Source organism: Vibrio sp. S12_S33 (genome assembly GCF_963889785.1).
Taxonomy (GTDB): domain Bacteria; phylum Pseudomonadota; class Gammaproteobacteria; order Enterobacterales; family Vibrionaceae; genus Vibrio; species Vibrio aestuarianus.
Genome location: NZ_CAWPQZ010000023.1, coordinates 1 through 57,671 on the forward strand (window position 1 = coordinate 1; position 57,671 = coordinate 57,671).

The window sequence follows — 57,671 nt, forward strand, 5'->3', positions numbered from 1 at the left end:
ATCCAATCGAGCGGTTATGGAAAGTGATGAATGAGCATGTATTGAATAATATTTACTTCCCCTCCAAGCAAGCATTTACTTCAGCCATCAAAGAGTTTTTCGATGTAACATTACCAGAAGTTGCAGGTTCACTCGTATCCAGAATTACGGATAACTTTCAGATTTTGAAACCTGCATCTTCAAGTTGAACGGGTATAACTCATTGCACTGTAAAAAATATAGCCGCTTCAGCTAGGTTGCGCTTCAAACTCGATTTCAGAAAGAAATCACTAATGGACACCTAGTGAAAACTAAGTTATCGAAACTTGATAGAGCAAAAACGTGTCTAGCTTCGTATTGTTTATAAATTTAGCGGTTATTATTAGTTTTTTATCAACGGTAATGAGTATTATGATTTTCTTTTCCGATGCAGAATTAGACGCATTTCTTCTTGAAGATGTTTATCGTGGTGATTTAACAACCCGAATGATGGGAATTGGTCACGTTCCAGCAAAAATGACGTTTAGAAGGAAAAATGCAGGGCGAATCGCGGGTATTACAGTTGCAACTCAAGTATTAAAAAAACTCGGTTTAGAACCTACTGTTTTCGTAGAAGACGGCGTTGATGTTGAAGCAGGAACATTACTCATTCAAGTGACTGGTCGTGCCGAGTTACTGCATCAAGGCTGGAAAGTCACTCAAGTAATAATGGAGTGGAGTTGTGGGGTAGCTCAATATATGGCAGATATGGTTAGTCGTGCAAGAGCCGTTAACCCTAATGCAATTGTGGCTTGTACTCGAAAGTGTGTTCCTGGCTCACGTAAGCTGGCGACTGCCGCTGTCATTGCTGGTGACGGGCATATCCATCGCGCAGGAGCCAGTGAAACAGTGCTTGTATTTGCCAACCACTCTCGACTTCTTGATGCCTACCAAAATGAGCAACAACTTGAGAGCCTTGGGCAAAAATTACCTGAAAACCGGGTGACTATTGAAGCTGATAACTTAGATCATCTACAAAAAATACTACCATTAAATCCAGATATTATTCAGCTTGATAAGTTTTCGCTACAAGAAGTTGAACTTGCCAAATCGATGCTTGCACAGACTGGCCAATCATCAATTTTGTCCCTTGCTGGCGGCGTGAATCGAGATAACATATCCGATTTTGCCAAAACTGGCCTTAACCTTTTTATTACTTCTGCCCCGTATTACGCAGGACCAGAAGATATAAAAGTCGTCATTGATAAAGCATAATTGAGCCAATTCCTTTGAAAAAGAACATTTCTTTACACCAATACACAATGGGGCAAATCCAAACTATCATTCTAAGCTTCGTTTTATTGTGTGGGTCATTCAATGCTGAGGCAAAAGAAGCCATCTATATTTATGCGGGTGCAGGAATGAAGGATGCGATAGACGAGCTTATTGTTGTTTATCAACAACACAATGATGTCATTATCAAACCTGTCTATGCCAGTAGTTCGACAAATGCGAGACAAATCGAATTGGGTGCTCCGGCTGATATCTACATCTCCGCAAACTGGAAGTGGATGAATTACCTGATTAATAAAAAAATAATCAATCAAAATGATGCTAAAACAATAGCCAAAAATGATTTAGTGTTAATTGCCCCATCAAATAGTAATCTCGGATATTTTGATGTTAGTAACATGGTTGCATGGGAACAACATCTCAATGGTGGAAAACTAGCCATTGGCGAACCAAATTCGGTTCCCGTTGGTATTTATGCCAAACAGTCACTGACATCCTTCAATGTCTGGCATGAACTAAAACATAAAACGGTGCAAACAAAAACAGTTCGCGCTGCATTACTCTTAGTTGAACGTGGTGAAGCGGCATTAGGGATCGTTTTCAACACGGATACTTACAATAATAGCTTAGTAGACGTACTAACAACCTTTCCTTCCGAGACGCACAAACCTATTGAATTTACTATGGCACAGGTAAGTAATAATCCAGAAGCCCACAAATTTGTCGAATTTATCCACAGTGACATAGGTCTCAAAATATGGGCTAACTTAGGTTTTTTGTCTCCTTAAAGAATCGAAGTTGGAGTTTAACTTGCTCAATGAATGAGCCTACCTTTAACTTCTGCTATTTTCTTTAAAATCGTTATAAGCTTAAATAATTCTGACCTCCTTTTAGAACCGTTCTGTTTTATCAGGAGGCCATTTCTCGACAATATCTAACTATTCTCAGAGCTGACTAACAATCCTCCTTTTTGAGATACGTACCCCAACAACGCGCCAGAAACTAAACCTATCAAACTACCTACTAAGTCAAAATTGGTGGCAAAATAAGTTGAACAACCAATAAATGTTCCTGGAATAAAGGCAAACATTGTCCATCGTGCTTGCCAAACCATAGCGGTAGCACCGATACTCACAGCAATGCCTAAGCCTGCGTTAGCCCCTAGGATAGGAGATAAATATTCGATCATAGTACCAATAATAAAGCCCCATATAACACCACTTGTATTGGTATATAGTGAGTCTTTTAGACCTTTTAACTCACCACCGGCAGCATAAAAACTTGCCCAAGACAAAAATCCTGCAAAAGTGACAAGTTGAAAATAGGCACTACCACTCGTCCATAGCCCTGCTAAAATTCCGACACTAACACCTGTTGCGATAAGTATTTTCATTTTTCAATCCTTTATTGAGTATGGTGTTTGTTCAAATCCCCCTATTATCAGAGGGATTATTAATTAACGCTTTATTTGTTTGAATTCACGTGTCGTTGCCGTTAATGCAACTTCCGTTGGCAAGCGCTCCATCGAACTCGCACCATAAAACCCATGGCATTCAGGGCAGTTGTCTAAAATATATTGAGCATCTTCTGGAGTAGATATTGGACCACCATGACACAAAACAATCACGTCATCGCGAACAGCCTTCGCTGCATTCGCCCATTCGTTAATAAGTGGCACACAATCTTTTAATGTGAGTGCAGTGTCAGCACCAATATTCCCACCAGTGGTTAGCCCCATATGAGGTACAATGATATCGGCTCCAGCTTGAGTCATTGACACGGCATCTTCTACGCTAAACACATATGGCGTCGTCAGCAGACCTTTTTGATGCGCTTTGTGGATCATCTCTACTTCAAGACCATAACCCATTCCGGTTTCTTCAAGATTCGCTCTAAAATTTCCATCAATTAAACCCACAGTTGGAAAATTCTGAACGCCTGAAAAGCCTGTGGCAATGATGTCATCTAAAAATTTATCAAACTGACAAAAGGGGTCCGTTCCGTTTACACCAGCTAATACAGGGGTCTCCTTTACAACAGGTAAAACTTCACTAGCCATATCCATTACAATTTGATTTGCATTACCATAAGCGAGCAACCCTGCTAAAGAACCGCGTCCGGCCATTCTATAGCGACCTGAATTATAAATAACAATCAAGTCGATCCCACCCGCTTCTTCACATTTTGCTGATAATCCAGTACCTGCACCACCACCAATAATTGGCTCTCCACGTTCAATCATTTTACGGAATTTCGCTAGAATATTTTGACGAATAGTTTGAATAGACATAATTTTCTCCAATTAGCTGAGATGATAAATAGACAAAAACTCTTTCACTGCCACTTGGGCGAAGAGAGGATCGTTAATATGATGAGGTATTTTAATTAGGCGACGTTTTTCAGTTTGAATCACTGTATCTTCAAGTGCTTTAAACAATGCTTTATTAGCTTTAGGATCCCAAAATGCCTGATCTGGAGCGTCCAGTGCAGACACGCCTCCAGTTGGACATAAGAAACGTACCTCTCCATCACATTGGTTTAGCTTATTACCAATCCAACGACCAATTTCCATACACTCTTCTGGTGTAGTACGCATTAAGGTAACTTGCGCATTATGTTTATAAAAAAGACGATTGGCGTACGCTTTGGGTACAGTATCAATATGCCCAAAATTCACCATATCTAAAGCCCCACAAGAGCCAACATAAGGCACTTTAGAGCGAGCAACAGCATCAAATCTTTCTTCAGAGCATGCTAATACTCCTCCCAAAAGATAATCGCAGACCTCTGTTGTGGTAAGATCCAACAGACCATTTAATAAACCGTTGTCTGCCAGTTTTTCCATAGCCTTACCACCACTACCAGTTGCATGAAAAACAAGACAATCAAAATCATTTTCTAAAGCAGCCGTTACCGCTTGAATACAAGGTGTAGTCACACCAAACATCGACAAACCAAGAGGCGCCTTATCTCCTTCACCACTTTCAATTTCAGAATCGAAATAGACCTGACCTGCAATCGCATTAGCTGCATTGGCCAATACTCGACGAGATATACAGTTTAGCCCCGCAATATCAGTTACCGAATACATCATTGAGATATCACTTGAGCCTATGTAACCAGAAATATCTCCCGAAGCCATAGTCGAAACCATTAACTTTGGTAACCCTATTGGTAACGCTTGCATCGCAGGCGTAATTAACGCTGTCCCTCCCGAACCTCCCAACCCCAATATTGCTGCAATGTCATCGCAAGATAACAAGAACTTTTCAAAAGCAAGAGACATTGCAGTGATCGCTTTTCCGCGATCCCCACAAAACACGGCATCGGCACCATCAGGGTGGTAACTTGCAACTCTCGAAGCACTAACATCAGCATTCCGGTTACCATTAATAGGTTTTGTAGACAAATCAACTGTTACTGGATGGAGACCTTTTGATTGAATTAGTGCTTTAATAAACTCAACTTCTGTCCCTTTCGTGTCCAGAGTCGTTGCTATATAAATATTTTCATTTTTCTTCTGCATAAAAACCTCTATCGTCAATGAAATAGACATACCTATAGTTTTATTTTTGTATCCGGTATACTTAATCTATCGCGGCGGGTGTCATTATTGATTACTAAATAACCGCGTTAATATTAACTTAGGTCATTTGAATCGGGAGTTCCAATTAAATATGAGACAGGAGTATCAAAATGAGATCAAGATCTCCAAAGGAGGTAATTCTTCCGTTGATAAACCATTAACAGGTGTAAAAGCTCGAACCCGACAACTCCTCCTCTCTACGGCATTAAACATGCTCGAAGAAGGGTGGTTTCCATCCATTACTGAATTAGCCAATGCCGCTGGTGTAGCAAGAGCTACAGCGTATCGTTATTTCCCAACGCAAAGTGCTTTGGTTTCCGCCGTTGTCGATGAAAGCCTTGGCCCTATCTTATCTTGGCAACCAAAAGAGAAAACGGCAGAGAAAAGAATGAGTGAGTTATTAACTTTTGCTTACCCTAGAATGATCGAACATGAAGGGGCACTACGAGCAACACTTCAAGTTTCTTTACAACAATGGGCGGAAGAAAAAGCAAACAAACAAACAAATGACGAGCGACTGATCCGTGGCCACAGGAAAAAACTGCTTGCTTTAGCAACGGAACCATTATTAGACGTACTACCAGAAGAAGACTATCAACGTTTACAATATGCTCTCTCTCTGGTGTATGGTTCAGAGATATTTATGGTCTTAAAAGACATTTGGGGTCTCGAATACGATGGTATAGATAACGTTACACAGTGGATGGCAAAAGCGCTAATCAATCAAGCAAAAACAGACGTGAAAAACGAAGATGCCACGAGTAACTAAGTACAGTAAATTTTTAGATAAACAATAATATAAAAATGAAATGATTTACTCGTATTATTAATATCGACAGGCGTAAATAAAGAAGGATTTATGCCATTTAACACTAACTCTAGATGAAAGAGTTAGTGTTCATTTCGGTTAGCCATTAATTAAGTAATTGGACAATTAGCTTTCATTATACTTGGTAAACCAATCTAACCCTTCAAGTGTCGAACCTCGAGGATTGTATTCACATCCAATCCATCCGTCGTAACCAACTTTATCAAGCACATTAAACAAGTGAGTGTAATTTAGTTCACCTTCGCTTGGCTCATGTCTGTCCGGAACCGACGCAATTTGCACATGATTAAAATAAGGAGCTATTTCTTCAATCAGCGTGCTTAAATTACCATCCATTATCTGTGCATGGTAGAGATCTAATTGCACATGAACATTTGGACGATCAATCATTTTTACTAACTCAACAGCATCACATTGATGTGAAATAAAATAGTTAGGGACATCACGGTTATTGAGTGGCTCTATTAAAACATCAATACCATGTTCAGCAAATAGATCGGCAGCGAAACGTATGTTCGCCAAAAAACTATTCAAATGTTCCTCATAAGTATAACGCGAGTCTACCAAACCCGACATTGCATGAACTTTTTTACATCGCAAGGTCAACGCATATTCCAATGCTGTACTTGTATTATCACGAAACTCCTCCTCACGCGTTGGTAAAGCGGCGATTCCACGCTCACCTGCCCCCCAATCTCCAGGTGGCATATTGAACAACGCTTGCTCTAAACCATACTGATTCAATTTTGAAGCTAGTTCACTGGCATCATAGTCATAAGGAAATAAATACTCAACAGCCTTAAAACCTGCTTGGCTTGCTTGGGCAAAACGCTCGATGAAAGGCACTTCCGTAAATAACATGGTGAGATTTGCTGCAAATTTGGCCATTATACTCTACGACCTCCTAAGTCTTTTATTTCTTGATTAGTTAAATAGCGAACGGGTTTATCCTTAAGTAGCATAACCAACTTTGCTGTTTCTTCTAGTTCTTCAGCGTTATCTACTGCTTCGAACAAACTTTTTCCAGTGATAACCGAACCATGGTTCGCTAATAAGAACGCATTGTTCTTGGCTGCTCGCTGTGCAAGTTCTTCAGCAATACGCGGATCACCAGGTCTATAATAAGGAATCACAGGAAGCGTCCCTACTCTCATGACATAATAGGGAGTAAAAGGAGCAATAGCATTGTCTGATGCGATACCATCAAGACATGATAAAGCCGTCAAGTAGGTCGAATGCAAATGAACAACAGCGTTGCATTGAGGGTTATTGCGATATAAAGCCAAATGAAATGAGACTTCCTTAGATGGTTGATCACCTGACAAATGTACACCATCAATATCTACTACGGACAAACGATCAGCCTCCAAGCGCCCAAAGGAAGAACCTGTAGGAGTGGCTAAAAAGGTCCCATCTGACAATTTCAACGATAAATTTCCTCCACCACCTGTTGCGTAACCTCGTTGAAATAGAGAACGAGCTAACGCAACCATTTGTTGTCGGTATTGCTGATCAGTCATGATAAAACTCCTGAGCTGTTACAAAAAAATTATCATTGCCAAAATTCCCTGATTTTAAGGCTAACGATAATGGTTGATCCACTGACCTAACCCAAGGTACTCCGGGCGAAATTTGCGGTCCGACATAGAAACCCTTAACGTTCAAGCTTTTTACTACGACTCCTGAGGTTTCACCACCAGCAACAATGTAATTCGTTACGCCTCGGAATTGCAGCATAGGAGCGAGTTGACTAAAAAACCTTTCGACTGCTTGACTCGCAATATCAGCGCCATATTTACATTGAATAATGGTTAATTCTTCAACCGTCGTTGTTGCATAAATCAGCGGAGCCCATACATCGTCTAAATGACCGTCAACCCACTGATATACTTCATTACTATAGTTAGGGTTTTCTATACAGGATTGGACATCCACAGAAAGAGATGCCGCTCTATTCTTATAGTATTCTACTTGTCTATTAGTCATCACAGAGCATGAGCCTGAAAAAATAACGGATTTACCTACTGTAGGCATACCCGCTTGCATAGAATCAGACTGATCAGTTAAATTAGTTGCCCAGTTTCTAGCAATACCAGTTGCGAGTCCTGACCCACCAGTGACAAGTTTCAAATCTTTAGCCGCCCTCCCAATCACATCAAGGTGATCACCATTAATTGCATCCACAACTGCATATCGCTTACCCTGTCGAGAAAGCTCATCAAAGCATTGCTTAACATTGTTTACTCCTTGGTCAATATCTTGGTAAGTAACCAGACCAACCTCCCCTCTAGACTGTTTATCCATCAAACGAACGACACTAAAATCAGTCATTGGTGTTACTGGATGATTGCGCATCCCTGATTCATTAAGTGGCTCACCGAGCACAAATAAAAATCCATTAAACACTGTACGACCATTTATAGGTAGAGCTGGGCAAACAATAGTAAAGTTACTGCCTAAAGCATCTAAGAGCGCATCCGTGACAGGACCGATATTCCCTTGCTCACAGCTATCAAATGTAGAGCAATATTTAAAATAAAATTGCTGACAACCTTGTTCAATTAACCAAGCTAAAGCGGTCAAAGAAGACTCAACAGCTTCCAATGCAGGGCAAGAACGAGACTTTAAGCTAATAACCACCGCATCTGCATTTACATGAAAGCCTTGAGCTGGCACATCAGTAAGCTGGATAGTTTTCATGCCATTTTCAACAAGGAAACCAGCAATATCAGTCGCTCCTGTGAAATCGTCTGCGATAACACCTAATAACATAATTTATCACCTTTTCAATAGGATTGATTGGTCAGCTTAAGTTACAATTATGAAGAGGCCGACTGACGATACTTCTCAACACAATCCAACATATCTAAAATCAACTGTATTTATTTTTTCATGGATACTTGAATATTTTCATCTTCAATATATGAGGCAATAATCGCCGAGATTGCGGTGTCTGATTTAAAGCCAAGATCCAGTGCATTTGACGTAATCATTTTATTCGGCCAATCAGATACAATACGATTAATTCCCTCATCCTCTTCCCAGCAAATTAAATCCGCATTTCCACCGAAATTTTCCATAGCACTAACCATATCAGCAACAGTGACAGAAAGACCGGGAAGGTTGATCGTTGTTGAAATACGTTCCTCTTCAATAGATATAGCGTAAATCAAATTATCAACGATAACCTTAGGCGAAGAAATCCATACAGAAAGATCTGGAGAAACAGGGCAAGTAGTTTGTTCACCATTTAGAGGCTCACGAATGATAGAACTTACAAATGATGATGCAGCTTTGTTGGGTTTTCCTGGCCTAACCGTAATTGTAGGTAATCGAACGGCAATACCACTAATATAGCGTTTACGGCTATATTCATTAACCAAGTATTCACCAACTATTTTAGTCATTCCATATGTTGACGTAGGTACTGCTGTGGTAGAATCAAGAATGCAACTTACACCGCTAAATACAGCAACTGAACTAGAAAAAATAAACCTAGGTGTGCTGTCTAGCTCTCTACAGGCTTCTAATAAAATCCTTGTGCCATCTATGTTTACTCGCATACCAAGGTCAAAATCTTGTTCCGCTGCTGAACTGACTACCGCAGCAAGATGAACAACAACATCAGGTTTTATTTTAGAAACCAAATCTGATATTAATTTCTCATCATTAAGTGAGACTTGATAATAGATCACGCCATCAACCGTTTTCTGAGGAGAAAATAAGTCAATTGCATGGATTTCATTAATCTCTTTTTCCTTACCATTAACACACACACTTTTTAAGGCTACTAATTTTCTAATTAATTTATTGGCGATAAATCCAGCACCGCCAGTAATCAAAATATTCATTTATATCATCCTTCTATTTCAAAAGTTGTGGCAACCACAGCGATAAACTAGGGAACCAAGTAATAATACACAAACAAACAATTACGGTAGAAACTAAAGGGACAAGAGGCTTTAGCATTTTCTCTACTGGTAATTCTGCCACTTGACTAGCAGCAAAAAGATTTACACCTAAAGGAGGTGTAAACATACCTAAAGCTAGATTAACGACCATAATAATACCGAAATGAATCGCATCTATACCATAAAAAGAAGCCAGTGGCGCTAATATTGGTGCCAATATTAATATTGCAGCAGCTGTTTCAACAAACATTCCAACAACAAATAAAAACAAATTAATTGCAATAAAAAAACTTAATTTTGAATCAATATTATTTGATATTATCCCTACCAATTCCTCAGTCATCCCAGACAATGAAATGAGAAAACTAAATAGTGATGCAGCCGAAATAACTAGCATAACAATAGTCGTTGATTTTGCAGTCTTCTTTAAAATATTGAAAAAATCACCAAGTTGAAAAGTGCCATTAAATATAGTCAATAACAATGAATAAATAACGGCCACAGCTGAAGCTTCAGTTGGGGTAAATATACCTCCATATATTCCACCCAAAACAATAATTGGCATAATAAGTGCACTGATTGCACTCTTAAAAGCAATAGTCACATTAGGACAACCTTCAGCATCTCGTTTACCGATACCTTTAACTCTAGCCATCACTAAAACACACACGATTAAACACAAAGCAATGAGCCCACCAGGAAGCAAAGTAGCAAGGAATAACGAACCAATAGATGTGTCAGTACTAACACCATATAAAATCAGAGGAATAGATGGTGGGATAAGAACTCCCAGCTCAGCTGAAGAAGCTTGAATCGCCGCAGCCATTGATTTTGGATAGCCTTGTTTTACCATGGATGGAATCAGAATGGAGCCAATTGCAAATGTTGTCGCTATACTCGAACCAGATACCGCGGCAAACAACAGGCAAGTTAACACGCAAGTTGCCGCTAAGCCCCCCTGAAATCGACCGACAATTGAACGAGCAAAATCAACAAGATTTTTTGATATCCCACCAGATGACATTATATTTCCAGCAAGAATAAAAAATGGTATCGCCATCAAAGGAAAACTGTCTAAACCAACAAACATCCTTTGTGGAAGAGCAATAAGTGGAATTGATGTAAAAAAATAAAGTGTAATAATAGAAACAAGAATAATACTTATCGCAATCGGGACACCTAAAAGAAAAAACGGGATAAGTAATGAAGCTAAAAGTGCATTCATTATAAAACTTCCTCATGTTTATTTAATTCCCGAATATCAATTAACCTCAACAACGTTGTAAAAATACTGAGGCCGGTTCCTACAGGGATTGAGGCATATAACCAAGACATAGAAAAATCCAGCAATGGCACAGTTTGATGAACAACCCTAAATGTGACTTCAATACCGTATTTGAATATTATGACAAAAACAATTAAATTCAATATTTGAATCATAACTTTAATTAAATAATGATGGGCATTAAATAGTTTATATATTATATCTATAGAAATTAACTCTCCATATCTAACAACACAAGGCAACCCTAAAAATACGGCCCAAATAATTACACCTCTTGCTAATATTTCAGACCATGGAGTTGGTGAATCAAAAACAAATCTAGTTACAACTTGATAAAAAGTTAGTAGCACGGCAATCAGCAACAAAAATGCTGTTATTGACAATAATACATCATATAAATTCGAGTCTATTTTTTTAAACATTCACTAGAGACCATTAGTTAAAAGACCATTAATTTAATGGTCTTCTTTATATTAATCATTTAGTATTTCGTATTTTCATTATTAGGTCTTCACCATATTTAGGTGCGTATTTATCATAAGTCTTAGATACTGCTTTAGCGAAGCTCTCCTTATCTATATTTTCAACAATGGTAACACCTTCTTTCTTCAGCAACTCAACACCATCTCGTTCCATTTTGGCAACGGCATTACGAGTTGCAAGTGTGGACACTTTAGCAGCCTGTCTAAACCACATCTGTTCCTCAGAATTTAAACTATCCCATGTAATTTTGGACATAATAATGGCTGCAGGAGAATATACATGACCTGTCAATGTTACATTTTTCTGAACTTCATAAAACTTTGACGTCGTAATCACTGGAATAGGATTTTCCTGACCATCAACCGTTTTTTGCTGGAGCGCTGTGAATAATTCCGTAAAAGACATTGGTGTTGGTGCTGCACCCAAATCTTTAAAAGCAGACATATGTACTTCATTTTCCATCGTTCTGAGTTTTAATCCTTTCATGTCTTCTGGATTACGAACTATCCGTTTACTATTTGTTAGATGACGAAAACCATTTTCACTCCATGCCAAACCTATTAATCCCTTAGGCTCAAATTTAGCCAACAGATCTTTTCCAATTTCTCCGTCAAGTATTTTGTGGGCATGTTCATAACTCTTAAAAAGGAAAGGAAAATCCAAAGCATATACCTCTGGTACAAAGTTCCCTATCGGGCCTGTTGAACTGATAGTTAAATCAATGGTACCAAATTGAAGCCCTTCAACCACATCCCGTTCTCCGCCAAGAACTCCGGAAGGTTTTATATTAATCTCATATTTTCCACCGCTGAGTTTCTCAATTTCCTGAGCAAAAGCATCAGCACCTTGACCATAATGTGAATTTTTTGACAATGTAAAACCCATTGTCATTGTTTTAGCGGCAATGGTACCTGAAAACATCAACCCAGCAGCAATCGCTATGGATAGTAGAGCTTTGTTAGACATAAGAATAATCCTTTTCAGTGTAAACAATATTTCGTCGATCTCACGTGAAGAGTTAACCACCTCTCTCTCTTCATACTATTCTTGTATGGACATCAAGGCTGTGTAAGTCATCACAAAAATTCACACGCGTAACATTTTTTCACTAAACTGTGCTCATGATCGCTCACTAAAGTGAGTCTTCCGTAACAAAGCTTCATAATAGGCAAGACAATGCTTATTAAGCTTAACAATTATTCACAGATATGAACCTTGTATGTTAAAATGTACTTCTTTTAATAAAAAACAGTAAATAATATGATTCCAATTGAACGACAACAGCGGATACTTTCTTCTTTACAAAAAAAGAAAGTCGTTAGCATTAGCGAACTTGTGACAGAACTTAATGTATCTCATATGACGATTAGAAGAGATATTGCAAAGTTAGAAAAATTAAGAAGCATCATATCTGTATCTGGAGGTGTTACGCTCATAGAACCCATACGCAGTGAACCTTCACATGATATAAAAAGTAACCAACATCGAACAGAAAAGCTAAATATCGCGCGATATGCTGCTGAATTGATCTCAGATAACGCCACTGTCTACCTTGATGCTGGAACCACAACACTTGAAATTGCACACAAAATCGCTCATAGAGACGATTTATTAGTAATTACCAATGACTTCGTAATTACTGCTTTTATGATAGAGCACTCTACATGCCAACTATTTCACACAGGAGGTAAGCTAGATAGACTCAATCGGTCATCCGTTGGTGAAAAAACAGCCAAGTTTTTAGCCGATTTCAATATCGATCAGGCATTTATCTCTACTTCATCGTGGGATATCAGAGGAATCTCAACACCAAATGAAGACAAAGTTGTTGTGAAGCAATCTATTACAAAATCATCCAAGAAAAATTACTTGGTAAGTGATTCATCAAAATTTGGTAAAATTGCACCTTTCTTTGCTACTGATATTAAATGCTTTGACCAAATTATCACTGATAGCCACTTTCCTTTGTCTTGCGTAGAAGAACTTGCACAACAAGGTGTTGATGTGATTATAACGAATTAAACTACCCACAGATTAATACACTCGCTCACAAAAATACTAATCGCGAGTGTTCCACCTCAACCAAACATCCGTAATTTCCATTTTTATTCATGTTGTTTGTGTATACACCCAAACAACTTGAAGATACAGGTTTCAAAATCTGAAAATTATCCGTAATTCTGGATACTAGTGAGCCTGTAACTTCTGGTAACGTCACATCGAAAAATTTTGTGATAGCAGAGGTGAATGCTGCTTTGGAGGGGAAATAAATATTGTTCCTAACATGCTCATTCATGACTTTCCAAAGCCGCACTATTGGATTTAAGTTTGGACTGAATGGGGGTATCTATATTGAGTATTTTTGCCGCATTCCCCACCATTTCAGACCGATGATAAGCCACACCATCAAGCACAATATGCACGGGTTGCTATAGTGGATAATGCTCTTTCTTGAGTTTCCAAAAGAAGCGAACAATGCTCTTGCTATCTATCGTTTCATAAATATCTGTGATCGTTGCACTGATGTTTTTCAATGACAGAGCACCGATTAGATTCACTCGAGTACGGCTACCTGTCACCCATGTCACCGCAGATAAGATGTATGATACCAATGCGGTGTTTCAAATGATTGAGGACTGCTTCTCGGACGCCGATATCGTGATTCCGGCCAAAGGCAATACCTCTGCCGATGAGGTCCATCACCCGAGGCGGATTATCAACCTAGTTGTGTTCTTTGCCCTGGGAGATATCGGGCGGCGGAATGTCTCAGAAACATTCAAATAGCACCGATACCTCAGCCTCTTCTTAAACTAGCTGAGGTTCGGTGGTAATCAAATATATAACTATGCTTATCGAAATCCTTTACCGTCAAGCACCTTTAATTAATGCACTCGGCGGTAGAGTTTAATCGACTAATTTTTCACCATAACTTTAGCAATCGATGAAGACGTTTTACCCTCGTTATCGGTTACCGTTAGCTTAAATATCAGTGTGTTTTCTGCACTAGGTGTAAAGGTGTATGCATATTTGCTATCTGGATAGGCAATCTCTGTTTCTGGTCCACTAACTTGGCTCCAATGGTAGCTGACTATTTTGCCGTCAGGATCCGATGATTGAGTACCATCTAACGCGGTCCATTGATTGGTTCCACTTATCGTATCTTTAACAACGGCAATAGGCGCTTTGTTGCTTTCTTCTACGCCTTTTACTGTTATCGTCTGGATTGCTGAGTCAGAAACCCCTGCTTGGTCGGTAATGGTTAGCTTAAATTTCAGTACAGAGCTGTAATTAGGCATGATCGCATAAGCAAAACGACTATCAGCATAATCGATACGGACTTTTGGCCCTGCAACTTGTTGCCACAAATAAGTTGCTTGGTTTTCTTTTGGCACAATAGACTGAGTACCATCCAACGCTACCCATTGAGAAGCTTCTGCGGTGATATTTTCTACTACTCGTACCTGTGGCACATCGTCCTCAACTTGTATTTGACCTTGATACGCTTTGGCATTGTGCTCGGTAACCGTTAGGCTCATATTTCCTTCAACAGTTACATCAAATTGCGCCACACCATTTTGATCGGTTGTTACAACATGAGCTTCACCAGATGCAGAAACCAACGCAACCCGTGCTTTTGCTAAACGTTGCTCTCCCTCATTAACAACAACATCAAACTTGGCTTGTGAACCTTTGGTTAACTGTGCTGGATAAGTCACGGTTAATTCGTTTGGTCTTTCTGTTCTTAGTTCAAGTTCCGGATCACCAAACCAGCTAAAGAGACGCGCGGTTAAGATTGCGTGGCTATTTTGAGTACTATAATGGTTAAATAAACGATCTTTGGCGCGGTTCAATGCCATTGCTGGACGCCAAGATACAGGATAAACAGTGCTAGACCATGCACCGTCATAGTCATCCCAAAGACTGTCTAAAATAGCGGCATGCATCAGATCGTTATACCCGGAGTAGCTTACTCTTACTGCGCCTGTAAACCCAACAGCACCACCATTGGCATTGCGCATCCAAGACTCAGCAAATGAATCTTTTCCGTCAAACCAACCTGTAGCACAGTTCAAGCTAAATACAAACGGAACCATATCGCCATTGGCTAATGCATTCACTTCTGTTGTGGTGTAATGCGGATCAGCCCAACCTGAGCCACTGGCATAACCGTGGTCACGGTGCATGATAAAGCCTACACCTTGGTTAATCGCATCAGTAATCTGAACTCGATCGCCACTACCTTGATCTTTCCACACTTGTGGTACTGAACTTGGAGGGGTCACACGGGCACTGCCGTAGTTCCAGCCACCATATTTAAGATCTTTGGTTAAGTCAGCATCCCATTGCAACGCAGTATGGACACTATAACCTTTATTGAACTTGTCACCTAGACCAGAGAAAAAGTCGTAATCAGGACCTAAGAAATCAGCAGCGCGGTGCAAATCTTCCATAAACATACGATCGGCAACCTGATTGGCGTTACTGTCTTGATATTGTCCGGCAAGAAGGACATGTTTGTAACGATCTGAATCTGTCGGATTTTGTTCGTAATTTAAGCTACGGTTAACCATAGTGGTAATTTGAGCTTCAGTATCCCCCGGCAAACGTCCTATCACTACATCGGCGTATTCATCATCACCGTCAACAAGTGTGTATTCGTAATCGGTATGCCAGCGGTGATCTTCACCGTGGTAAGGGTGACCGACAATTTCATAACCTGGGATATCTTCATGATCACCTACCAAAAGTACATATGAGGTCATAGTACCCTTGCTATAGGCATCTTTAATATAAGCCTTTATCTGTGCCTGAGTGCTACCGACCTCTGTAACTGTCGCGACGTGCACTTGATAACCCTTCTTACGCTTCCACGCCGCAAGTGGTTCGATCGTTTGTTGAAATCGATCTGCAGTAATGATCAAGTAATCAGCCTTTTGAGCAGGAGTCAGATCAGCCTTATTTCCTTGTGATGGCATGTTATCCATTTTTTGCTTTGGTTCAAGTTGTTCATCACGTAAGTCAATTACCGCTTTTGTTTTCGCATCAAATTCAAGTTTATCTTCACGCTTTGGCTCTGATGCATCAGACAAAATATAATTAACGTTAAAACGTACTTTTTGTGCGAAACGTACCGTTCCTTCTATTGAATTAAAATCTATAGGACGATATGAAATCACGGCGTAACTTTTACCACGAACGCGGACTGTTTCAACGACAGAAACCAGTGGCGTCTCACTCTCTATTAAAGCGTTATAGGCTGCATCATCTTTTACAAATGGCATATGTTGATCGGGACGATTGCCATCTTCTTCAACTACGTCAGGAAATGGTAGCTGTACGGGATCAACCACCATATCGGTATAGGTTTTTGACCACTCTACATTATCAACCACTAATTCCAGCTCTGCACCATCTGGAATACGAACCAGTTGTCGATAGCCCGTTAAATTCGGCTTCCCCGGCTCGTTGAGAGCTGTGCCATCAGGCAACATGATTCGATTATAAATATTGCCATCGGCCATTTTGACCTTTGCCAATGTTAGTTCGGTTAACTTCGCTTCAAATACGGCGCTGTGGCCTTGTTTCTCAAGCATTGAAATGTAGTTGCTCGTTTCTCCATCGTTTTCGCTCGAGCGAGTATCCACTGGTGGGGCAAATTGAATGACTTGCTTATCAAATACCGATGCATCTGTATGCTCTAGCGTATGAGTAGCAGCCAAAACCGAAGGTGAAAGGATCGCGAGGGTTAGTAGAAGCCTAGCTTGATTTAATTTCATAATATCTCCATATTATTATAAAAATTATAATTGTTTTTAATAGGAATGTATTAATAGCGTATTGATGTTATGCCATTAATAAGAACTTGTTGATAAAGTTCTTATTAATAGCGTTCATGTCAAAAATTTAGAATGTAAACTTACTATTTATCAATTCATCATTAATATAAATTGTTGATAGAAAGAAAAATAAACCCCAGATAGAAGTAAGTATGAAATGACGGTAAAGTATAATTAAACACATGTAAAGCCAGCTAGATATATAATAACTGTCAATGTATTTTTTTGTGATATTTATTCAGGAGATGATGCTTTCAAACTATAACATTGAAAAATAGCCAAAGTTAATTTTATATTTACCTCGTAAACTAGTTGCAATATACCCAAACAACTTCAAGTAGGAAGGGTATATCCCACCATATTTTAACTTTTTATTTATAAAGCAATTGATAATATAAGGCTTTATTGAAATCGTGGCAATATACCATTAACAATTACCTGTATTTTAATAACATTTTTTATTTTCGCCTGCTGTTTAATAGACCAGAATTCAAATAATACAGGGCTATGCCCGTGATCATTGAAGATGCTTGATTTTCAATAGAATCAGGATCATGCTACGAACCATGAAAATCACATTCACCTTCTCCATAAACCTTGAGCCCAGGGGCATCAATGACCAGATGTTGTATTGCGCCTCTAGTTTTGGTTTTAAATGAAACCTCAACTTCCTTATTTCGGCGGCTTATACAGGTGTAGTGTGGGCAAACAAGCGAGATGTTAGCCTGATTAAATACTGAGTCTAGAAAACCTTGCAGCGCTCTCAATGGCATAGAGAAAACGCGTTTCACCATCAGTGCGGTAGTAATGGCTAAGTCGCTGAATCGGCGAGGTCTATCACGCGTGCCTTGTTTGTTTTGCTTCCACTCGGCTATCGCTTCCTCATCAATCCAAAAGGTCAGAGAACCACGGTTGATTAGGGCTTTGTTGTACTGTTTCCAGTTCGTTGTTTTGTAACGAGGTTTTGGCATAAGGCTACGATGATTAACTAATGTAGCCGATAAGATCGTAGCTTCTTTATTTAGTTCTATCGAATATTTTTAGATAAACTGCTCACTTAAATAGGTTTCTAGTAAGCAGTTTTAGCACCGTTTAAGTCTAAATCGTGTTATTTACGGTGATTATAGATTCCTTTTTTTTAGCAGTGCAAGCTCGGCTTTTAAACGCTGGTTTTCTTCGTTGATGGATTGATAGGTAAACTCCTTAAAGCCCGTAGGTAATCTTTGTTTAAGAAAGTCAGAAATGCTCTCTTCAAGCTTTTCCGGGGTTTGAATTGCTTGGCGAAACTCTGATTCGAGTTTATGGGCCGCTGATTTATCTAGATTAGCTAGAAATCCATTAAAAGCATCAATGTTCTTGAAAGAGTCAGTGACTTGGTTCTGATAGTCTTTACTCAATAAGTCGGTACGAGTTGAATCGTTGATCAATGCTAAACTAGCTTGTTGAGCTTTAGCGAATACCTCACTTGTTTTTTCGGTCGTTGATGCAACAGATCCGTTGTCATAACGCTTTCTTGATGTCATCGATAGCTGTTTCTGCATTTTATCTAGGCCTTCTCTTACCGTTAACCATTGCGAAGAGGATGAATTTGCGTTGTTCATCTCATCACCTTTCATCATTTCTTCAACTATGTTTACTGGTTGGTAGTTTCCGGCGATGACATCTGATTTCTTAAACATCGAATGGCTGAATAGCGGGGCTGATTCCGTATCTTTGGTATAAGGTTTAATTACATTGAAAAATGACTGGCAGTAGTCTGGCATTTTATCGATGTGAGCCTGCGTCACTTGATCTGCTTGAAGATCTCCAATGTTGTTATTCAGTTGCCCTAGAACATCTAGATCTACTGAATGGATGATAGCCTGGCTAATGAATCTTACTACTAGGTCTTTATCGTCATCAGTTAAGCTTTGATATTGGCTTAATACGTTATCTGGCTCTTCGAAGATGAGTTTCTGGCCTTGAGATAATTCAGGGCTACTCTTTACTGGTTGGTTTGTCTTAGACCCCTGATTAAGCGCTTTTAAGCCTTTGGTTCCGCCAAACTGTCGAATCTGCTCGAACATTTTGTTTGAATCTGTAGAAGCGGGTATCGCTTTACCGGAAAACGAAGCTGGCGGAGGTGGCGGCGGAGGTGGCGCTGCTTGGGTGGTTCGCTGTTTGTCTTGTAAGCTGTCAATACTTGGTAAACTCTTTCCCGTTTTTAGTGGAACTGTATTTGCTAAATGCTGTGATGTTGTTTGAGCTGGTACCGCCATTTCCGTCTTACCGCTGCTTTGTTTTTTTTGTAATCCATTTCGACCACCAAAAGCCTGAATTTCTTTAAGTAGATTCGTTCTCGGCATCTCTATAGTCCCTTGAGCATTGTGACTGTCCGTCTTTAATTGTGAAATTGATTCTGGGCTTTTAGATGTGAGTTGTTGTGCTGATGAATTGGAATCAGTTGTTTGTCTTACGGAGGAAGTTTCTTGTTGATTTAGTAGCCTATCCAGTTGGAGCGTTAACCTTGATATGTCCTTATTTTTTACCTGAGCTTGGCTGTACAGACTCGTAATTGTATTGATGAGTTTAATTACGTCTCGCTCAGGTACGGAGCTTATTTGTTTAACGCTAAGAGAGTCATTGCTTTGTCTCAGTTGTTTAGAGCTTTCGAGGGTATTGGGTTGTGGTGTTAGATTCAGAATATTAGAACGCATGATTTAGTACCATAGTTGATAGTCACATCGCTCAATATCTTATCTACTAGCGGTCAAATCGAGAGATTATTTGTGAAATATTCACCACAAGAATCCATACCATAAAGCACGAAATATAAAATTGATATATTTTTGGTTTCCTTTCTGATTAATAGAGTTGAAGTAGTCATTTTTTTTCAAAAATAATCTAGTCTTATCTCTTTGATAGTATTGCACTTAGTGATAAAAGTAATGAATGTAGCGATGAAGATTAAGAGCGAGTAGAGCGTTTAAAAACGTAACGTTACTTCATGGTCCGAGTGGTTACATTCTGAAGACATAAAAACCTAACCACCATTAATAATTATAGGTTAATTTTTTAACCATAATTGTAATAACACTAAATTGAGACTATATGACTTTACTTCTAGAGATGAGACAGTTCTTTGTATATGAAATTGTATTTGTTGGCTTAGGATATACATTTGTTTTATTGATGGTAATGTTGCCATATGTTCGATTTATATCGAAAATTAGTGATCGAAGAGAGTGTTTCGTTTTAGATATGAAGGAAGGGTTGAACAAGAAAGAATTTTTTATTGTCTATCAACCTATTGTCAACGGATATAGCCGAAATATTGAAAGCCTAGAAGCTTTGATTCGTTGGAAGCACCCAACACTAGGTATAATCTCACCAGATGAATTTATACCCTTGGCTGAAGAAAGAGGAATCATTAATGACCTTACTGACTATGTTTTAGAATTAACCTTGGAAGAATTGCAACAGTCTAATACACTGTCGATCTTATCTCTTGGTGTGAATATCCCGCCATCGTATTTAGGTAGTGTTGAGAGAGTAAAAAAACTCAAGCATTACACAGAACAGTTTAGAAAGATTGGTATTGGTCTTATTGCTGAAATTACAGAACGTCAAGTTCTTGAGCCTGAAGGAGTCGCGTATCTCGATCTACTTAGAGATTATGGTCTTAAGTTTGCTATTGACGATTTTGGTACTGGACATACATCTTTATCAATGATTCAGAATATAAAATTTGACTATTTAAAAATAGATAAATGCTTCATTGATAAAGTAGGTTTGAAAACTACCAATCCTGCCGTGTTAGATATGATCATTGAGTTAGGCGATCGTTTAGGTGTAATTACTGTAGCTGAAGGGGTCGAAACAAAAGAGCAAGCCGACTATTTAATCAGGAGTGGTGTAAATAAACTACAAGGTTATTACTTCTCTAAGCCTTTACCTTTAGATGAAATTGAAATGAATTCGTCATCTAATTTTTATTCCCAGTCGCCTTCGAAAACAAGTAGACTCGGATTGAAACCACCAGCCCTTAATTTATTTCTAACCTCAGACCTTATCGATAGATAGAACACTAACAAAGATCATAGGTTGCGATTGACCTTTGGTACGAACGATAGTCTTAACTGTTTGATTTCGCTTACATGTGGAATTTCACCCTTTACCACCTAAATTCAGGCTTATTTTTCGAGTATGTATTAAGCCATATAGGTTCAAGTTCATCCTTAATACCTACATGTAAAGCATTTTTAGCCTAGGGGCAGAGATGGCGTCACTAGATGAGCGCTATTGGACTTTAGATAAATTCACAAATATTCAGCGGTGAGTGGTGTGATTTATCTAGTTAGTCTTAAATTTATGATTGTAAATTTTAAATGAATTTATTTTTCATAATGATTCAAAATAACCCATTAGCGTTTTTTTTAAAGAGTTATTAATGTCGAAATCAAATTTATCTTTTAAACCTATTGCTCCTAGGAGTTGATATGCCCAGCTTAACGATCGAAAACATTCAGCCTTCCGTTATGGAAGATACTTTTAATAACATCGGAGAGGGCTTTCAGGAGATTCTTGACAATCTCGACCGTATTAATGCAGGAGGTCAAACTATCACTGTTCAAGATACGCTCGCTCTGCAACAGTCTGTCTTTCACTACAGTATGTATCAAGAAACTGTAACAAAAATTGCTTCTAAGTCAGCAAATGCAATTAATGAAGTGATGAAGGCACAGTAATGAAAAAACTGTGGTGTTTGTTATTGATCATACTCGCTGGGTGTAATGAACAGGGCTCGGCCCAAATTGCTAGTTTTGAATCCGCTGATATTGCCAATAAGGTTGTTGTCTTATTAGACCAACAACAATTACCAGCAACATTAGAGAGAAATAAGGAAAGTTATCTAGTTTACGTGGACAAGCCTAACGAACCTAAGGCGCGAGAACTACTGAGTCAGTTTAATTTCTATTTTCAGCGTGAAGATCTCAACGATTTGCTCGAATCAAAGTTTGCTAGCTTGAGTAAATTAGAGGTAGTAAAAAGCAATTTACTTGAAAGCCGTGAAATCTTTAACAAGCTGAGCGTGATTCCTAATGTGTTACGAGCAAGTGTAGTAGTGAGCGGAGAAAAAAACAAACGAGTATCGGTGCTAATCATGAGTTTACAAGAAATGGATTCTAATAAGAAAAGTAATATAGAACGCTTTCTTAAAGGACTAGTGGCTGAGCAAGATACATTGACTATAAGTTACTTTGTACAAATGGTGGGTAATGAAAACGTATAAAAAGCGTCATCAGAAGCTGCTGCATTATTGCTTAACTCAACGTTTACTTTGTCCAACCTCTTTTTCTGTTTTGACTAACTTAACGGACAAGGATAGTCAGCGATGTTTATCAAGTAGTCTTGGCGAGGTTAGAAAAGTCGTGACGACTCTTGGGTTACTAATTGAATACCAAAAGCATCGCCAGAATAGAGAAGGTTGGTCGTTGGTACAAGCTCGAAAATTACTAGACCAGAATTTGTACCTTTGGTCTGATGCCATTGGCATTCAGCATATCCCACAAGAATTAAGCAACCAGCAACTCGGCCTAATGATGCTCGCTCAATACGATAACCGCCTGGCTGTGGTGTGGTCGATACGTTTAAGAGCCGATCTCCCATCACAACCCTTAACTATCACGAGCACCTATCGGCTATGTGATGTTGTTAATCAAGTCTTGGCCCCATTATTTGATTAACCGGAAATAGATTGATGTATTCAAGCAGGATTGAAAAAAAGTGAAAAATAAAAAGATTGAATTTGGAAAAATGGGAGATGAATTCTTTTCATTGCTCGACGGAAAAATGGTTGAGCATGAGTTGGCCAAATTGCGAAAATCAAAGAAAATCACAACAACTCAATTAAAGTCTGTCTTTGAATTGGGTGTTGAGTTTTATAATAAGTTCCAGTTTAAAGAAGCGGAAATAATATTTTCCGCCTATTGCGCATTAAATCCGTATGACCATCGTGGGCCCGGTTGTTTAGCTGCTATTTATTTAGAAAAAGGGCAGTTCAAAAAAGCTTTGGATGTATTAAGTGTCTTGAAGACATACCCGACTAATGATTTGGATGAAACCATCCTTAATATTTCTCTCTGTCATTACAAGTTGAAAGAATATATTCAGTCGGCTGCAACTCTGATCATCGTTAAATCAGATAACCTTAACGAATTTTATTCACAGCGTTTCGAGTATTTACAGAAACAGTTAAAACCCTATTTGTCTTAATTGCTAATTATGCCGAGGAATGGACAGTGATTACAAGCACCACCAATAGTCTCTCTAATTTAGACTACATTGATGATGAAATATCTCCAGAGACATTGGCACAATCCGTCGCTCAGATTGAATTAATCAATAAAGCGGAGGCTGAGCTTAATAAAGCCGATGCCAGTATCGCGACCTTGGTAAAACAGCCTGCCAGCGCTGAAACATTAGCCATGATCGCTGCTCAACAAAAGCAAGTGGTCATGGCTATGGTTGGTGGTAACCCTGAACAGGCAATTGCAATGGCATTGGCACAGAGTATTGAGAAATACGGCAAGCAATTGTCGGTTATACAAGGCTGGACCAATGGAGGACTGGCTATGTTTGAGAGTGCGATAGCAGTGATGTTTGACGGTATAAAAACAAGCGGTGAAACATCTGGTTATGCCTTAGAAGATTTATTCCAGCTCGCGATCATGGACTTCATGTCCCACGGTTACGGCTCTGCAATGGACGAGCAGATGAGGCACTTCTTAGAAAGTACTGGATCAGGTTCTCATGGCTATCATGAAGGCTTGAATGGCGCCGTGTTTGCCAATGATTGTCAGGATATTTTCAACTATATGATGAACAAAGCGCCACAAGACAGCCTCTGTCACGATATTTTGATTTACATGAATGACAACTGTGGTGGGGTCTTTGCTTTACAAAGCCAGTACAGAAACAACTTCAACAATGCTGGTGGGTTTGTTTGTGATTCTGGATATCCAAGCAGTGCAGGGCTCTCTCCGATGTTACGAATGGCTCTTATGGCTGGCTATCTCACAACCAATCCAAAGGTGGAACAATCGACGATTGAAATGTTTCTTACGGCCCCTATCGGTGCATTGGATGCGTTTATTCAAACCAATACTAGTTATACGTCGGCGATTGATTATATTTTCGATAATGACGGTTACCAGAATGACCCTGCCCATGATGGCTGGAGAGTATTGACACAAAATGGACACCAGGTTGTCGACTGGGAAGGGCAAGGTCTAGGTTTAGAATATTTTGAGCATATGTACAACGACTTTCCTCCAAGAGAATTAACCGATGAAGACGTTGAAGAGATCAACAGAATCGGTGATCAGGTCAAAATGCTCCAGCAGACCCTCAAATACTGGCTTTCAATATGCCGTGATGAACAAATGGCGATTACGCGCAATATATAGGTAATACGATGAATATTAGTAACCTGAGTGGTATTTCGATACCAAATTCTTCACCAAACAAGACGATAGTTACGCAAGATATTAAAGCTCGACTTGCGGCGATTGATAACGCGCAAGCGAAGTTGAATCAAACCGACACCGCTATCTTGGAGTCCGATATGCAGCCAGCCAGCGCTGAAACATTAGCGATGATAGCTGCTCAACAAAAGCAAGTCGTTATGGCTATGGTCAATGGTAACCCCGATCTGGCGATCGCTATTGCGCTATCACAGAGCATAGAAGCCTATGGTAAGCAATTAGAGGCCATTAATTCGTGGACTCAGGGAGGTACTGCTGTTTTAGAGCCAATGCTTGATATGATTTACGATTCTATTATTGAGGGTGGCGTGGATGGCACTGAATATGAAGATCTTATGCAACTGCTGGTGACCGACGTATTAATGCATGCCGATCAATGGGGGATCGATCTGACGGTATTACTGGGTTCTGATTATGAAGTTCACGTTGCGCAAATTACCGAACACTTCGGTAGTGGATTGCATGCTCCCTATACCGAATATGACAAACATCCACCAACAGAAATCACCAGTTGGTTTCTTGATACCTTTGTGAAGAATTTAGTCCCCTTAGTGGGCAAAAACATTCCAGCAGACTCTTTGAGTGCAAAGATTCTCTTATTCTTCGATGAAGACAGTAATCAAGCAGGCTTAGATAAGTGTGCGGCCAATTACTGGACTGATCCGAATGGTTTTATCAATGGGGCTTCGAAAGATAACCCTGCGGCTAAAGACTGCAATCGGCTTTCTCCGATGTTAAAAATCTTTCTGATCTCTTCGTGCGCTCTCGATGGGGCGATAACTACAGAAGAATGGGATGAGATCCTTTTGGGAGGAACTGCTGAGGTAGAGGTATTACTTGGCGTTGGAGATGGTGAACTTGGTCAATACCTTGTGGATAATGTTGATGATTGGGACCCCAGTTCCGGAAATACACCGAAAGATAAAGTGGAAAAGGATCGATATCCTGATTTTACGAAGGGCAGCGGCATTTATCCAAATGATTTAATCAACATGTTAGTCAACTTTCCCGCTAGGGAGTTAACCGACGAAGACATCGAAGAGATCAACAGAATCGGCGATCAGGTCAAAATGCTTCAGCAGACCCTCAAATACTGGCTTTCAATATGCCGTGATGAACAAATGGCGATTGCACGCAATATTTGATTGTTTGGCAACGCCAGCTAGAGAACAGCATAAAAGGACATGATATTGCTGGGGACATGTCGCTCGTCCATCGAGAGTAGAGCAAACCTGAGGGATGCTTATTCCCGGCCTAATACATGAAGGGAAAATGACATGAGTACACTCATGAATACCATCTCAGCTCCGGCTTATGTCGGTGCTGTAGAGGAACAAAGCAAGAGTGAGCAGAGCACGTCTACTCAAAGCTCTGCTGTGGAGTCGGTCTCGCCGAACCAGCCACTTCCTGGTAGTTCTGTTTCACTTAGCGCTTTGTGGCGTTTGGTTGAAGCGCAGATGAAAGAAGTCGCGAATGCTGTTTCAGGCACTGGCAAAGAAAACTCAGAAGCAAAGAAATCACTGATTGAAGTGCAGAAAGAGTCTCAGATTAACCAACTGAAAGAACGTGAAAGCCAAATCGAAGAACAGAAAAAAGCAGAGAAGAAACAAAGCTTTTGGGGCAAATTGGGTATGGCGCTTGGTTTTATCGCTGCGATTGTGATTGCACCGTTTAACCCAGTGATGTCGGCAATTATGATTGGAACCATGGTTGCGGCGATTGTTATTCCTAAGATCGCAGATGAAATAATGAAAGCGGCAGGTGTTCCTGAGGAAACTCGGGAAAAAGTTAAAATGGGGTTGGAGATCGGCATTGGTCTTGTTGGTATGCTGCTTAGCTTTAACCCTGCCCAGTTGGTAAAAAACATAGCCAAAACAGCGGCGACTGCGGCAGCAAAAGCTGCCAGTGTGGTTGACCGTGCTGTTGATGCAATGATGAGCCTACGTAGTATTTTAGCCAATATAAACCCTGCTAAATTGGCTGCTCTGTTGGGGAAATCTGCCGCAAACGGTGCGACTAAAGCGACTAAGTTATTAGATACCGCAGTCGATGCACTCAAAGCATTTAAAACGACATTGGTTAACACGACCAAACAAGCTCTGCAAAAAGCGGCTGATACGGTGACAAAAGTCATGAATCAAGCACTTGAAGCTCTTAACCAATTGAAAGCGAGTTTTATTAAAGCACTAGACACGGCAGCTGATGCTGTTAAATCGGTGGGTACGGCGCTGAAAGAGCAGTTAGCTAGTCTAACCAAAGCGGTCGATAAAGTTTCGTCTGTAATGGACGACTTTGCTGCTAGTGTGAAAAAACTAAACCCAACTAATATGTTAAATAAGTTGTCCGAAATTACTGACAAAATGTCTGACATGCTCAACACCATAAAGGCTATGCGACCAAGTCAACTTCTCAATAAAGCCAAACAGATGTTGGATGATGTGGTCGAATCACTTAAAGATTTGATGACAAATAGTGAGAAAACTAAGCTTCGAGCGACACGGGTCAACCAAGTGGTGGAAGTAAGTTCGAATGTGACTTCTGTCGTTAGTACCGGTTATAGCGTGAAATCTGCTGATATCTCGAAAGATTTAGAGGTTGCTCAAGCTAAACAAGAAGAGCTAGAAACTCGTATTCAGCAAATATTAACCATGCTTTCTCAGTCGATGCGCGCCGTGACTCATGCGTTTGAGTCTCTTTACAAAACCAACAGTGATTATCGTGAATTTAATGACAAGATGATTTCGATCACTATGTAATCCGGAGAAATAATATGGCAACTGCAATGACGATTCCAATGCCTTTGGATTTCACACTGAAGGAAGGTAAGGACACAACAAACAGCCTAGAGATCAATGAGAAAGAGTGGTATGGCTTCTCTAATGCATTAAGCCCAGAGATCAATGAGAAAGAGTGGAATGACTTCTCTAATGCATTAGATGAAGTCAATTCAGGCACTGTTTCGATGAGTGACCTTTTGGCTTTGCTAGCCGAGATTATTGAATCGTCTCAGCGCTTACGTGCTCAGGTGATGCAAAACCGCATTACTGAAGCTGTCGCGACTAGTGATCTAGCTGTGAAAATTGCCGGAGATAAGTGTGGTGATGCACAGCGTAAGTTTGGCATTACACTGGCTGCTTCAGTTGTAACGATGGCACTAACCACGGCAGCAACTGTGCGAATGGGGCAAACTAAAACCCTTCAAGATAAACATGTTGTTGATATGACCAATGGCAAGTCGACTTCAGTGAAATCATTAGATTCGAATACCGTTAATGATTTTAGTGCTCGTTTACAAGAGGGGCGTACTGGTAAGTATCGTGCGGTATCTCAAATGAGTGAGATGGGCGGTAGCATGGTAGGCAATGTCAATGAGATGCAAAATGCTGCACAAGTGAGAACTCAAGAAGAGAGCCAAGCCACTAAAGATCTGAAAGAGAAGTTCGATGGTCAACTGGATCAATACATTCAAGACTTAACTCAAGAGGCGGTCAAATTGAATGAAATACTTGATTCCATGGCCAAAGCAAGTCAGGCAACAAACAGATAAGGAGCAAGAGCGGGCTTGCCCGCTCTTTTTAGCCTATGCGAAGTGTCTCGTTTTCGATATCACAAAAAGCTGAGCGTGTTTCTGACATCACTCCGACAAAACAAACTCGGGAAGAAAGTCAGACGAAGCGTGTCCGAGATGTTAAGCAAGCTGATAAACGGGCAAAAAAACAACATCGCCTTTTTCGTATTAGACGTAAGCCGATGACACCTCAACAGCAGCGGCAATTTTCAAAAATGCTGAACAGTTATCAACTTAAAGCCTTAAGAGATTGGCATGGGTTCACGCAAGGCTTACCCGAAAAACAATCGCTTAACGAGGCGCAGCTATTTATTTTACAGGCTGCCAATCAATGTCAGCATCTTTATCCTTCCTCTATTCGCAAAAAAATGACTCAGTATCTGGAGTCATTAGGTGCGTTGGCCGAGGGAATGGACGCAGACAGTGAAGTACTGCAACAGTTGGTAGCTTATGAGCATTATCTGGAAGGGTTACTTTCAATGTTAGTACTCTGTCGAAAGTATGACTATCGTGAGCGTCGGTACCAACAAAAGCCACAAAATTTGAATGATTCTAACGGAGATCTTAACGATGACCAGTCCTTCTAGAATAGCCCATTGCGACATCCAAAATAGCGGATTAGATCCTTATGAAATGCTCAAAAACAAGTCACAACGACTGAGTTGGAATCGGCTGTCTGATACCGATATTTATCTTGATAAAAAGGCGGTGATTGAGTGGTTTGAACGTTTACGTCACTACTCAGAGCCGACGGTCAAAGCCATTGTTGTTGACGGAGTATTGGAAAGTGAATTCCACAATATCACTTTTATTTTACGACTAGTACAGGAACACGACTTTAGCACTATGACATCTAAAGATACTTATCAATTATTGTATGATTTTGTGTGCCAAACACCTCAAGGAATTAGAGATTGGGTGGATGAAAAAGATTATTTGATGAGCCGCAATGTATTAGCCCTACTTTCTCGAAATCGGTAAAATCTATGACTCATGACATCATATCTTTAAAGCCTTACCGCCAACTTAGCAGTACTGTGGCGGCGCAGATTAATGCGGTCGCAGGGCATTGTTTTGACAACCAAGCCATTCATCTTGATTTTGGTCAACTGGTATTAACCCCGAAATTTGTTGATGAGTTAGTCGAAATAACCCTAACTCATTTAGGTATCGAAGGCACAGGATATGTCAGAGTCAAAGACATTGAGCGTTTGCTTGGGCTAGAAGTTAAACACCTTGAAAAAGAATATCTTGACTATCTTATGGCAATGAACCTTGCTAAAGAGGGAGTACGATATGTACGCTTCATTGATAAAGAAAATCAGGTTGCTCTCCCCTCTCTTATGACCTGTATCTTTAAGTGTAGTCGTATCAGAATAACCATGTATCTGGTTGCCGAATTGCTTGATATTGACACTGAATATTTACAGTTTAAACCTCAACGTTTACCCGCAGATCTTAAGTTATCGGTTAGCTGGGCTCCATTTGAAACATACTTAAGCTGTGATGAATTAACTACGTTGTCTTCTGAAGATGTGGTTCTGGTGTACCCCAAATAAATGCAATTCACGTTAAATCCAATCGAGCAATTTTTGCTCCATCTCGAGCAAAGTGAACGGACAGTATTTAGTGAGTATCCCGACTATCTTATTTATCCCATTTTGCCGTTTTTTCAACTCGTTCATGTTTGCAATACGGAACAGGTGATTGAACAGCTGAACCAGTTTGAATCGGTATTAGGTGGTTACTTGATACGGGTTGACGGTTACTTAGCGTTTACTTGTTCTGAGTTTAGTGTCCGCGAAGATGATCTTCGTCGTTTGACTCTTCAATTGTTAGAAATAATGAGGTTCTAATATGTTATCCCCCACTTCCTCTGTTGGTCGTCTTGTTGTCGAACCCTCCTCCAATACCGATGAAAGTCGGCCTGATAGTTTAAGAGGAGAAAGGTCTCTGATAGCGTCAGTTAGCCCTCGACAGACGACTGTGCCTAGTGATGAAAGTCCTGACCGACTAATGGTCGCAATGTCAGCGTTTGCTTCTGATAGTTCAGAAGCTGAGGAAAGCGAAGCTGAGAAAAAAATACCCTGTAAAAAAAGTAGCAACAATAAAAAAAAGGTCGAGAGGAAATCCAATCGATATCATGACAAGACTAAAGCGAAAGCTCACCTTGGTGCCTGTGTGACAGGAGGCATTGCAATGGGCGTGTTAGCTGGGCCTATTGGTTTGGTGTTTGCTGCGGTTTATATTAATGCTATGTGTGTGACTATGTATGGTGGCAGCCAATTTGTCACTGGAGATAAAAAGGAGAATAAAAAGCCCGTAGAAGAGTTGCCGCAGGAGAACACATCGCCTCATCCGACAGCTAACAACGATCCTTTAAGACCAGAACCCGCATCACAACCAGAGCAAGATGACGATAAAGGTGAGGGAGAGGCCGACCGCAGCTACTATAATAAAGTTAATAGTGATAATTTCACCTTTGCTCCAGTGATCTCCTCCGGAGATAACATCACCATCAATGGTAACATCTATCTCTACCCTGGTGCGGATTATCAACCCACGCCCAACGCAGATCACACGTCGAAAAATGTAGCGACGCAAACCTCGGAACAAGCTTCAGAAACTTTAGTTCAAGAGCAAGATCGGTCGGTTTTCGTTACTAACATTACCCAAGTACCATCACCGAGCATTGAACAGACCGGGCCCCTAGATGAAGCCGTGAAAAAAATTTTGGTTGACCCTTCCGCTAACAGCCAACTGTTTCATTGTACATTCAGTGATGGGATGAACGCTTATTTACGCGCAGACCCGCACCTTATTACTCCGGCTAAGGTAGCGACTCATCAACAACATATTCACCAACAGCAGGTTGAGACACCGTCTTCACCTCCGACCGGTTTTCTAGGTTGGGTTAAAAACGGAAAAAATGATAGTTGGATACAGACGAATCAGTTTACCCCTGTACAAACCACTGAAGGTCCGATTAGAGGCAAGAATTACGAAGCCGATGCAGGCCTGAACCTCAGCAGCGGTGAGCGCTGGCATAATGCTCCACCTGTGTCACTTTCGTCAAATCAAGGTAATCAGGATCCTTTGGATGATGACGACTCTACAGCATTAAAGTTTACAACTGAAAAGGTTAGGACAGCTGAGCTGAAATATCGTAACGACGCTCAGCTTTCTACAATTTCATCTCGACTGATGGAAGAGACACATTCGATAGGTTCTGGAAATTCAGGTTTGAGTGAGCAAGATAGTTCTGCGACAACCGGTTCTTTAGGCTGGGTTAAAGGTGAAGATAATAGCGGTTGGAAACAAACGAATCAGTATACTCCTGTGCAAACCACGGAAGGTCCCATTAGAGGTAAGAACTACGAAGCCGATGCAGGTTCGAGTATCAACAGTAGTGAGCGATTACATAACGATCCTTCTGTGTCATTTTCGTCAAATCAAGGCTCTACGGAGCCTTTGAGCGATGACGATTCTATTGAATTACAGTCGACTACTAATGAAGTCAAGGTGGCTGAGTTGATATCTCGTAGCGATTCTAAAGGTTCTTTGATTTCATCTAAAGTGAGCTCGAAAGAAGATATCCCTGAAAAGAAAGAGACAGCTTTTCTATCAGAACATATTTTATCGGGTGGTTGGAAATTTGAGGTTCAAGGTGGTAAAGCTCGTTGGGTTAATGTTCAAACGAGCAATTCAAATACTCAACAAAGACCAGTGATCCTTAGTGCTGGGTCAGCCATTAGTGGTGTTGCGCAAAACTATACGCAAGGTATTTTTGCCAATGTGAAGGACCTTGATGAAAGTCGACGAGAGTTTTTTCATAAGCTTCAAGAGGGGGTATCAGTAAAGCGGCTCTCAGAGTTTAATATTATAAACGGGAAAGCTGAACGGCCTTTGGATAAACAGAATATTGCTTATGTCGCGTAGTGAATAAATCTGTCAAAAGCAGAGGTTTGTATTAAAAGACTAAGTTCTGGTTTAGTCTTTTTTTTTCTGTTGAGTTTAGTGAGTTTGATTGGTTAAGGTACGCCCAAGTATTGAACAGAGGTGTTCCCTTGTACATTGAAATTGACCCAGAACAGCGAGTGATTCCACAAATCACACTTAAGCGCGAGCGTAGCTCTAATGTAATTAAAAAGTCTGAGGTACGCCTTTTTCACGAAGCTCAGGCATTGTTGATGGCGATAGAAGAGCAAACGCAAGAGCATCAAAAGATTCTTGAGAAGCAAGTATTGCGGATGATTGAAGACAAAGAGCAGGCACTCAATGAATACGTGGAGAAAGCTTACGATAAGGTCATGGAAAGTTGGCTGCGTCAGCAGAGTGAATGGTTTGAACATGCCCAACATCAACTGGCGGAATTGCTCAATGATCAACAAAACAACTTCAATCAAGTCAAACAAGAACTCAAAAGATCGATTGCTACCTCGGTCAGTTCACGTCTAACCAAATTGAATCAAAGTGACCATCTGATTGGTCACTTGGTTGAGTTGCTGCACTCTGAAATTGATGATGAAGCGAGAAACTTATCGGTAAAAAAAATCACCCAAGGAGATGGCGTGGTTTTAACTATCGAGAATGAAGACAGTATTATTAGTATTAACACTATTAGCCTCGTTAATGAGTTGAGAGCGGGTTTGGACCAATTATGATAACTCGGTTCAAAGGTCGGTCGTTACTGTTCAACCCGAGCAGTGTCATTATTGCTTTGCTATTGCCTACCATTATTTTGGTGACTTTACCTGGCGGTATTATCGATGCATTTATTCTAGTCAGCTTTATCAGTTCCGCTTTGCTCTTGGTGATCATGTTGGAGAATGATGACCCTCTGAGCGTCACTTTTTTGCCTACAGTGGTGCTACTACTGACTACCTTTCGCTTATTGCTTTCTATTGCAACTACTCGAAATATTATTGCCAACGAAGATGTTGGCGATGTAATTGAAATTGTTGGCGAGTTTGTGATGGGCGGTAATTTGATTTCCGGCCTACTTATTTTTGTCATTATCACCATTGTTCAGTTTTTAGTGGTTACTAAAGGCGGAGAACGGGTTGCCGAAGTCGGTGCACGATTTTCTCTTGACGCACTACCCGGTAAACAGATGACGATTGATGGTGACTTAAAAAGTGGCCTCATTACTGGTGAGCAGGCGCAAAAATTACGTGCAGACCTTAGCACTGAGAATAAACTGTTTGGTTCGCTTGATGGGGCTATGAAGTTTGTGAAAGGGGATTCTATCGCCGGGATTCTAATTAGTCTGGTTAACCTGTTTGGCGGTATTTATGTCGGTATCAATCAATTTGACTTATCGCTTTCAGAGAGTGTGAGTCGGTTTTCGGTTCTAACGATTGGCGATGGTCTTGTCTCTCAGATCCCGAGCTTGTTGCTCTCGATGGCATGTGGGGTTTACTTAACCCGAATTAAAAGAGCTGGAGAAGAATCAAGTCCTTTTATTGAACAGTTAATGACGCAGATTGGCGTGTTTTGGAAAAGCCTCTTGATCATCGGATTCGTCATCTTTGCGCTTGGCCTATCTAATAGCAACTTGTTGTATGTCTGTGCACCTCTCGCGCTAATGTGCACGTTATTGGCTTTTTTATTGTGGCGTAAGCAAGCCCAGCCTACAGCCATAGCGGTATTTGAGCCGTTAGGTTCTGGTGTGTTTCAGTCGCTGAAATTTGTTATTCGTGAAGGTAACCATCAGCTTGTTATTCAACGTAGAGTCGAAGATATTGAGCAAGTTTTGTGGGGGCAGTCTTTGGGGGCGCCTGCAGTAACTGTCAATGCCCAGCTCGATAATAATATTGAAGTATATATCTCCGGTATATGTATTTTCCGTTTTAGTCATGACGCTTCGGCGCCTATAATTGAAGTGATGGAGGATGATGTTTTTGTTCGCCATCAAGATGTTGTATCAAATGTTTCGACAATCGTTGATTACTTTCTACGAAAACGTTTAGTGGAGAAATATAACCTCCAATATACCAATAATATTATAGATGGGTTGGCAACGCAGAGTGAAGTGATGAAAAACGAAATCTACTCAGCGATTGGTTTGAATCGTGTTCATGATGTTTTGAAAGAGATGATCCGTTCATCTGAATTCTATTTGGATAGGATTAGCTTTTTTGAGGCGCTGATCTACTGGTCTCGTATTGAAAGCGAGCCTAAAAACTGGTTGATCCGCATTCGTAGCCAAGCGCGTTATGAGATTACATCACGCTTACTTCATAACCAAGATAAGCTGCATGTTGCTCTACTTGATCCCCCATTAACGGAATTGATTGAATCATTTGTTATGGGTGAGACGGAAGATGTAGATCGATTGATTGATATTCAACAAAGCTTGCGTAAAGAAGTGGTGCGTTTAACGACACAGTACGGATATAAGCCTGTTTTGGTGGTTAATGATAGCGAGGTCAATCCGGTGAAATCCTTTTTCCAGCAGGTAATGTCAACAGTTGTGGTGTGTAGCCATGGTGATATTGCCGACTCTTCTTATATTGCGACGTCTGAGCCACTTCAGATTGCAAGTTAAGGGACTTAAATGGAATCCACTGAACCTAAAAAATATCCGCCTACGGAAAAGAAATTACGCGATCTGAAAAAGAAAGGGCAGTTTCCCAAAACTGAACTGGCGGAGACGACTTTAGAGTTGATTGTGTTTGCTGTGGTGCTAATTGGTGTCATTTTTCTACTCTTCGAAAACGCAGACCGTTGGATGGAAGAAATGCTTTACTCCGACGTTCAAGTTGGTTTTAAGTTGATGCTTTCATTGATTAGTGCAGTGATTGGGGGGGTCGTACTGGTCAAAATGATTATGGCGGTTATTGATTGGGTTGTTATTAATAAAAATGTTATCAACACCGAGTCCTTGGGGTTAAAAATTGAAAAGCTTCACCCTGTCACTGGGTTCAAGAATATTTTGGGTATTGAGGCAATGTCACGCTCATTGCGTAAGGTCTTAGAGCTGCTTTTTCTTCTGTTTTTGCTCAAGTATGTTTTTGATATTGCAGGTGACGAACTTAATACACTCAAAGAGATCAACAATCGCAGTTTCTTTCTCTATAACTTGGTGTTCTGTCTATTGATGGTGTCACTGTTATTTTTTGTTTATGGGGTGAGTGTTGGTTGTGTCGATTTTTTAGTTGAGCGTTACCACTTTGAACGAAAAAACCGTATGACGTTCACTGAGGTGAAGAATGAAATGAAAGAAACGGAAGGATCACCCGAAATAAAATCAGAACGCAAAAGAAAGATGCGTGAGGTTATGGAGGCCCCTATTACCAAAGGTAGAACACCGACATTTGCCTTGGCAAACCCAACTCATATTTTGGTTCCTATCTGTTTTGAACCACATATTGATAAAGCTCCGGTGGTTTTAAAAATCAGTACAGACTTATTCGCTCAGGAAGAAAAAAAGCGTTTAAAGATGATGAACGTGCCGATTATTGAACACAAACCTTTGGCAAGAGCCTTCTATCGCAAGATGAAGCACGGTGAAGATTTTATTCCTAAAGAATTCTATCGTGACGTGGCCATGATCCTATCAGCCCTTAAAAAGCATCAAAAAAATGAACAATCTAAATAAAATCAGCCTCCCGCTGGCCGGGATGGTCATGCTAAGTGCGTGCAGTAACCAGATTCGAGACGACAATTTAATACTCGATTATGATTGGAAACCCGATGTGTACAATTTGGTTATCGCTAATGTTGCCGATGCCGATAATATGCGATTTTGGGTTCGGCGGGCCCCTGAATACGCAGAAGGTTCGCCGCACCATCGAGCCTGTGTTGAGGTCGCGCAACCGACAGAGGCAAATCGATTCTATATTGCTAACCTAAATACTTATGGTCTGACGGAAGTGAAAAGTTGTAATGAAAATTATCTGGCGGTCAATAACTTAGTTGAACCAGAAAGAAGCCAGGCCTTTGATGGTGAGCAATGGCGAACAGTCTATGGTATTTCCAAAAGTGAACTCAATCATTCAAGTTTGTTACTTAAGTTTGAAAACTTGTTTCCCGTCAATGACTTTAGTCTGACCAGAAAAGCGCGTAATTCTTTGATTGCTGTGTTAACGGAATTACAAAAGTGGCCAGTACAAAGTGTGACTATTTATGGAGTAGCTGATTCATCTGGTACTTATTCGACTAATCGAACGCTGGCGGACCAACGAGCGAAGGTGACTCGTGAATTTTTAATAGAAGAAGGATTGAGGTATGTCCCCGTGCATATCAGAGGTAGTGTTGAAAATGGTCTAAATACGGCGCAGCAGCGAGTCGATCAAAGGCGTTTCATGATAGAGGTAAAGTTAAAAAAACATGAAAGATAGAAAGTTTTTTTTATTGATCAATGAATTTGTTCACTTGAATCACGAAGGCAGCCTTCACCTTGAAGGAGGCGATGCTTTAATTTGTCAATATAAAGAGCGGCAGATAAGAGTTGAGAATGGCGCTAGGCTCGGTTTACATGGGCAAATTGTGCTGGTGACAAAAATAAATCAGCAGTCATTGTCCGCTAACTTGTCGCTCAAGCTCAATGCCGATTTTCGCCTTACGGCGGACGGCTACATCGCCTGTATCACAGAGCAAGATTTTGATTTTATGCGCCATATTACGTTGCCGGAACATCCCCAGGAATTACTCCGTCTGTTAAATGAGTTTGTTGTTCAAACCACTATATTGGATGAAGAGATAAAACTACATGTGGTTGATTGAATTTGTAGACGGCCACCTCCACGGTGTATCGCTACCATTGCAAACAACATTCTCTCTCATGGGCAACAAAGAGGTCAGGCGAGATAATCAACTTTCGGTGCCGGAATATCTTCCTAGTGATACGGAATTAGTTTTTAAAATAGAAGATCAAACATGGTTCGTGAAAGGTTTTCGTCGCGGCGATAAGCTTAAAAAACTGGTGGCTAATAGAGTCTACAGCTTTAAAGGATTGAGTTTTTTCTTATATCAAGAAGGTGAGAGGAACCCCAAATTACGTCGTTTTCGTTTTAGACAGTATCAACCCGTAGTGGCTTTGACTTTGGTCCTTAATGTTGCACTGGCGGCTACAGTATTGGCTTTTTTTTATAATCAGCAGCAGTCGTTGATTGCAGAATACTTAAATCTGCTGGGATCTGGTTTTATTAAAGACGGCAAGTTAAACGTTTTTGATGAAGCTGCGTTACAGGCTCTTCCTGATTACTGGCAGGATAACCTTAGATTGGTCGAATCAAACCAATACCTTCGATTAACACAACTCGATATTGAGCTGGTTTCTTCTCTCACAGGAAAATCGCTTGAGAGTCAGTTGGTATCTAAAGCTAACAGAGATGAAGTTCAGGTTAATACTTATGAAGAAGAGAATCGGATAATGCTTCTGTTTGGGGAGTATGGATTAACGTTTTCTAAGGTTGGGGATAATTGGTTTGTGTCAGATCGGGCTAAAGCGGAGCAGTTATTAAAGAGTGCGGGGCTCGGCTCATTGACGGCGAACCTAAAAACGAAACTTGACCAAACCGAGGTCATTTCTAGTAGAGAATTCCCGTACTCAATTTTTTATTCAACCACTTCTGGTGGCTACATTTATGACCAACAAGGGCGCTATTGGGAAGGTAGCACTGTCCCAAGCCTCGGGGTCATTCAATCGATAACACGAGACAAAGTCGTATTCAAAAATGCTCATAAAACTCGTGTGTATCTAATTCAACCATAGTAGGAAAATAGTATGTCAGAAATTCATATTGGAATGACGCGAGTTCCGTCCATGCAAGACCTGGGCTCGGAACAAGCAAAAGCCATCGTTGAAAACAGCCCAGTGGTTCAGCGAGTAATCAACGCAAGCCGGGATACAAGTTCGTCACTATATCTCTTTACTCCTGGGGCTTCCGATCCACTAGACCTTATTGATCAACTGTTATCTAATTACATTGAGGTTCAAACCGCTAAAGCGGATAAGACAGCTCAAACAATAGAGACCCAATCGAGTGCTATTGCTGAAATTAACCGGTTATGGGGATTAATCATGGCAGAAACGCTCCCTACTACCGATCCTTCAAAGAATGATATGAAGGATCTAAAAAATGTAAAAATATCATCAGACCCAGATGTTTTTGCTCTGGATGAAATTAATAGGCTTATCATTGAGGATTTAGGGGACGGGCAAGGAATCGCAGCAATTACAGGTAAGGATCTCAGTGCGACAAAAACTATGAAGGTCTCCTATGGGACCTTACAAGAATACAATGCTACGATGACAGCGTACTGTGACACGATTCAGGTTGATCTAGATACACAACAGCAGGAGTTTAAAAATATTATGACGGAAATATCATCGGCTCAAGAAGAGATACGTGATGTTCGCCGTGCCATTGTGGCGATTACACAGGGGTAAATAATGAAAGTTGCAATTGATGTTGTGGTTGGACACACCACGATGACTCTGGATGAACTTAATCAGTTACATAAAGGTCAGATTAAACCCGTAGCGGACTTTATCCAGTCTGAAGTCATGCTTAAAAGTGGCAATGAGCTGATTGCAACAGGAACACTCGTCAAAGTTGACGAGCAGTTTTGTGTAGCAATTGACGAAATTAACGTAACAGCATAGCTAAGCTAACTTATTAGGGTCTGTTGACCTTTCGTGATGATTTTTTGAACGGCATGGTGAAGGTTATAATCATTTCGCCAAAAACAAATCACAACTGAGTTCACCATGCCAAGGACAATGCTAACTGATAAACGATGGGAAAAGCTACTTCAAGTAATGACGAGTACCGGTCGAGTTTATAATAAACCAGAGCATCGGATGACTTTCGAAGGGATACAGTTTCGAATGAGAACTGGCGTGCCATGGAGAGATTTACCTTCTGAATTCGGTGAGTGGAGTACCGTTTATAGACGCTTCAACCTTTGGCCTAGAAAAGGCATTTTAAAACTACTTTTCAATCAGTTATCTAGCATGGCTGATTTTGAATGGGTCTTTCTAGACGGTTCAATTGTCCGAGCTCATCAGCATAGTACTGGTGCGGCAACACCAGATAACGAGTGCATTGGAAAGAGTCGTGGCGGTAATTCAACTAAGATCCATCTAGCTGTAGACTGTGGTGGAGTACCTATCTGTTTTGACCTTTCTGAGGGGCAACGACACGATATTGTCCATGCCGAAAGCCTTGTAGAACAGTTAGATGAAGTGAATACCATTGTTTGTAACAAAGGCTATGATAGTGACCCCTTTCGACATTTTGTCCAATTAAAAGGTGGAACAACCGTCATAGCTAAACGCAACAATGGGCAAGATATAGACAAGGAAAGTATGGATTGGTGTCTATATAAGTATCGTCATTTAGTTGAAAATGCGTTTGCTAAAATCAAGCATTATCGAGCAATATCAACTAGATATAATAAGTTGAAAAGGAACTATGCCAGTATGGTATCGCTGGCATTTATGTTAATGTGGCTACCAATGCATTGCTGAGCATAAAACGTACAGCAAAGATCAACACGCCCTAATAACCAAAGATAAAAATTGGAACCGTCCTTTTCATGGTTTTTTTTGGGGGTTTTTTGATATTTTTATTTTTACTGGTTTTTTGTTTTTTATATTTTTTAAATTCATGGTTTTTTCACGGTGTTTTTATCATATTTTTTCCAAATTAATACATTATCTCTATCGTTAATTTACTCATAAAATAGTACGCGGTTCTAAGATTACACACTGAATCAGCATATTAGGGTCGAGTGACGTCAGCGATCCAGACGAGCTGGTGCTTTACCGCCTTGTTTGGGTTAATAAAATAGAGCAAGAATAATCAGTGTATATAGGGGGGAATGATGGAAAGAAATTACGTATTGGGAAATCAGGTGATTTTTGACATTTTAAAACGTGAGGTTGTTGCCGGTGATCACGTTGTAAATTTGGGGGGGCGGGAAGCTGCAATTCTCAAATTACTGTGTGAACGAAGTAATCAAGTATTAAGCAAAGATGATATTCATGAGCAGGTTTGGGGAAGGGTTTTGGTGAGTGAAACGTCTCTGACCAAAGCAATTTCCAATTTACGTAAATCGTTAGCCTCATTTAGTGATCTGGCTTGCGAGATAAAAACCGTACCGAAAGAGGGTTATATGCTGATTCTTGATGATGAGGCCGTAGCCCAATTTTCCTCCGAAGAAATACCGACATTGGCGATTAAAAATATCGTTAGTAGCACTAAACCGGTTATCAATTCTTCTTATCTTAACTCTGTTTCTCAACCTATCAGTTCCCCTGTTAAGGGGAAATTTTGGTTTACAATGGTTTTTTCTGCTTCCTTATCGGCCTCGGTTCTGACGGCTGGAATTTTGCTTTTTATGAGATGAACTCTCTGCATCTTGGGATAGCAATGGCGTTTGTCGTTGCTGTTCTCCTACCTACACGCATCCAGTTGTCGTGGATTTTTTACCACAGCGCAGGCAGGTGCGGCTAGAGCAAGTAAACCAAATGTCTTTAGTATGGGAACAGTCGTCGTTTTTACAGTGCAGGTTTTATCGATAATGGTAAGCGATTGATATTTAAGCTTTTCCTACAATGGTATCAATTTCTACATGCCCAATTTCTGTTTTTTCATCCACTATGGCTGGGCGCCCACTGATATTGACTCGGTTCTGAATCGTTGAACGTACTGTTCCCGATCGCTTGTAGGGCTTATTTCTATGAGGTAAATCTTTACGCAGAGGTTCTCCTTATTCTTCAAGGTGATCGATATAACGTATTCTCGCTAATGTTGGTGTGATGATTCAAAGCCAACTCACCACTGACAACATTAGGGGAAGTGGTGAGTTGGCTTTGTCGATGGCGTCTATTCTTCTCGCCTTAGCCAGTTTTTGTCTGTTGTACGTGAAGAATATAGATCGTTAAAGTCATCGGGGCTTCCTTGAAGATAACAGCTGCTCACGAAGATCACCTTTTTTGGCAACAGATAACAGCTTATTATGAAACTCATCTTTGTTGACAAGCGCTTCTGAAAACACCACTGTAGCTTCTTTCGCCTTTTTTAGAATACTTTGATTGGTGAAAAAGTCTTTGCCAATAGCGTCAAAGCCCGGCTTATTATCAAAATCTTTATTCATACGCTGCCGCGCAGTGTCTGTGTTCAGTGGGTATCGAATTTCATCCATTGAATGCCCGCCATCAAAGAGTATGAACATTAACCCCTGCAATTCAATATAACGGCTTATATCATTCGCAGAACGATGTTTGTGAACTTCTTTACAAGCTCTGGCAGCCCCATGCTGAATCATGATTGACCCAGATGGACCATTGACATAGGTTCCGGTACCTGAGCGAAATAACGCGTTCATGAAAGAATCTTCCTTCTGAGCGTCTTTATGCTCTGGATCCTGAATTTCTAATCGGTCAGGACAACGCGTATTCTCACCCGCGCCAAGTAATCCGTCATAGTCTTGCTGGTATTCAATATCGTACTGAGCCCTAAGATCACTAGGAGATGCATCATGGCTTCGTAAAATGCCCATCGCATGACTGTCTTGAACTCGGAACAAGTTGCCTTCTTTTACACTGAGCTCAATCCTACCTTTTCCGGGCGCTTTAACAGAGTCAAACATTTCATCCCAATGGCCTTGAGCGAGAAGACTTGACACATTTGGATCATTTTTTAATGTGTAATCTAGGTAACGGTTTTGATATATCTCTTTGATCTGAGATCGCCTTTCTTGAGGAACGTCTAACTCACTTATCATTTTATCAACGCGTTGATTAAAACCCGCAAGTTGTCTTGCACCAACAAAGACCTCTTTCCCACCTTTGATAATGTTGTCATAGTTGCCGTCAAAGGCTTGATCGAAAACCTCTAACACGGCTTTGGGTAGAAGAGTCTTGATGTAGTCTGCCTGCTCTTGTGAGTATTGATGTAAACGATCGGCCATCAGACCATTCTTGTCGCTAAACATGTCCTCAATAGCAAATTTGGCATAGTAACTTTCAAATACACGTCGAACTGGATCATTGATCTGTCGGAATTTTGCGTTCTTATCCAACTGACCTAGCTCGTTATCGGAATTAGTAATGAGAGTTGTCAAGTCTTGACCAGATCGCAGGATCTCTTGAGTTTTGGTCCGCTGAGCGTTCGGCTGTCTAAAGCGCGGATGACCAAGACTTAATGCCCCATCTTTTAGTGTCGCTCTGCCTGGTTCAAGGGAGTCCTTTGAATGTTTTTCGGTCACTTTAATCGCTATTTGGCCATTAACAGGAGAACCAAACTTTGAAACAAGGCCGTCCAATTTTATTATCTCACCATCATCAGTCGTTAAGTTATGGGATGTGGGATGACTAACCGAACGCACCTCTAAAGGTGGATTGTGCGGACTGTTAGAGGTCTTAGTAATGGAAGATCCCGTACTGGGAACGATAGATTGTGCGGTTAAGGTCATATATATTCCTATTTAAGCTGATTAATGGATTGTGAGTTGACGCTAAAGAGAGAGGTTTCTCTCCCTGGCTTGTTGATTAGAATTTAGAAGCTGGCGCGGCGGTATAATGCCGCATGCTTTCGCTAATGAGATTCGTTGCAGCACCTGCGTGGGCAATGACCGCCATATCTCTTGCTTGACTGAAGCCTTGGCGCGCTTCTAGGAAGAAGTCTTCATTTCTGCCCTGACCTTGTTTAAACACATTGCTGTTGATTAAATTCAGACCCATAGTTACCTCTGTATGTTATTAGGATGGCATCATTAAACTGACGGACGCGTTTTTCAACTTAAGCCTAATATTTCAGCGGCACAATATGGTTTCATAAAAATCCACTTTTATTAAGGGATTGCCCTAGTAAATCCATACCCTTTCAGGTTTTGCCAAATTAATTGATATATTAATATGAAACGGTTGATTCGATGAAAAAATGGACAAATAGCGCGAAAAAATGGCTTAAAATATTAACCATATGAATGATATAGTTAATAAGTGCCATTTATTGACTTTGCGTAATTAAATTTAAAGATAGAGCCTATCTGTTTCGTGTATTTCTTAGTTGATACGGCAAGGTTCAGGCATACCGAACCCAGTGAGCTTGTTCAACGCTTTTATCATCACGAAAGTTTCACTCACCTGTGCATTGTGATTTCTTAAGTTCAATCGTCCTCTTAGCAACTGTTTAACTCGATACATCGCAGTTTCTGAGAGTGAGTGTTTGTGGTAACCATATCGTTCTTTCCAATATTTATTTGAGCCGTATAACTTCTGGCAGCCAATTGCGAGATTTCGAGGATGACCACGCTCCCAGAAGGTAGCCCCCTCTCTTGAGGGGAAAAAGCGCAACAGCTCGCTCAATCTTAATAGCTGCGTGACACGCTCTCGTGTCGCAAGTGCCGTCACCAGGCACCTCAAGAATACTTCGACGTATTTGTTTCAGTAAGTTCGGAAGTACTTCTCCGTCTGTAACCGTCGATAAACTTAGTTCGGCTGCAATAATTTCATGTGTACTCGTATCTACTGCGAGGTGTAATTTCCGCCACATTCCGCGTTTACCATCCGTGCCATGTTTTTTGACTTTCAACTCGCCTTCAGCATAAACCTTAAGGCCTGTCGCATCGATAGCAAGGTGTTGAATCGGTCCTTTGGTTTTCGTTTTAAAACTCACATTAACGTATTTGGCTCGACGACTGATACAACTGTAGTGTGGGCAGCGCAGTGGAAGTTGAACAAATCGAAATACAGAGTCCATAAACCCTTGTGCAGCACGAAGTGGCATTGAAAAAATACGCTTTACCATCAAAGCGGTTGTGATGGCTAAATCACTGAAAATACGAGGTCTCCACGCTTGTTTTGCTTGCCTTGTTTCCAGTCTCTTATCGCTTCCTCGTCAATCCAAAACGTCAGAGAGCCGCGGTTGATGAGAGCTTGATTGTATTGCTTCCAGTTGTTTGTTTTGTAAAGAGTTTTCGACATGAGACTACAGGCTTGAATGAATGTAGCCGATCAGATCGTAAGCTTTGAATTTAGTTCCATCGATTTACGCAACAAAGCCCTTATTAGGTTAACAACAGCTCAATTTGAGGTATAGTTGCCGCTTGAAGAACATTTGATATCTAGTTTAATGCTTATTAATATTTGCATGTTTAACGAATCAGCTAAAAACGCTCCGTATTCGTTACTTAACCTCCTTACAGAATATTACCAAGCAGCAAGTTTTTTCACTATATCATTGGAGGAAACATGAAATGACGAGAGCCTTTAAAGTCAAGCAATTCGTTTTAATCGAGGACTCTCTGTTTATTCTTGACTCAAAAACCAATCAACAGTTGCGAATAGGTACACATGATTTATTAACTCTCAAAGAGTTGTGTTTTCATGCAGGAAAGATCGTTTCTAAAGAATCACTATTGGAAAAAGGATGGCCGGGAAAAATCGTTTCGGATAGTTCACTAACCCAATCGATTCGTAACATACGAACGTTATTAGGCGACAACGGCAAAGAACAAAAATGGTTAAAAACCGTCCCAAAAATCGGCTACGTACTAGACGAATCTATTGTTCACAAGATCAGTAATGAAAGCCTTTCCATTGATAGCTACATAGAACCACTTCAAAAAGAGGCTAAATTAATAAAAGAAATACAGAAAAACAACATACCTCGACTTAAGCGGTGGCTAAACTGTACAAATAACCTCAGTTGTGGATTTAAACTAACAATACTGAGCTTACTTTTAGTCTCGACTGCTAATTTGTCATATAAGGTTTACAAACTGATATTAATCAAACAAAAAACAACTAAATATCCAAAAATAAGCTTTGCACAAGGGGCAACAACAATCTATTCAGACAATACAGAATTCGCTTTAGAAGCAGGTAAAGGAATAGATGATTGGCTAGATAAAAATCAAATGAAGCCACAAAGAATTGATGTCTTATTGTTAAAAGAGAACCTCTCTTTTGCTATCGTAGATCAGCAGGGTAAAATCACCAATAAATTAATTTTATTAAAAAAAGGCTTTGAAAATAAACAAGTTGTGAAATTATTAGTCGCAGAGGTAAGTCATGCTTTCAACTAATTTATTCCTTGTCGCTATCCTCAATATTTTACTCTTTATTACCTACGGTCTCAGTGACACTCTTGTTGGCGTTGCTTATGACATAGATTACCGAGTCGAAGATGCTACAAGTGACTATTGCGGTTATAGTGAATCACAAATCTACTTCGATGATAAAAAATTCGAAATAAAATCAATCGTTGAAGAAAATACGCCAAATAACGAAAAATTGTATTTCGAAACACAAGCAAAGGGAACGTATTTATCGCTCAGTAACAATGTTTACAGTATGAACTTCACTGAACATACCTCCAATTTTATTGGAAACAAACGCCTACCTGAGACACCGATCATAAACAGTTTTTATAGCGCAGAACGGTATCTACCCTACCGAAACTCGATTGAAATAAAACACCGAAGTGAAAACTACCTTATTTTAATAAGTTTTATTAATGGTGGCCAGATTCTTGCTTTGGCGCGACACTAAGATACTTCACAATAATGACATCCATGTACAGGCTAAACAATTTCCCCACAACAACGTTTAATGAACGTTTATATCTTTATGCAATGCACCGCTTTGTTAAATAGCGTCAGTCTGTCGGCCAACTGCCTTTCTACACTCGCGGCATTGACCTCCCACTCTGATACCATAATAAGTTTATCTTGAGTGGTGTTCATAAATACCTGCTCATCAGACATCAGTAATTCAACTAGTTTTGATGCTTTGAGAGCCAAGACACGTCGATCACGTAAAGGTATTTCTACGAACGCTTGAATACTCTTTTCATTCAGTGAAATAAAAATCTCCTCTCCATCGACCAACTCAATAACAACAGGTTGATTACCCTCGATTCTTGATAACATGTTCGCGGGTACTCCTAGGTTTTCGACCAAGGTTTTGAATACTATCTCTCGCAACTTTTTCAACATTAACTCCTGTGAACTTATAATATTTGAACTTGATGTAAATAATGGTTATAGCTGCCGGAACAACATATGAAACTGGTCATAAATGTTGCCTCCAACCTGAGTGAGCAAGATGATGAAAACAACCAACTTTGCCGCCATAGGTAAACCAGGGTCTTGGACGCTAAACACCGTTTGAAGCAGACCAACAACCACGCCAGTTATCACAAAACTTAACGAAAATATAATGATCGCATCTTTCACTATGTCCAAACAGGCTGCGGTCACATCAAGTACGGTCATAAACATCCTCTATAAAATTAGTCAGTTGGTGCTCCTCAAATTCAAATAGATAATATTTATTACGAAACAGAACTCGATAACTATTGACCAGAGGGTATTGCCTGAACATTTCTGGTGAGAGCTCGAAGTGCGTTCTCGTTGTTCTCTCTACTGGTACTAGTGTTTGTAATGCAAGCGATGACGGGACAGTCAATCCTCCTCGGTCTGTATTGGTTTTTACCTCCTCCCTATGGAAAATATCGTGGCTTGCCTTCCCCGAAAAACTATTATTCAGACCTTGCCCCTTGGAATACCTAGGCTCGGGGGGAGCCATGACCGCTCTAGTTCGCCAGGCAACAATAGGATCTGTCTTAGCAACAGTGCTGCTACTTCGGTTTCGGTCATAGAGAGACCTAAACTTGGGCAGAATAGTTCTTTCCTTTGAATGACTGGTCACGTCTGGCTCGGTAGTACCAATCTTAGCGACAGAGCTATTACTCATTTCACGCTGGTCGATAGACCTAGTTGCTTGGGGCATTCCGAATCGACTAGTCACATTAGACTCGGCATTACCAGTCGTAACAACAGCACCATGACTCCGTTCTCGTTGATAAAGAGGAGGAGCTAGGGTCGCCTCTGCTGAAATCTGAGTGACGGGATGATGTTCTCGCCTTCTTAAATTTGATAGTTGTCCCATGAAGGCTTTATCTAAATCATCAACTATTGGCATTGTATTTAACAATGCATACACAACCTTGGCATCCAGCGATAAACTCACTTTTTGTAACGTTACCCTATTCAACATTGGGTGACCATATCGCAACGTTCCTGCTAGACCTAATCCAGAGTGACCATCAGAATCTCGCTTGACGATAACCAAAGGATCAATTGCGGCTTTGCTTTCAACGACATGTTGCTTCCTCTTATTCTCACAGCTCTGCTTGCATTCCTTAATACAAAGGTCACCAAAAGCATTCGTTTGGGAGATTCCTTTTGCTATCGGAAGCTCAACTTTAATCTCAGTTTCTAACTCTTTATCGTCGAAAAGCAGAAGTGTATCTAAATCAGGTTCGCGTAACTCAGTGAGGTGTTGATCCAACTCAAATCCTTCACCAGTTTTGAGTGTCGTACGAGTCACCTCACTGATAAATAAGTTAATCATGCTTTTCATTCCTCATCTGCTCGCGAAGTTCGGCGAGCGCGTCCTTTCGCTTTTCTAATCTTTGCTTTTCCGCTTCAACATCTTTTATTTGATGCGCCAGTTCTTGTGCATTCTGACGCTTTATGGAGGCATCAAAGAACAAAGATTCAATCACTGATTTGGTACTTTCTCGGCGCATAAACAACCGACTAAGGGCGTTAGATTCACCAACGACATTAAGACACTTCAAATAACGCTGTTGCTCCTCAATTTCTTGCCACTTCTCTTCAATGAAATTGACCAATTCCTGATATTGCTTCCTCAGGTTAACGAGCTTTCTTTGCTGTTTACCAATACGAATATCAACAATATCAATAAGCTGTCCAAATTCCTTCCATCGCTTCGAGGGTTTGCTCATATTCCACTCCATCGAACCCTTGCTTTAAAAAAGACATAATGTGCGGATAACGATCTATCGCCTCATCGGTTTCTAAGTCATTTCCTTTTTCGTACTCTCCAACTCGAATCAACAACTCAACATTGAAGTAGCGATAAACCATGTCTTTTACCCGTTCCGATAATCTTACGAACTCAGGGCTCTGAACTTTGTTCTGCAAACGACTTTTGCTTTTTAAAACATCGATAGCAGGGTAACGGCCAGTTGATGCTATTGTCGTCGAATAAACCAAATGACCATCAATCAGAGACTTCACTTCATGCGCGATTGGATCATCATCAATTTCCTTTTCAATCAATACCGTGAAGATTCCGGTTACAGAGCCAAACTTAGAGTTGCCACAACTTTCAACCAAGCGAGACAAAGCGAGGGAAACGCCTATCGGGATTCCCCCTTTGATCGGCGTGTTATCCAGCATCGCCTGAGCGCGAGCAAAACGAGTCAGTGAGTCAAAATACAACACTACCTTCTTGCCCTGCTCCATATAATGACGAGCAATAGAGACGGCAACTAACCCTGAACGTACCTTCTCCAAAGGATTAGCTTCCGAGGTCGATACTATAGTGATCGATTTCTGAATAACTTTAGGGCCAATTTCACCTTCAAGGAACTCAACGACTTCACGAGCTCGTTCGCCAATCATGGCGAAGATCACGACATCAGCATCCATATTGTTCGCCATAATAGATACCGTAGTCGTCTTTCCGGCTCCTGCTGGTGCAAACAAACCAACACGTTGCCCCTCTCCAATGGTAAAAAGTCCATCAATAATTTTGAGTTTGGTTGGAAAAACGGTTTCAATCGGTGCGCGAACATTTAGAGGTATCGGCTCTACAGCAATTGGTAGATCATGAAACTGACCTTCTTGATTGAGATAGTTATCGCCATAAATCGATTCGCCATAGCAGTTGATCACTTTCCCAACCAAGGCATTTTCATTTAATGGGAAGCAGAAACGACGCGGCGTAATTTCAACTCGGCCGCCACGCTGGACAGCTCCGGGCTGAAGAAGCTTTATCTCAACTCGCGATCCGGCAACTTTCATCACTTCCCCTCGAATACGCTCCATCGTAACCGTATCGATAAAACACTCCTGACCAACAAAGGTATCGACAGAAACATGACAAATAACTGTATCTTGATAGGACTCCTTAACCTTAAAAAAGTGCGTCAACATTAGTTAATCACCTTAAAAGAGATCGATACGTAGCGTTTATATTTTCTCTTAGTTTCGTTAGTATTTTTAAACAACTCACCTAAAAGCGGAATGCTAGAAAGAACGGGGACACCGGTGACAGTTTGTTGGGTTACGGTGTTGTCAAAGCCTCCCAAAATAACGGTTTGCTGAGGTTGGATATACACTTCTGACTGCAATGACTGAGAGCTAACTCTCGGCGGTTTTGACGTCCCGACTCTCTCATCCTCGTCATCATCCAAAGATTCTTCAATATATTCGACTTTGGCCTGGACATCGCCAGAGGGAAGCAAACGACCAGTGACATAGAGGCTATTGTCGGCCTCAATCTCTTGAGTCTGGACTTGTTTCTCTGATATCAAAGTAATCGTTGCCGTATCTTTTTTACCAAAATGACCTTGCTGATTTTCCAGAATCAATAAGTTGGTCTCATAAATACCCCGCGCAACCCCATTCGACGACAAGGCCTGAAAATTTTGTAGAAAATCCTTAGTTTGCGCAAACGGGGGCACCACTATGTCGTATATACCACGACTGCCATTTAACCAAGAGCTTTCTATTCCTAGGTTTTCACTTCTAGATACTGCGATGTCGTACACTTTGAGTGAAAATAATAATTGCTGACGCTTAATATCGATCAGAGCTGCAATTCGTTTCGCTAGCTTAACTTCAGCTGGTGTCCCACGGATAAGTAGTGCATTAGAGCCTGGTAAAGGCTGTACTTTGGAAGTTTTCTCTTCTTCATCTAGCTGTTGTTTATCCCCGTCGCTCAGCTTTACTTTGTAGGCTCTTTGAATAATTTCATCGTCGTTAACATTTTGGAATTGTCCAATGTTTATGATCGCCGCTGAAATCAAAGAAGTGGCACCGGGGAAGACAATATTGCCGTCAAAAGTATCAATTTGTCGGTCAACCACAGAGAGGTAATGGAAATTGATTCTTGCCAGTTCAAGGTCATTACCATTCTCAAGAAACTGGTTCTTATCCACCATAGTCGCGTAACCGACCGCATCATTGACAAACTTGCGAGTACCAGAGAACAAGATAGAATTACCGCGTTCAACTAACTTCACCTTGGTCGTCGTGCTTATTTGAAAGGTTTGTTGGAGCTCTTTTAACAAGGTTTTCGGTGCAATGTTACGCGGTTTATAAGCATAATTAATATAAGCTTGACCCGACTGAACCGTGAGAGTACCGCCGTAAACATACCAATCAAAGTCATATACTTCTGATAACTGGCTTAACAGATCCGCTCCATTCCCTGATAATGTCTGAGTAATCAACTGACGTTCAGTTTTGTTGTCTACATCTTCAACCAGCTTAACTTGCATCTCTTTAGCTATTGCTTTGAGCGCACCTTGCAAATTAATATCCTGCTGTTTAATCAACACTTCAGCTCGAACCAGTGTCGACAAAAAGATTAGGCACAGTAGTCGGTTATACTTCATCAATAATCTCTTCTAGACGTTGTTGATCTGCTTTCATGCGACGAATAGTTTCATTAATCACAGTTTGTTTAATCACCATATCGACAACATCCTGTTCAGTAACAACATTATCCTCACCAGAAGACGCTTCACCTAGAGCTTGCTTACTTTTATCTACCTGCTGAGCCACTAATTCGAAATCAGATTGAGTTTCTGATAGCCCAGCAATATGAGTGGTATTTATCATTTCAACTCTAGTCATAACCTACCTTTTGCATCATTTGCTTGAAAACATAAAACTGGTCGTTCAACAACCAGAGGTTAATTAAAATATTCACCACAATCGCTTTAATGTTTGGTGTAACAAAAAGTGACAAGGATGCTTTTTTGAAAAACAGATCGACGTAACCGCAACAGACTGTAATCGCGAGCATAATAATGATGTACTTGCCTGCTACAATTACCATCATCTTCAAACTATCCGTGATGAGAAAGAACAAGGACTCAAAATCTAGATTGAAATTTGCCTCATTACTGTGCGCTATCACGTCAATGATCGGGAGAAACAAAGTGCCGCTTTGCAACGCATAAACTAAAAAAGTTAAACTACTTATTTTTGCCAATGCCTCAGATTCATCAGTAAAGCGTTTGTCCTGAACCGACTGCTCGTTAAGTAGTAATAACTGTTGAATAACGCTGCCTACGGTTCCACTAAGCCAGTAAGGAACAGAGGACAACATCGCAAAAATCACCGCCGTTATGACCCAACCAAATGTCGGGATTTGTGCGAGTTGACTAGAATCAACAAAAATCGCTATTGCTGCGGCGATCGCCAGACAGGTAATGTTGTCTAAATAAAGCCTAGTCGGGTTATAAATTTTTAAAAAAAGGAAAAAACCAGCAAACAACATCCAATTGGGAAATAATAATTCCCCCATATTAGCCAAGAGCTCTGAACAACAAAGTCCAGCTATCCGAGAAGTAGAAAACCGCCAATTTCACGGGTGTTGAAATTACGGTAGGTGACAACATCGTCATACCAACACCACTCAAAATCACCGCAATCAAAAAGTCGATGCTGACAAATACCATGTACAATTTAAGTCCTAGTTCAAAACCTTGATATAGGTCAAGAATCAGATTGCCTAGAAAAAACTTAAACGTATCGTTATCTTCATCAAAATTAAGGGGAATATCGATCATACTTGTCAATTGATTCGTCTTAACCTCAGCTCGTTCCAACAATTCGGGGAAAAATTCAAAGATGTTACTGGCTAAATAATACATCGTAATATCCTTGGGCTGCTCTTCTTCCAATGTCAGATCCAATGGCAAACCAAGAGCCTCTTCCTTCTGTTTAGAGAAATAGGGCGTTACGCGCTCAATACCGGGCTTAATAACTGGCCATAAACTATTCAGCGCCATTAGAGCTGCAAGCAAGTTGACAACGATCGTAGGTGGTATCTGCTGAGTCCCAACCGCATTTTTAATAATGTTGAGCACAATGTTGTATTTAACAAAACCAGAAAAACAGATAAAAAACACCGTTGACAACAACGCCAGCGTCAACAAAACGATCAGGTTTGCACCAGAAAATGCATTGTCTGGACTAAGCAACTGAATCATAAACTGGGCTCACCACTTACCGCTAAAAGTAGCAGGGTCAAATGACCCCGACGTATTAAATATTTCGTGCAGAAGCTGAGATTGAATCTTTGATGGATTTTAGTGTTGATGTCGATGTTTGAGCGGCAATGCTTTGATCGGCCATCAATTGCTGAAGCTCAAGTGACTCGGACGCGCTTAAGATTAGTGTTCCACTAGTATCTGGCGTAAAAGTACCGTCGCTGGCTGTAGTACCTGTATGTTCTGTAATAAAATTCGACACTTTATCGTCTGCATTATCAGTAAGGGCACCAAAAACGCCTGAAACATAACCTGTGCTTAAATGAGTCATTTCTTATCTTCCATTGTGTGAAGTGTTGGAAGCATTATCACTAAAGAACCTGTCACCACACAGTGAAAATTCCTGATAATTACTCCTATCATGCATACTCAAAAAAGGTCAGCTTTTACCACCCAAGACTCTTCTGAATATTAACTTGGTACACTATATAAGGAGCCATCAAGACGATTGATGATTTCAGGTTCACCCTCATCTGAGTACAAGAAGTTAATGTCACCTAAAGACTCATTAAGTATTACTTGACTGAGTTTTTTAACCTTAACCATGGGTAAAACTCCAGCTGGGTGTCGACTCAACGAAGACTCTCGCATGCACTCAATTTTACTCAACTTATAAAGATTCCGCCCAGTATCACCTTTTCTATTCAACTGTTGATTCAAGGATTTAAAAATCGCCTTGACGCTTTTACCGTCTTGCACATCGTCAAGCTGCTCAAGGGTTTGTCTAAACTGATCAATTAACACACTTATGGGCATCTGATATTTTGCTACCGCTGTTACCGAAGATGCTTTGTCCACATTTAGCATTTGGCTCTGACTTTGGCTTGATGCACGTAAAGCTCTCAGCATTTTCCTCCCGGATGGATAAGCCTCCATTAACTGACCAAGAGACGCAGAATGTTTGGGCGTGATATGAAAAGTTCGGCGCATATTATCCGCCCAGCGAGAACTCCAGCTGATCTTTTGCTCATACGATACTTTTAAATGCTGTATATTCTCTGCAGCAATAGTTTTGCTAACTTGATGAAAACCACTTTTCCTTGCATTAAACAAAGTCATAAGTTGTGATTTAGCGAGTTTTTGCGTTGCGATATCCCATTCAGGATGCTTTTCAATACATTGTTTGAAATTTTCTATCACAGTACATAGCTGCTCAAGTTGTTGAGAAGTGATATCTGAACTGGCTGGCTTTGACTGTTGGCTGAGCTTACTAATCGTTTCCGTTGTTTGATATTTTGTGAAGTAATGCGTAGTTAATCCATCACTAAGTGGCTTAACAGAAACAAACGTATTTTCATCAATGGCTATTGGAAATGCATGGGTAGACGATTTCGGTAATAGCTTCACGCACGTACTACCGTTAGCTTCTGCATCCACACTGACAAAATAATCCACGCTTTGTGTGGCACTAGTTTGTTCCCCTAGCTTAAATTCCCTGACTTGTTGTCTACCCAACTCGATGTCAATAGCGGCTTTAGCATACGTTCGAGGCATCACCATTGAAAGATTAGGAGAAGCATCAATGCCCAGTTGAAATCTGAATTGACTATTTGCGGAAGCACTCACCTTAGCTATTAATGAATCACTACTGGAAAACTGAGCCTTATTAAACTCAGTCTCAAGGCCTTGCTGCCAATCCTCTGTTCTAAATAGATAACCAAGAGTTTTCTGCAAATCATCATTACTCACATCAAAAGCAAAGCTCTGTTCACTGTCTTTCATTGCAATTAACGCTAAAGTCGCATCAAACGGCATAAGGGTGACTAAAGAGCCATTACGATATCTAACTAATTTAGTTAGATCTTCTAAGCCTTCACCAATCCCAACGATAGCATTTGCGCTTTTTTCACCCTTGCGCACGAGTTGAATTTGAGTTGTATTCCCCTCCAAAGAGAGCAGCTTGCAGTCGTAATGCTTCTCATACTTGGCGAGCACCCCGGCGAAATACCCCTCAGAAAACGGTAATCCGAAATGAGCTACCCCCGCAAAACCACTCACCCCATAATGGGCACTTAGAGTCAAAGTATCGCCTTGAGGTAAAGTACTCGCTCGATCGCTGATCTGTTCAGTGATCTGATGTGCTGGAGTTTGCCGCCCCATCCAATCATTCCAAATTTTTCCCAAACCACTATGGGTATTGCCCATAGACTCAGCTAATCTAACACCCGATTTATGGGCACTCCGCAGTGCCTTCATCGATGCAAGACCTCGTAAAACAGCCTGATTACATTCACCATGATTTTCAGTGAATAGCTTATTAGCCAATGTTTGACTTGATTGCGCTTTACCCTGTTTAAACTGTTCGCACGCCTGAGTCGCTAAATAAAGGCGTGCATTGGTCAATGTACGCTCAATATAAGGTAGATACAGGTCAAAATCTTGCAGGGTAAAAGGCGTTGATTTAGCTTTAGATAAAGCAGTCAACGACATTTGTATTGATGCAAACTGAGTGAAGTCAAACAACACATCAGATGAAGGATGGCGGAGTAAATCATCCATTCGTTGCTGCAATGAAATGATTCGTTGTTTTAGGTGTTTATCATAAGAGCCATGCTCGTGTGTAAAACCTAACACTAACTGATCTAAGATGGTGGCACTGTTGGATAATTGCTTAGCTATCCCCTGCTTAGCCGGTTCAACACTTACTGTCGATGACCTATCAGAACCAGCTTGTACCGCCATGGCAATCCGCATTTCCTGATCTGTTTTCTTATACACCCTAGCTGAACTACTGATAATCTGGTTGAGTGATATCCCTTGATCCCATTTTGACTGCATGTGTTCTTGCTGACTTAGTTCATGGGAAATTCGTTTCTCAACGGACATGATTACAGGAGAAACTTTCTGGTGTTTTATCTTATTCTTTACCCAATGAACTGAAGTTTGTAGGCCAGGATCAACGACTTTAGCGTACGACTTTACCGCATCAATTTTTCTTCCGCGATTCCACTTTTCATGACCACGAGACAACCGATGCTTTATACTGTCAATCCAACCCGATAAAGGCACATATTGATTCCCAATATGCTTAATTTTGTGATCTATAAAAGGGTTGGCATTTGCAAAATGGTTACTGTTATTGACGTTAAAATGCGCAAAAGCGATAGGAGGACTGTCGGACACTATGGGAGATAAACTATTGTCCCCTTTTTGTAAAGTCAGATGCTGCGCATCAACATATTTTACCTTGGGCGCTTTAGTAGCACTTTCGATCACCACTTGAAGCGTTGGGCCACAAGGTTTTATGCTGGTAATATATTCATTGGCAGACAGGCGTAAATCAAGCTTCACGCTTTCCTCTTCACCTATCACAAGTTCTCTTGGGTTAGCTAGGATTACTTTCGTAGGTGTTTCACCCTTTAACATTATTACCGAGCAAGATTCATTAGGTATGTCTTTGACGTCAGCCTGAGCAGGTGTTTTATCGACTCGCACATTGAAGCCAGCTCCCTCTGCCAGCAGGTTCTCGGTAAATTCACCGATGAGCTTTAAAATGCAGTGACGTTCATTACCTGTTTCTGTGTCTCTGTAACAAGCATGAAGCTTATTATCGTGGCCAACCCACAAACGACTAAAGTGAGCATCGGGCGTTCTGACCTCTGCTTGGTAGTAGTTAGGCTTAGAAAAGCTTCGTTGATGTAAGAACTCACGTAATAAGCCTTTGTTCTTACCCGTAATTAAGACGAGTTTACCTTTTCTGAGCGACAGCATCATTTTTAAACCATGGTGGTCATCGACACTCGTCAAATCAATAAAATGTTTTGCTTCAATCTCTCGACGTTTTACGGGAGTAAACAAGAGATCTTGCTGGACTGGATCTACTTCCGTTCCACTGGATCGAGAATAAGCAGACATTAATGGTGTAGAGTACATAAACTTACCTGTTAGTTTTAACCGAATAAGTTTATCTATGCACGAAATAGGACATTATTGTAATTAATAAAAATGATAATATCGGAATAAATACGTCCATTGGATATTACATGAGAGCTATGCTGGTTTCTGGTGTATGGAAGAGAAAGGAAGTTGCGGTGTAATCTGTTGATGTTGCTCTCGCCAGAACGATTAACAGAAAGGTACACCGCATGACTGATAATACTGTTGTTTCACTGAATACACCACAAGACCCACTTACAGAACTAATACGCTAAGGCGCTAGAGATTTAATTGCACAAGCTATTGAAGCTGAGCTTCAACAGTTGCTTTCTCAACACCAAAATACCATGGTTTATGGTAAGCAAGCCATTGTCCGTAATGGTTTTCTATCTGAGCGGACATCACAAACTGGTGTCGGTGTAGTGGCATAGTGAATTTGGCCACCTGATTAGAGGTGTTAAGATACACCTCATAGTATGACAGGTGAAACTATGACTAAGTGTATCAGACGCACTTTCAGTGCGGAATTCAAACTCGAAGCAGCGCAACTTGTTCTCGACCAAAACTACACCGTTGTTGAAGCAGCAAAAGCCATGGGTGTGAGTAAATCGACAATGGATAAGTGGGTAAGGCAGCTCAAGCAAGAAAGAAAGGGAGTTACTCCTCAAGCCTCACCAATGACACCAGAGCAAATTGAGATACGAGAGCTGAAGAAAAAACTTGCACGCCTTGAAGAGCACAATGAAATATTAAAAAAGCTACAGCTCTCTTGATGTCGGACTCACTGAACAACTCTCGATAATCGAGAAACTCAGGCAGAGCTTTAGTGTAACCACCTTGTGTCATGTGTTCAGTGTCCACCGCAGCAGTTACAAATACTGGCGTTGTCGCCCTAAACGTGTTTATCCAGAGTTGGTGAAACTGAAGAACCTCATTAAAGAAGCATTGCCAGCATAGTGACAGCCCAAGGTGTAAAACTGACACGTTATCGAGCTTCTAAAATGATGAAATTATTAGGATTGGTAAGTTGCCAAACACCGAAACACCGTTATAGAAAGGCATCACAAGAGCACGTAGAGATCCCAAACCATCTGTCTCGACAATTTGCCGTCACATCACCAAACCAAGTCTGGGTTGGTGATGTCACGTATGTCTGGACGGGCCAACGCTGGATGTATCTTGCAGTTGTCATCGACCTGTTCGCAAGAAAGCCAATTGGCTGGGCGATGTCAGTCTCTCCCGATAGTAAATTGACAGGAAAAGCACTCTCTATGGCATTTGAGTCACGAGGCACGCCCAAAGGCGTGATGTTCCACAGCGTTCAAGGAAGCCATTACACTAGTCGTTCTTATCGTCAACTATTGTGGCGTTACCAAATCAAGCAAAGCTTATCT

At 40.6% G+C, this 57,671-nt stretch carries 55 protein-coding genes and 6 pseudogenes (1 of these 61 running past the window's edge); 33 read left to right on the forward strand and 28 right to left on the reverse strand.

Features of this window, described 5'->3' with window-relative positions; translation table 11 throughout:
• The 3 genes and pseudogenes from AACW06_RS11610 to modA all read left to right on the forward strand — a co-directional run.
• Positions 1–188: pseudogene (locus tag AACW06_RS11610) on the forward strand (IS630 family transposase); the annotation flags it as partial.
• A gap of 133 nt (positions 189–321) precedes the next feature.
• Positions 322–1,233, forward strand: coding sequence for a ModD protein (gene modD, locus AACW06_RS11615; RefSeq protein WP_337923409.1), 912 nt, complete (start codon positions 322–324; stop codon positions 1,231–1,233).
• A gap of 14 nt (positions 1,234–1,247) precedes the next feature.
• Positions 1,248–2,039, forward strand: a complete 792-nt coding sequence (modA, locus tag AACW06_RS11620) for a molybdate ABC transporter substrate-binding protein (protein WP_192075167.1) — start codon at positions 1,248–1,250, stop codon at positions 2,037–2,039.
• A 146-nt stretch (positions 2,040–2,185) separates the two neighbouring features.
• Here modA and AACW06_RS11625 read toward each other — a convergent pair whose 3' ends face one another.
• The 3 genes from AACW06_RS11625 to AACW06_RS11635 all read right to left on the reverse strand — a co-directional run bounded on the left by AACW06_RS11625 (position 2,186) and on the right by AACW06_RS11635 (position 4,777).
• Positions 2,186–2,644, reverse strand: coding sequence for a DUF1097 domain-containing protein (locus tag AACW06_RS11625; RefSeq protein WP_192075168.1), 459 nt, complete (start codon positions 2,642–2,644; stop codon positions 2,186–2,188).
• Between the two features lie 63 nt (positions 2,645–2,707).
• Entirely contained in the window at positions 2,708–3,541 is an 834-nt protein-coding gene (locus tag AACW06_RS11630) for a phosphoenolpyruvate hydrolase family protein (RefSeq protein ID WP_192075169.1), read from the reverse strand.
• A gap of 12 nt (positions 3,542–3,553) precedes the next feature.
• On the reverse strand, positions 3,554–4,777 hold the full coding sequence (locus AACW06_RS11635) for a Tm-1-like ATP-binding domain-containing protein (RefSeq protein WP_192075170.1): 1,224 nt from the start codon (positions 4,775–4,777) through the stop codon (positions 3,554–3,556).
• A 151-nt stretch (positions 4,778–4,928) separates the two neighbouring features.
• Here AACW06_RS11635 and AACW06_RS11640 point away from each other — a divergent pair, with 151 nt between their 5' ends.
• Complete coding sequence (locus tag AACW06_RS11640) at positions 4,929–5,606, forward strand: TetR/AcrR family transcriptional regulator (RefSeq protein ID WP_192075171.1); 678 nt, start codon at positions 4,929–4,931, stop codon at positions 5,604–5,606.
• A gap of 165 nt (positions 5,607–5,771) precedes the next feature.
• Here the strand turns inward: AACW06_RS11640 and otnI are convergent, their stop codons facing one another.
• The 7 genes from otnI to AACW06_RS11675 form a co-directional block, all read right to left on the reverse strand.
• The gene (gene otnI / locus AACW06_RS11645; RefSeq protein ID WP_192075172.1) at positions 5,772–6,554 is read right to left on the reverse strand and encodes a 2-oxo-tetronate isomerase; all 783 of its coding nucleotides are present in this window, start codon (positions 6,552–6,554) and stop codon (positions 5,772–5,774) included.
• The gene (gene otnC, locus AACW06_RS11650; RefSeq protein ID WP_192075173.1) at positions 6,554–7,186 is read right to left on the reverse strand and encodes a 3-oxo-tetronate 4-phosphate decarboxylase; all 633 of its coding nucleotides are present in this window, start codon (positions 7,184–7,186) and stop codon (positions 6,554–6,556) included. Before otnC ends, otnI begins: the two co-directional genes overlap by 1 nt.
• Positions 7,179–8,438 (reverse strand): 3-oxo-tetronate kinase, encoded by a 1,260-nt coding sequence (otnK, locus tag AACW06_RS11655; protein ID WP_192075174.1) that lies wholly within the window; start codon positions 8,436–8,438, stop codon positions 7,179–7,181. Before otnK ends, otnC begins: the two co-directional genes overlap by 8 nt.
• A 110-nt stretch (positions 8,439–8,548) precedes the next feature.
• Entirely contained in the window at positions 8,549–9,517 is a 969-nt protein-coding gene (gene denD / locus AACW06_RS11660) for a D-erythronate dehydrogenase (RefSeq protein ID WP_192075175.1), read from the reverse strand.
• Positions 9,518–9,530: 13 nt separating this feature from the next.
• On the reverse strand, positions 9,531–10,802 hold the full coding sequence (locus tag AACW06_RS11665; protein WP_192075176.1) for a TRAP transporter large permease: 1,272 nt from the start codon (positions 10,800–10,802) through the stop codon (positions 9,531–9,533).
• Positions 10,802–11,284: a TRAP transporter small permease gene (locus tag AACW06_RS11670; protein WP_192075177.1), complete on the reverse strand. Its 483-nt coding sequence runs from the start codon at positions 11,282–11,284 to the stop codon at positions 10,802–10,804. The genes AACW06_RS11665 and AACW06_RS11670 overlap by 1 nt, the downstream gene beginning before the upstream one ends.
• A 55-nt stretch (positions 11,285–11,339) precedes the next feature.
• Entirely contained in the window at positions 11,340–12,311 is a 972-nt protein-coding gene (locus AACW06_RS11675; RefSeq protein ID WP_192075178.1) for a TRAP transporter substrate-binding protein, read from the reverse strand.
• Positions 12,312–12,605: 294 nt separating this feature from the next.
• Here AACW06_RS11675 and AACW06_RS11680 point away from each other — a divergent pair, with 294 nt between their 5' ends.
• Positions 12,606–13,367, forward strand: a complete 762-nt coding sequence (locus AACW06_RS11680) for a DeoR/GlpR family DNA-binding transcription regulator (RefSeq protein WP_192075179.1) — start codon at positions 12,606–12,608, stop codon at positions 13,365–13,367.
• Between the two features lie 115 nt (positions 13,368–13,482).
• Here the strand turns inward: AACW06_RS11680 and AACW06_RS11685 are convergent.
• From AACW06_RS11685 to AACW06_RS11700, 4 genes and pseudogenes are all read right to left on the reverse strand, one after another.
• Positions 13,483–13,921, reverse strand: a pseudogene (locus AACW06_RS11685) (transposase); the annotation flags it as partial.
• Between the two features lie 336 nt (positions 13,922–14,257).
• Positions 14,258–17,122: a C25 family cysteine peptidase gene (locus tag AACW06_RS11690; protein WP_192075180.1), complete on the reverse strand. Its 2,865-nt coding sequence runs from the start codon at positions 17,120–17,122 to the stop codon at positions 14,258–14,260.
• A gap of 638 nt (positions 17,123–17,760) precedes the next feature.
• Positions 17,761–18,153: pseudogene (locus AACW06_RS11695) on the reverse strand (IS5 family transposase); the annotation flags it as partial.
• 150 nt (positions 18,154–18,303) lie between these two features.
• Entirely contained in the window at positions 18,304–19,878 is a 1,575-nt protein-coding gene (locus AACW06_RS11700) for a hypothetical protein (protein WP_238336695.1), read from the reverse strand.
• Between the two features lie 394 nt (positions 19,879–20,272).
• On the opposite strand from AACW06_RS11700, the gene AACW06_RS11705 reads away from it, so the two are divergent.
• The 24 genes from AACW06_RS11705 (at position 20,273) to AACW06_RS11820 (ending at position 40,639) form a co-directional block, all read left to right on the forward strand.
• Positions 20,273–21,244 (forward strand): EAL domain-containing protein, encoded by a 972-nt coding sequence (locus tag AACW06_RS11705; protein ID WP_192075181.1) that lies wholly within the window; start codon positions 20,273–20,275, stop codon positions 21,242–21,244.
• Positions 21,245–21,660: 416 nt separating this feature from the next.
• The gene (locus AACW06_RS11710; RefSeq protein ID WP_192075182.1) at positions 21,661–21,909 is read left to right on the forward strand and encodes an EscI/YscI/HrpB family type III secretion system inner rod protein; all 249 of its coding nucleotides are present in this window, start codon (positions 21,661–21,663) and stop codon (positions 21,907–21,909) included.
• Positions 21,909–22,454, forward strand: coding sequence for a type III secretion protein (locus tag AACW06_RS11715; RefSeq protein ID WP_192075183.1), 546 nt, complete (start codon positions 21,909–21,911; stop codon positions 22,452–22,454). The genes AACW06_RS11710 and AACW06_RS11715 overlap by 1 nt, the downstream gene beginning before the upstream one ends.
• On the forward strand, positions 22,441–22,908 hold the full coding sequence (locus AACW06_RS11720) for a hypothetical protein (protein ID WP_192075184.1): 468 nt from the start codon (positions 22,441–22,443) through the stop codon (positions 22,906–22,908). Before AACW06_RS11715 ends, AACW06_RS11720 begins: the two co-directional genes overlap by 14 nt.
• 40 nt (positions 22,909–22,948) lie before the next feature.
• Complete coding sequence (locus AACW06_RS11725) at positions 22,949–23,437, forward strand: regulator (protein ID WP_337923414.1); 489 nt, start codon at positions 22,949–22,951, stop codon at positions 23,435–23,437.
• A 26-nt stretch (positions 23,438–23,463) separates the two neighbouring features.
• The gene (locus AACW06_RS11730) at positions 23,464–24,630 is read left to right on the forward strand and encodes a hypothetical protein (RefSeq protein ID WP_192075185.1); all 1,167 of its coding nucleotides are present in this window, start codon (positions 23,464–23,466) and stop codon (positions 24,628–24,630) included.
• An 8-nt stretch (positions 24,631–24,638) separates the two neighbouring features.
• Positions 24,639–25,853 carry a hypothetical protein gene (locus AACW06_RS11735; protein WP_192075186.1) on the forward strand — a complete coding sequence of 405 codons (1,215 nt, stop codon included), beginning with the start codon at positions 24,639–24,641 and terminating at the stop codon, positions 25,851–25,853.
• 132 nt (positions 25,854–25,985) lie between these two features.
• Positions 25,986–27,464 carry a hypothetical protein gene (locus tag AACW06_RS11740; protein WP_192075187.1) on the forward strand — a complete coding sequence of 493 codons (1,479 nt, stop codon included), beginning with the start codon at positions 25,986–25,988 and terminating at the stop codon, positions 27,462–27,464.
• 14 nt (positions 27,465–27,478) lie between these two features.
• Entirely contained in the window at positions 27,479–28,255 is a 777-nt protein-coding gene (locus tag AACW06_RS11745) for a type III secretion system protein (protein WP_192075188.1), read from the forward strand.
• A 35-nt stretch (positions 28,256–28,290) separates the two neighbouring features.
• Positions 28,291–28,863: a hypothetical protein gene (locus AACW06_RS11750; RefSeq protein WP_192075189.1), complete on the forward strand. Its 573-nt coding sequence runs from the start codon at positions 28,291–28,293 to the stop codon at positions 28,861–28,863.
• Complete coding sequence (locus tag AACW06_RS11755; protein ID WP_192075190.1) at positions 28,847–29,257, forward strand: hypothetical protein; 411 nt, start codon at positions 28,847–28,849, stop codon at positions 29,255–29,257. The genes AACW06_RS11750 and AACW06_RS11755 overlap by 17 nt, the downstream gene beginning before the upstream one ends.
• Before the next feature lie 5 nt (positions 29,258–29,262).
• On the forward strand, positions 29,263–29,835 hold the full coding sequence (locus AACW06_RS11760; protein ID WP_192075191.1) for a hypothetical protein: 573 nt from the start codon (positions 29,263–29,265) through the stop codon (positions 29,833–29,835).
• Positions 29,836–30,132 carry a hypothetical protein gene (locus AACW06_RS11765; RefSeq protein WP_192075192.1) on the forward strand — a complete coding sequence of 99 codons (297 nt, stop codon included), beginning with the start codon at positions 29,836–29,838 and terminating at the stop codon, positions 30,130–30,132. It abuts the gene before it with no gap.
• Position 30,133: 1 nt separating this feature from the next.
• Positions 30,134–32,215, forward strand: coding sequence for a hypothetical protein (locus tag AACW06_RS11770; RefSeq protein ID WP_192075193.1), 2,082 nt, complete (start codon positions 30,134–30,136; stop codon positions 32,213–32,215).
• Positions 32,216–32,343: 128 nt separating this feature from the next.
• Positions 32,344–32,940 carry a hypothetical protein gene (locus tag AACW06_RS11775; protein WP_192075194.1) on the forward strand — a complete coding sequence of 199 codons (597 nt, stop codon included), beginning with the start codon at positions 32,344–32,346 and terminating at the stop codon, positions 32,938–32,940.
• Positions 32,937–34,826: an FHIPEP family type III secretion protein gene (locus AACW06_RS11780; RefSeq protein WP_192075195.1), complete on the forward strand. Its 1,890-nt coding sequence runs from the start codon at positions 32,937–32,939 to the stop codon at positions 34,824–34,826. Before AACW06_RS11775 ends, AACW06_RS11780 begins: the two co-directional genes overlap by 4 nt.
• Positions 34,827–34,835: 9 nt before the next feature.
• Positions 34,836–35,879 carry an EscU/YscU/HrcU family type III secretion system export apparatus switch protein gene (locus AACW06_RS11785; RefSeq protein WP_192075196.1) on the forward strand — a complete coding sequence of 348 codons (1,044 nt, stop codon included), beginning with the start codon at positions 34,836–34,838 and terminating at the stop codon, positions 35,877–35,879.
• Positions 35,863–36,621 carry an OmpA family protein gene (locus AACW06_RS11790; protein WP_192075197.1) on the forward strand — a complete coding sequence of 253 codons (759 nt, stop codon included), beginning with the start codon at positions 35,863–35,865 and terminating at the stop codon, positions 36,619–36,621. Before AACW06_RS11785 ends, AACW06_RS11790 begins: the two co-directional genes overlap by 17 nt.
• Positions 36,611–37,006: a hypothetical protein gene (locus AACW06_RS11795; RefSeq protein ID WP_192075198.1), complete on the forward strand. Its 396-nt coding sequence runs from the start codon at positions 36,611–36,613 to the stop codon at positions 37,004–37,006. Before AACW06_RS11790 ends, AACW06_RS11795 begins: the two co-directional genes overlap by 11 nt.
• Positions 36,993–37,997 (forward strand): hypothetical protein, encoded by a 1,005-nt coding sequence (locus tag AACW06_RS11800; RefSeq protein ID WP_192075199.1) that lies wholly within the window; start codon positions 36,993–36,995, stop codon positions 37,995–37,997. The genes AACW06_RS11795 and AACW06_RS11800 overlap by 14 nt, the downstream gene beginning before the upstream one ends.
• A 12-nt stretch (positions 37,998–38,009) precedes the next feature.
• The gene (locus AACW06_RS11805) at positions 38,010–38,675 is read left to right on the forward strand and encodes a hypothetical protein (protein WP_192075200.1); all 666 of its coding nucleotides are present in this window, start codon (positions 38,010–38,012) and stop codon (positions 38,673–38,675) included.
• Positions 38,676–38,678: 3 nt separating this feature from the next.
• Positions 38,679–38,891, forward strand: coding sequence for a FliM/FliN family flagellar motor switch protein (locus AACW06_RS11810; RefSeq protein ID WP_019824567.1), 213 nt, complete (start codon positions 38,679–38,681; stop codon positions 38,889–38,891).
• A 105-nt stretch (positions 38,892–38,996) separates the two neighbouring features.
• Positions 38,997–39,758, forward strand: coding sequence for an IS5 family transposase (locus AACW06_RS11815; protein WP_192075201.1), 762 nt, complete (start codon positions 38,997–38,999; stop codon positions 39,756–39,758).
• Positions 39,759–40,114: 356 nt separating this feature from the next.
• Positions 40,115–40,639: a winged helix-turn-helix domain-containing protein gene (locus AACW06_RS11820; RefSeq protein ID WP_192075220.1), complete on the forward strand. Its 525-nt coding sequence runs from the start codon at positions 40,115–40,117 to the stop codon at positions 40,637–40,639.
• A gap of 540 nt (positions 40,640–41,179) precedes the next feature.
• On the opposite strand, the gene AACW06_RS11830 is transcribed toward AACW06_RS11820, so the two are convergent.
• The 3 genes and pseudogenes from AACW06_RS11830 to AACW06_RS11840 all read right to left on the reverse strand — a co-directional run bounded on the left by AACW06_RS11830 (position 41,180) and on the right by AACW06_RS11840 (position 44,222).
• Positions 41,180–42,709, reverse strand: a complete 1,530-nt coding sequence (locus AACW06_RS11830) for a hypothetical protein (protein WP_192075202.1) — start codon at positions 42,707–42,709, stop codon at positions 41,180–41,182.
• A 76-nt stretch (positions 42,710–42,785) separates the two neighbouring features.
• On the reverse strand, positions 42,786–42,977 hold the full coding sequence (locus AACW06_RS11835) for a hypothetical protein (protein WP_192075203.1): 192 nt from the start codon (positions 42,975–42,977) through the stop codon (positions 42,786–42,788).
• A 324-nt stretch (positions 42,978–43,301) separates the two neighbouring features.
• Positions 43,302–44,222 (reverse strand): annotated as a pseudogene (locus tag AACW06_RS11840) (IS5 family transposase).
• A 272-nt stretch (positions 44,223–44,494) separates the two neighbouring features.
• On the opposite strand from AACW06_RS11840, the gene AACW06_RS11845 reads away from it, so the two are divergent.
• Together AACW06_RS11845 and AACW06_RS11850 are read left to right on the forward strand one after the other, a co-directional pair.
• Complete coding sequence (locus tag AACW06_RS11845; RefSeq protein WP_192075204.1) at positions 44,495–45,325, forward strand: winged helix-turn-helix domain-containing protein; 831 nt, start codon at positions 44,495–44,497, stop codon at positions 45,323–45,325.
• A complete protein-coding gene (locus AACW06_RS11850) occupies positions 45,312–45,791 on the forward strand; it encodes a hypothetical protein (RefSeq protein ID WP_192075205.1) in 480 nt (159 codons plus the stop codon). Before AACW06_RS11845 ends, AACW06_RS11850 begins: the two co-directional genes overlap by 14 nt.
• Positions 45,792–45,859: 68 nt before the next feature.
• Here AACW06_RS11850 and AACW06_RS11855 read toward each other — a convergent pair whose 3' ends face one another.
• The 11 genes from AACW06_RS11855 to AACW06_RS11905 all read right to left on the reverse strand — a co-directional run bounded on the left by AACW06_RS11855 (position 45,860) and on the right by AACW06_RS11905 (position 56,274).
• A complete protein-coding gene (locus AACW06_RS11855) occupies positions 45,860–46,237 on the reverse strand; it encodes a hypothetical protein (RefSeq protein ID WP_192075206.1) in 378 nt (125 codons plus the stop codon).
• A 45-nt stretch (positions 46,238–46,282) separates the two neighbouring features.
• Positions 46,283–46,516, reverse strand: coding sequence for a flagellar biosynthetic protein FliQ (locus AACW06_RS11860; RefSeq protein ID WP_192075207.1), 234 nt, complete (start codon positions 46,514–46,516; stop codon positions 46,283–46,285).
• Positions 46,503–47,666: a hypothetical protein gene (locus AACW06_RS11865; RefSeq protein WP_192075208.1), complete on the reverse strand. Its 1,164-nt coding sequence runs from the start codon at positions 47,664–47,666 to the stop codon at positions 46,503–46,505. The genes AACW06_RS11860 and AACW06_RS11865 overlap by 14 nt, the downstream gene beginning before the upstream one ends.
• Positions 47,650–48,054 carry a hypothetical protein gene (locus AACW06_RS11870; RefSeq protein WP_192075209.1) on the reverse strand — a complete coding sequence of 135 codons (405 nt, stop codon included), beginning with the start codon at positions 48,052–48,054 and terminating at the stop codon, positions 47,650–47,652. The genes AACW06_RS11865 and AACW06_RS11870 overlap by 17 nt, the downstream gene beginning before the upstream one ends.
• Positions 48,008–49,270, reverse strand: a complete 1,263-nt coding sequence (gene vscN2 / locus AACW06_RS11875) for a type III secretion system ATPase VscN2 (RefSeq protein ID WP_192075210.1) — start codon at positions 49,268–49,270, stop codon at positions 48,008–48,010. Before vscN2 ends, AACW06_RS11870 begins: the two co-directional genes overlap by 47 nt.
• Entirely contained in the window at positions 49,270–50,736 is a 1,467-nt protein-coding gene (locus AACW06_RS11880) for a secretin N-terminal domain-containing protein (RefSeq protein WP_192075211.1), read from the reverse strand. The genes vscN2 and AACW06_RS11880 overlap by 1 nt, the downstream gene beginning before the upstream one ends.
• Positions 50,726–50,977 (reverse strand): hypothetical protein, encoded by a 252-nt coding sequence (locus AACW06_RS11885; RefSeq protein ID WP_192075212.1) that lies wholly within the window; start codon positions 50,975–50,977, stop codon positions 50,726–50,728. Before AACW06_RS11885 ends, AACW06_RS11880 begins: the two co-directional genes overlap by 11 nt.
• A complete protein-coding gene (locus AACW06_RS11890; RefSeq protein ID WP_192075213.1) occupies positions 50,970–51,653 on the reverse strand; it encodes a type III secretion system apparatus protein VscT2 in 684 nt (227 codons plus the stop codon). Before AACW06_RS11890 ends, AACW06_RS11885 begins: the two co-directional genes overlap by 8 nt.
• 1 nt (position 51,654) lies before the next feature.
• Positions 51,655–52,341, reverse strand: coding sequence for a flagellar type III secretion system pore protein FliP (locus AACW06_RS11895; RefSeq protein ID WP_192075214.1), 687 nt, complete (start codon positions 52,339–52,341; stop codon positions 51,655–51,657).
• A gap of 55 nt (positions 52,342–52,396) precedes the next feature.
• Positions 52,397–52,672: a hypothetical protein gene (locus tag AACW06_RS11900; protein ID WP_192075215.1), complete on the reverse strand. Its 276-nt coding sequence runs from the start codon at positions 52,670–52,672 to the stop codon at positions 52,397–52,399.
• A 140-nt stretch (positions 52,673–52,812) separates the two neighbouring features.
• Positions 52,813–56,274, reverse strand: coding sequence for a hypothetical protein (locus AACW06_RS11905; RefSeq protein WP_192075216.1), 3,462 nt, complete (start codon positions 56,272–56,274; stop codon positions 52,813–52,815).
• A 212-nt stretch (positions 56,275–56,486) separates the two neighbouring features.
• Here AACW06_RS11905 and AACW06_RS11910 point away from each other — a divergent pair.
• Together AACW06_RS11910 and AACW06_RS11915 are read left to right on the forward strand one after the other, a co-directional pair.
• Positions 56,487–56,702: pseudogene (locus tag AACW06_RS11910) on the forward strand (IS256 family transposase); the annotation flags it as partial.
• Between the two features lie 66 nt (positions 56,703–56,768).
• Positions 56,769–57,671: pseudogene (locus AACW06_RS11915) on the forward strand (transposase) (its annotated part continues 192 nt past the right edge of the window); the annotation flags it as partial.

Coding starts and splice junctions, on each gene's coding strand:
- AACW06_RS11625 (WP_192075168.1), bottom strand. CDS start 2,644: ATGAAAATACTTATCGCAACAGGTGTTAGTGTCGGAATTTTAGCAGGG.
- AACW06_RS11630 (WP_192075169.1), bottom strand. CDS start 3,541: ATGTCTATTCAAACTATTCGTCAAAATATTCTAGCGAAATTCCGTAAA.
- AACW06_RS11635 (WP_192075170.1), bottom strand. CDS start 4,777: ATGCAGAAGAAAAATGAAAATATTTATATAGCAACGACTCTGGACACG.
- AACW06_RS11640 (WP_192075171.1), top strand. CDS start 4,929: ATGAGACAGGAGTATCAAAATGAGATCAAGATCTCCAAAGGAGGTAAT.
- otnI (WP_192075172.1), bottom strand. CDS start 6,554: ATGGCCAAATTTGCAGCAAATCTCACCATGTTATTTACGGAAGTGCCT.
- otnC (WP_192075173.1), bottom strand. CDS start 7,186: ATGACTGATCAGCAATACCGACAACAAATGGTTGCGTTAGCTCGTTCT.
- otnK (WP_192075174.1), bottom strand. CDS start 8,438: ATGTTATTAGGTGTTATCGCAGACGATTTCACAGGAGCGACTGATATT.
- denD (WP_192075175.1), bottom strand. CDS start 9,517: ATGAATATTTTGATTACTGGCGGTGCTGGATTTATCGCCAATAAATTA.
- AACW06_RS11665 (WP_192075176.1), bottom strand. CDS start 10,802: ATGAATGCACTTTTAGCTTCATTACTTATCCCGTTTTTTCTTTTAGGT.
- AACW06_RS11670 (WP_192075177.1), bottom strand. CDS start 11,284: ATGTTTAAAAAAATAGACTCGAATTTATATGATGTATTATTGTCAATA.
- AACW06_RS11675 (WP_192075178.1), bottom strand. CDS start 12,311: ATGTCTAACAAAGCTCTACTATCCATAGCGATTGCTGCTGGGTTGATG.
- AACW06_RS11680 (WP_192075179.1), top strand. CDS start 12,606: ATGATTCCAATTGAACGACAACAGCGGATACTTTCTTCTTTACAAAAA.
- AACW06_RS11690 (WP_192075180.1), bottom strand. CDS start 17,122: ATGAAATTAAATCAAGCTAGGCTTCTACTAACCCTCGCGATCCTTTCA.
- AACW06_RS11700 (WP_238336695.1), bottom strand. CDS start 19,878: ATGCGTTCTAATATTCTGAATCTAACACCACAACCCAATACCCTCGAA.
- AACW06_RS11705 (WP_192075181.1), top strand. CDS start 20,273: ATGACTTTACTTCTAGAGATGAGACAGTTCTTTGTATATGAAATTGTA.
- AACW06_RS11710 (WP_192075182.1), top strand. CDS start 21,661: ATGCCCAGCTTAACGATCGAAAACATTCAGCCTTCCGTTATGGAAGAT.
- AACW06_RS11715 (WP_192075183.1), top strand. CDS start 21,909: ATGAAAAAACTGTGGTGTTTGTTATTGATCATACTCGCTGGGTGTAAT.
- AACW06_RS11720 (WP_192075184.1), top strand. CDS start 22,441: ATGAAAACGTATAAAAAGCGTCATCAGAAGCTGCTGCATTATTGCTTA.
- AACW06_RS11735 (WP_192075186.1), top strand. CDS start 24,639: ATGAATATTAGTAACCTGAGTGGTATTTCGATACCAAATTCTTCACCA.
- AACW06_RS11740 (WP_192075187.1), top strand. CDS start 25,986: ATGAGTACACTCATGAATACCATCTCAGCTCCGGCTTATGTCGGTGCT.
- AACW06_RS11745 (WP_192075188.1), top strand. CDS start 27,479: ATGGCAACTGCAATGACGATTCCAATGCCTTTGGATTTCACACTGAAG.
- AACW06_RS11750 (WP_192075189.1), top strand. CDS start 28,291: ATGCGAAGTGTCTCGTTTTCGATATCACAAAAAGCTGAGCGTGTTTCT.
- AACW06_RS11755 (WP_192075190.1), top strand. CDS start 28,847: ATGACCAGTCCTTCTAGAATAGCCCATTGCGACATCCAAAATAGCGGA.
- AACW06_RS11760 (WP_192075191.1), top strand. CDS start 29,263: ATGACTCATGACATCATATCTTTAAAGCCTTACCGCCAACTTAGCAGT.
- AACW06_RS11765 (WP_192075192.1), top strand. CDS start 29,836: ATGCAATTCACGTTAAATCCAATCGAGCAATTTTTGCTCCATCTCGAG.
- AACW06_RS11770 (WP_192075193.1), top strand. CDS start 30,134: ATGTTATCCCCCACTTCCTCTGTTGGTCGTCTTGTTGTCGAACCCTCC.
- AACW06_RS11780 (WP_192075195.1), top strand. CDS start 32,937: ATGATAACTCGGTTCAAAGGTCGGTCGTTACTGTTCAACCCGAGCAGT.
- AACW06_RS11785 (WP_192075196.1), top strand. CDS start 34,836: ATGGAATCCACTGAACCTAAAAAATATCCGCCTACGGAAAAGAAATTA.
- AACW06_RS11790 (WP_192075197.1), top strand. CDS start 35,863: ATGAACAATCTAAATAAAATCAGCCTCCCGCTGGCCGGGATGGTCATG.
- AACW06_RS11795 (WP_192075198.1), top strand. CDS start 36,611: ATGAAAGATAGAAAGTTTTTTTTATTGATCAATGAATTTGTTCACTTG.
- AACW06_RS11800 (WP_192075199.1), top strand. CDS start 36,993: ATGTGGTTGATTGAATTTGTAGACGGCCACCTCCACGGTGTATCGCTA.
- AACW06_RS11805 (WP_192075200.1), top strand. CDS start 38,010: ATGTCAGAAATTCATATTGGAATGACGCGAGTTCCGTCCATGCAAGAC.
- AACW06_RS11810 (WP_019824567.1), top strand. CDS start 38,679: ATGAAAGTTGCAATTGATGTTGTGGTTGGACACACCACGATGACTCTG.
- AACW06_RS11815 (WP_192075201.1), top strand. CDS start 38,997: ATGCCAAGGACAATGCTAACTGATAAACGATGGGAAAAGCTACTTCAA.
- AACW06_RS11820 (WP_192075220.1), top strand. CDS start 40,115: ATGGAAAGAAATTACGTATTGGGAAATCAGGTGATTTTTGACATTTTA.
- AACW06_RS11830 (WP_192075202.1), bottom strand. CDS start 42,709: ATGACCTTAACCGCACAATCTATCGTTCCCAGTACGGGATCTTCCATT.
- AACW06_RS11835 (WP_192075203.1), bottom strand. CDS start 42,977: ATGGGTCTGAATTTAATCAACAGCAATGTGTTTAAACAAGGTCAGGGC.
- AACW06_RS11845 (WP_192075204.1), top strand. CDS start 44,495: ATGACGAGAGCCTTTAAAGTCAAGCAATTCGTTTTAATCGAGGACTCT.
- AACW06_RS11850 (WP_192075205.1), top strand. CDS start 45,312: ATGCTTTCAACTAATTTATTCCTTGTCGCTATCCTCAATATTTTACTC.
- AACW06_RS11855 (WP_192075206.1), bottom strand. CDS start 46,237: ATGTTGAAAAAGTTGCGAGAGATAGTATTCAAAACCTTGGTCGAAAAC.
- AACW06_RS11860 (WP_192075207.1), bottom strand. CDS start 46,516: ATGACCGTACTTGATGTGACCGCAGCCTGTTTGGACATAGTGAAAGAT.
- AACW06_RS11865 (WP_192075208.1), bottom strand. CDS start 47,666: ATGAAAAGCATGATTAACTTATTTATCAGTGAGGTGACTCGTACGACA.
- AACW06_RS11870 (WP_192075209.1), bottom strand. CDS start 48,054: ATGAGCAAACCCTCGAAGCGATGGAAGGAATTTGGACAGCTTATTGAT.
- vscN2 (WP_192075210.1), bottom strand. CDS start 49,270: ATGTTGACGCACTTTTTTAAGGTTAAGGAGTCCTATCAAGATACAGTT.
- AACW06_RS11880 (WP_192075211.1), bottom strand. CDS start 50,736: ATGAAGTATAACCGACTACTGTGCCTAATCTTTTTGTCGACACTGGTT.
- AACW06_RS11885 (WP_192075212.1), bottom strand. CDS start 50,977: ATGACTAGAGTTGAAATGATAAATACCACTCATATTGCTGGGCTATCA.
- AACW06_RS11890 (WP_192075213.1), bottom strand. CDS start 51,653: ATGGGGGAATTATTATTTCCCAATTGGATGTTGTTTGCTGGTTTTTTC.
- AACW06_RS11895 (WP_192075214.1), bottom strand. CDS start 52,341: ATGATTCAGTTGCTTAGTCCAGACAATGCATTTTCTGGTGCAAACCTG.
- AACW06_RS11900 (WP_192075215.1), bottom strand. CDS start 52,672: ATGACTCATTTAAGCACAGGTTATGTTTCAGGCGTTTTTGGTGCCCTT.
- AACW06_RS11905 (WP_192075216.1), bottom strand. CDS start 56,274: ATGTACTCTACACCATTAATGTCTGCTTATTCTCGATCCAGTGGAACG.